The following is a 55143-nucleotide window of genomic DNA, read 5'->3' as shown; positions in this document are numbered from 1 at the left end:
AATGGCCGCCGCGTCGCGGGCAAGACCGGCACCAGCCAGATGAGCCGCGACGCCTGGTTTGTCGGGTATACCGGCCAGCTGGTCGCCGGCGTCTGGGTCGGCAATGATGACGACACGCCCACGGACGGCGTCACAGGCGGTCAATTGCCTGCCGAAATCTGGCGCCGCTTCATGAGCGAAGCCCATGAAGGCCTGCCCGCCGCCCCGCTCTCGGCCCCGGCGCCGCAACGGCGCGGCGCCCGTGAAGAGCGGCTGGCGGCGTATTACTCGGCTTTGTCAGCGCGGTTTGAATCGCTCAAGGACGGCATAGACGGCTGATCCGCCCCGCCCTCTTTGCCCAGCAGCTCGCGCAGATCCGCGAGTTCGGAACGCAGGGCGCGCACTTCATGGATCAGCACTTCACGCTCGTCATGGGCTTCAGCCTGACGCTCGGTCTCGGCGTCAAAATGCTTGGACTGCATGGAATCCACGATCACCGCGATGAACAGGTTCAGCACGGCGAAGCTGGTGACGATCACAAAGCCGACGAAGAAGATCCAGGCGAACGGATGCTCGGCGATCACCGGCCGGGCGATTCCCATGGACCAGCTCTCCAGCGTCATCACCTGGAACAGGGTGTAGGCGGACCCGCCCAGATCGCCGAAAAACTGAGGGTGGGTGCCTGAAAACAGCTTCGCGCCCATCACCGAGGCGACGTAGAAAATCACCCCCAGCACCAGCATGATCGCGCCCATGCCCGGAATGGCCTTGCCCAGCGCCTCGACCACCGACCGCATTTCGGGAATGACCGAGAACAGGCGGAACAGCCGCAAGACCCGCAACGCCCGCAACACGGTGAACGCGCCCGCCGCCGGCACCAGCGAGATCGCCACCACCAGAAAATCAAACCAGTTCCAGCCTGACTTGAAGAAATTCAGCCTGTGGACGAAGACCTTCAGCACGATCTCGACCACGAAGGCGGCGATGATCGCGTGATCCGCATAGGTCAGAACCTGCACCATCAGCTCAGGCAGCGGATAGGTCAAAAGCCCCAGGATCGCCGCGTTCACAAGGATCAGCGTCGTGATGGTGTTGCGAAACGCCGCGCTGTCGAGCAGCCGCGCCACAGGGTTCTTGGTCGCCTCAGGGGTCACATCGCTCATCACAGGCCTCAAAGCAGGAAGACAAGCGCTTGGTTAGCCGCGCCACCCGATTGGCGCAACGGTTTGTCAAAGTCGTCATGTCATATTCGCAGCCATGATGATCACCCTGTTGATGCTGCTGCAAAGCGCCATGCCCGCCCCGTCCGCACTGCCATCAGGCGCGATTCTGGACGCGCAGGCCCGTCGCGGCGTGTTGATGCGGCTGGATGGCGCCGCCGCGCAAAGCGTGGACGCCTGCATCAGCGCCTGTGATCTGACGGAGGGGTGTCAGGCCTGGACCTATCACCGCCCTGAAACGGCGCGCGCGCCGCGCTGTGACTTGCACCCGATTGCGGGGCCCAGCCATTTTGACCCCGGCGCGGTGACCGGCCTCTCCCCGGCATTGGCCGCGCGAATCGAAGCGGGCGCAGAACGCGCGCCCAGCCTGCGTGAACGCCGCGCCCTCACCCAAGATGCGCCGTCTGCAGAGCCGCGGCGGAGTGATGAACTGGCGGGCGGTTGAAAAACACAACTGAACCGGGTGTTAACCACGGTGCGCCACGCTTTCTTTACTCCATCGGCTGCATGGTAAGTTGCTCACTGCGGAGGCCGGCATGGCGGTTGCGTCCAAGCTTCACAAGCTGACCGAACTTGCGAAAGAAAAATCATCTGATCGCCGCCGCGATTTGCTGCGCGAGGTGACAGATCTGTTCTTTGACGCCCCGCCGGCTGTTGAGTCCGAGGCGCAGAGCCAGTTCGATGATATTCTGCGCACGCTCGCCAATGAAACCGCTCACGACGCCCGCGCCGAGCTGGCGGACCGCTTCGCTGACACGCCCTTCGCGCCCAAAGGCCTGATCCGGCAACTGGCGGCGGACGCCATCGAAGTGGCCGCGCCGATCCTGTCGCGCTCCACGGTCCTGAGCGAAGAAGACCTGGTCACCATCGTTCACGAAACCGGCCAGGCCCATATCCAGGCCATCGCCAAGCGCGACACGGTCTCAGAGCGCCTGTCGCACGCCATCGTCGAAAAAGGCGATGACAACACCGTCGCCACCCTGATCCGAAATGACGGCGCCCAGCTGTCGCGCTCCACCTATGAGCAAGTCGCCCGCCGCGCCGAGGACAGCGAAATCCTGCAAGAGCCGCTGGTGGAGCGCGCCGACGCCCCCGCCGACCTTCTCAACGATCTGATGGTGGTGGTCAGCCGCACCCTGCGCGACAAGATCTCCCAACGCTTTGACAAGCTCGAACCCGGCGTCCTGGAAGCGGCGCTCGCCGCGTCCCAGGCCCGGCTTGAAAAGCGTATGGCCGAGGATAAGGCGATCAATGAAGCCCGCCGCTATATCGCCTCCAAACAGGTCCGCAAGGAACTGGACGGCTCCTTGCTGGTCAGCCTGCTGCGCGAAAGAAAGCCCGTGCATTGCGCCCTGGGCTTCGCCGAGCTGACAGGGGTGGATTACTTCACCGCCAAGCGCGCTCTGGAGCATAAAAGCCCGGACGGTCTGGCGCTGATCTGCAAGGCGGCAGGCATTGAAAAAGCGCTGTTCGTCACTCTCGCCGTTCTGCGCAGCCAGGCCGCGGACAACGCCTTCAACGATGCGCGCGAGATCGGCGCCATCTATGAAGCGCTGGAACCTGAACAGGCCGAACGCGCCCTGCGGTTCTGGAAGCTGCGCAAACAGGCGGCCGCTGCGGCCTAGCGGCCCGTTCCCGATTCCCCATCATGGTTTTCGCCGCGGGCGATCTGTCGGTTCTGCTTGTCAGGAGCGTCGTGATCGTCGTGCTTCTTGACTTTGGGCGGCACGAAGACTTCAGCGCCATCGTCGATGTAGATGGTGGTGGACGGGAAGGCGAAACCGGTCCCAGCCTCTTCCACGATCTGCTTGATGGCGAAGGCCAGCTCTTCCTTGATGCGCAGCCACTCGCCCCAGTTCGTGGTGGTGGTGAAGCAATACAGGAAGAAGTCGATAGAGGACGGACCGAACTTGTCCACATGCATGAAGGTGGACACTTCCGGCGGCTTGGCGAATTCGGGGTGGTTCAGCACCCAGTCCAGGACCTTGTCGCGGATAAACGCCAGCTGATCGGTGGTGGTCTTGTACTCCACCCCGATGATCCAGCTGATGCGGCGATGGGTCATGCGCGAGAAGTTCGTCACCGCCTGGTCAGACAGGAAGGCGTTGGGCACATAGACCGGCCCCTTGTCGAAGCGGCGCACCAATGTGGAGCGGAAATTGATCTGCTCCACCGTGCCCTCGACAATGCCGTCCACCTTGATCCACTCACCGGGGACAAAACGCTTTTCGGTCAGGATCAGAATGCCGGCGATCAGGTTCTTGAACAGGTCCTGCGCCCCCAGGCCCACCGCCACGCCCAGAAGGCCCAGGCCGCCGATGACGCCCGCAACCGGGATTTCCCAAAGCGACAGGATGGTCGCCACGCCGATGATCAGGAACAGGATGCGCAGCGCCTTCGCCATCCAGTCGATCATCACCGGATTGAGCGCGCGCCGCAGCGGAGCGAACAAAAGCGCCACCGGACCCACAGCATTATGAAGCGCCCAGAACAGGGCGATCACCATGACCGTCTGCACCACGCGGTCGCCATTAACCGGCGCGCCTTCAGCGTTCAGGCCCAATATCGTCATAGCGATGAACAGGCCGATGATCACCGGGATCAGCTTGATCGGGCCGTACAGCGCTTCCAGTAGCTTGTCGTCAAGCTGGGTTTCGGTCTTGGTGGCCGCCTTGCGCACCCGAGCGATGATCACCGAGGAAAACAGCCCCCGGAACACGATCGAAATCGCCAGCACGCCGATCGCGCTTAGCCCCTGCCCGACCGAAAAGCCCAGAAAGCTCGTCTCCCAGACCTGAGCGGCCAGGGTGAAGAACTCCGACATGGATGCCCGAACCGGTTCGGGCAATTGCTCGGTGACGGCCTGTACGCTCATCAGCTACGCTCCTTGGTGGCGCTGAAGGTGATATTTGGGAATTTCTCCTGAGAGTAATTCACCTCCCAGGCTGATTTCGCCATGAACACCGGGTCGCCGTCGATATCTTCGGCGACAGCTGTCTTATGGCGGTCAATGAAGGCTTCAAGATCGGCGTCAGACCCGGAAATCCAGCGCGCGGTGTCATAGGGGCTGGCTTCAAACACCACATCGATGCCGTATTCATCCGCCACACGCTGAGCCATCACCTCGATCTGCAGCGCGCCCACGGCGCCGATGATGAACTCGCCGCCCACCTGCAGGCGGAACAGCTGGGTGACGCCCTCTTCAGCCAGGGATTCGAGCGCTTTCTTGAGGTGCTTGGCCTTGAGCGGGTCTTTCAGCCGCGCCCGGCGCAGCATTTCCGGCGCGAAGTTCGGAATGCCCGAGACCCGCCATTTGCCGCTTTCAGACAAGGTGTCGCCCACCCGCAGCACGCCATGGTTGGGCACGCCCATCACATCGCCGGCGAACGCTTCGTCAGCGATTTCGCGATCCGACGCGAAAAACAGGATCGGGTTGTGAACCGACAGGGTCTTGCCGCCTTCGGTCTTCAACTTCATCCCGCGCTTGAACTGGCCTGAGCTGAGGCGCACGAACGCCACCCGGTCGCGGTGGTTGGGGTCCATATTGGCCTGCACCTTGAATACGAAACCGGCGACTTCCTTGTCACCCGGCTCCAGCACGTCGCGCGGGCCTTTGGCGGCGGCTTGCGGCTGCGGTCCCGGCGCGTGATCGGCCAAGGCGTCCAGAAGCTCATGCACGCCGAACCGGCGCAGCGCCGAGCCGAAATAGACCGGGCTGAGATGGCCTTCCTCAAAGCTCTGAGCGTCAAAAGCGGGCAACAACTCACGCGCCATGTCGACGCCTTCGGTCACTTCAGCCAGCTCTTCCTCGCTGAGAACCTTGTGGATCGCGTCCCCGTCCAGCGGCACGCGTTCGGAGCGGCTGACCTCGCTGTCATCGGGACGCTTGTAGAGCACGAACTCATTGGTCTTGAAATCGGCGACGCCCTTGAAGCGGTTGCCGGACCCGCACGGCCACTGCATCGGGCTGACATCAAGCGCCAGCTTGTCCTGAATGTCATCGAGCAGCTCGAACGGCTCCATCGCCTCGCGGTCGAACTTGTTGATGAAGGTGATAATCGGTATGTCGCGCAGACGGCACACCTCCACCAGCTTCAGGGTGCGCGGCTCAACGCCCTTGGCGGCGTCCAGCACCATGATGGCGCAGTCTGCAGCCGTGAGCGTGCGATAGGTGTCTTCGGAAAAGTCCTCGTGGCCCGGCGTATCGAGCAGGTTGAAGATCAGATCCCGGTATTCGTAGGTCATGACCGAGGCGGAGACCGAAATCCCGCGCTCGCGCTCGATCTTCATCCAGTCTGACTGGGTGCGGCGGTTCTCGCCGCGCGCGCGCACTTGTCCGGCCAGGCGGATGGCGCCTGCCTCCAGCAACAGCGTCTCGGTCAGCGTGGTCTTACCCGCATCCGGGTGAGAGATGATGGCGTATGTGCGCCGGCGCGCCCATTGCGCGCCGTCAGCGGCGGAGGTCATCGGCATATCCTGCTAAAGTCTTCTGACCCGCGAGGTAGCCGAGGCGCAAGGCGCACGCAAGCGCCGAGGCGTCAGGCCTGCATGCGCGCCGGAACCTGGGACCAGACCGCCATGTTGGCCGTGTGACCTGACAGGCGCCCTTCAGCATGCAAATCCATCAACTGTTTCATGGTCACCAAAGACACCGAAGCCAGTCGCACTTGCACTTCGGCGGAAGACTTGGCCGTGGTCGGCGCCACAGCCAGAAGCGCATTGGCCTCATTGGTCTTCAGTGCGACGAGGCTGGCGAGGAAGATGGCGCTCTGGGGGTCGGATTTAGCGAGCGCCGGACGTTCCCACACCCATTCGCGCACCAGTTTGACGACTTGCCCGATACGCATGTTGCGCAGTGTCAGCGCATTGATTCCCAAGGCGTCTCCGCGCTCACGCGCAGTCTGATTGACGTCGCCCAGATCATAAAGAGCATCGTTGAACAAGAACAGCATTTTGCATTAACCCGTCGGCGTTTTCCAACTGTGCCAGAGTATGCCGCAACGGTCTTAAGATTTATCAATCGCCTCATTAAGGAAGTGTCGACCATGCGGGTCGTCCACCTCCACCAGCCACAGATCCGGATCATCCTCCATCCGGCGTCTGGCATAGGCGTCCGCGTCCTGCTCCGGGACAGGGTCTGACCCCAGCGGGGTCATCCAGACTCGCTCGCCCTCGAAATTGCGGATCGGCGCATAGAGCTGAGCCATGCGCTCGGGCAGCAGAGTTTTCAACAAGATAACGCCTGCATCGGGATCCCCTTTATGGGCCACGTAAATGCTGGCGCCCGCGCTTTCCGCGCGCCAGCGCAAGGCGTCCACCCAGAACCGCGCTCTCAGATCCGTCATCGTCAAACCACTTGCTGGCAGGGCAATTGCTTAATAGTCTGTTAATTGAGGGGGAACGTTTCATGCTGACACAAATTCGTCCACTGAGCCTTATTGTTATAGGTCTCATCGGCCTTGTCGCCGTTCAGGCGCAGGCTGCGGCTCAGGATTTCCGAGCCGCCCGATCCGAAGAAGTGCTGCTGACCGAGCTGACGGACGCCGCGTCCGACCTCCGGCTTGACGCGGAACATCGTGAAATCCGCATCCCCTTCACCATCGCGCCCAGCGCCGATCCATCCGGGATCGAACTCTTGATGAACGCCATCCCCGACAGCGCCCGTTCCGGCGGCCGCATCGAGGCGTTCGTGAACCGCTCCCGCGCCGTGGTCCTGCAACCCCGTGCGGAATCCTTTGAGGCGCGCTTCGCTCTGTATTCCGACGATCTGCGCGCCGGCGACAACACGCTGGTTCTGCGCATCGTCGAGCCGGGTGAAGACGGCTGGACCATTTCCGCCCAGGCGAGCCGGCTGCGCATCTCCGCCGCCCCGCCCCTGGGCTATTCCGCCCTGTCTGAAGTGGAAGCCGCGCTGAGAGCGGATTTCGCCGCGCCTCGCCGGGTGCACGTGGACGCGCAGGCCGCGGGCGATGACGAGCTGGCGGTGGCCGCCCTGATCGCTCAGGGTCTGGCGCTACGCATGGGTGAAGCCCCGATCCTGGTCAGCGACGCCGAGGTCGCTGAGCTGGTCGTCACCGCGTTCGTGCGCGGCTCTGGCGCGCCGGCCATCGATCTGACCGGCCCGTCCGAAGTGCGCCTGTCCGCCGCCTCGCCAGCCGCGTTGATCGCCTCGGCGCGTCTGTTCGCCGCCCGCTCCATGCAGGCGCACACCGTGCGCTTTGACATGGCCGCCGCCCTCAACGCGCCGCGTCTTGAAGTGACCCCGGCGCCGGTCAGCGCCAACCGCGACGCGCTGGCGGGGCTCGCCAATCTGGGCGCGCCGTTCGGGCTCGATCAGGGCGGCCGCGCCGCCGTGGTCATCGCCGCCTCTGATGAAGACCAGCGCAACGCCGCTCTGTCGGTGATCGCGCGCGCCGGTCTCGCCTCGGGCTCGGCCTGGCTGTACGCCTGGTTTGGCGATGATATCGACGCCGCGCCTGCGCGCTACGACCTGATGGTTCTGGGCCCTCAGGCCTCGCTGGATCCGCGCCTGCTGGCTGCGGCCCCGGGTGAAGTGCGCGCCGCCGCGAACGCCGCCGCCAATCGCACGCCGCAACGCCGGCGCTATTACGGCTCCACCGCCTACGCCGCCGATCCCAGTGAGCGCGATGCGCGCATCACCGGCGTGGCTGCGCTGTTCGCCACGCCCGAAGGCCGCCAGGTCGCTCTGTTCACCGCCCCTGACGGCGCTGATTTCGCCCGCGCCGCCAAACGTCTGGCCCGGTCCGAGATGTGGACCGAGCTCGATGGCCGCGCCGCCCTGTGGGACGCCAGCAATGTGACCCATTTCGGCCCGTCCGCAGCGCCGCGTTTCTCCGCGGAATGGATCAGCGGCGAGCTGCGCGCCCATGACGAATGGCTGGCGCTCGGCGCCTTCTCGCTGGCTGTGCTTCTTTTGCTCGGCAGCATCAATGTAAACCGGACGTCAAGACGCACCTCGTAAGATGACGGGATGTGGCTCGCATCCCTCACCCTTCTGACCGCGCAATCCGCGGCCAATATCGACGCCTCGTTTGACGCCTATGAATTGCGTCTCGAAGCGCGGTCGGCGGACGAGGCCTGCGCTGTCTTCACTCAGGTGGAGCGCGACCTTCTGAACGCCGCCATCCGGCGCAGCCGGGACGACGCCGTGCTGCAAGGCGCCAGCCCCGCCCAGCTGAACCAGTTTGAAGTTCGCCAACGCGACGCGTTTGAAACCTCATGCCGGGCCGCGTTCGACCTGCCCGGCGTCGAGCGCCATCGCAATGAAGTGTTGCGGCTGACGGGGTTTGACCAGGCGCGCTTTGAAGGCCGACTGCAGGGCTGGACCGCCCAGCGCGGCGGCGCCTCTGATGATTACGCCCGATGGAGCATCGTACAGAGCCTCGGTCAGGGCGACGCCAATTTCGGTGTTTTCCAGCAAGGCGACGAGACCGGACTGGCGCTGAGCCTGCGCACATCCTTGCGTCCCGCCTATGCTGTGGCCTTCCTGCGCGACACCAGCCAGGAACCCTACCCCGTGGACATGACGGCGGGCGGCTTGCTGGCGCCCCCCGACAATGACCCGGTCAGCGCCTGGAGCGCGCCTTCAGACCGGCTGGTCCGGGTGTTCGCCACTGAAGCGCTGAGCGCCCAGCGCGCCGGCGAGCTGGCGCCCGCCGCGGGCGCGCCTGCCGTAGGCTTTCAATTTCCCGACACGCTGGTCGCGCAGCTGGCGAGCCTGGCGCCGCGCGAAGGCGCTCGCATTGATCTTTACGACGCCACAGGCGTGGTGATTGACCGTTATTGGGTGGAGATCGGGGCGCTGGACGCCGCCATGGGCTTCATGCGCCTGCCGCGTATGGCCCCGCAAAGTTCGGCGGCGACGTCCAATTAAGAATTTGCTCGACCTTTTAAAGGTCGAGCGTGTGCAACGGCCCACGAACGATCTCTGACACGGTACCGGAGTCAATGTGGATCATTGTTCGAGCAGTAGAGTTACGAAACACAAGGACATAGCTATCCCCCTCACACACTTCGCCGCCGACCAAGTCAGAGAGAAATATATAATTGCCATCACATAGAATAGCACCCAGACCGCCGATTGTGTCGGTTAGAAATAGCGCATTAAGTATGCGGCCCGCACTATCTCCGACACAATAATCACCATCTATACATTCAATTTTGACATCACCAACTATCATTCTTCCGGACTGTATTATTACATCCGACGAAATAATTCCCAGTACGATACCGAGAACCGCAAAAACAACCGACAATAGAACTCGCATAGACACATCCCCACAGGCGAAAACTCACCTTATGTATGAGCAGGGGAAACGGCTATCGCAAAGATTCAGAAAGCGAACCAAGCAACGCAACGGCCAGCTTACGCCGCACCGTCCTTGGCCTGGATGATGACTTCACCGGCCTGTTGCGCAGCGGCGATGCGCTGATGCACTTCCAGCGGAACAAAGTCGGTCACTTCGCCTTTGGCCTGTCCCATCACCGGCAAGCGCACAGTGACCGTGGTGCCCTGGCCCGGCGCGCTTTGCAGGCGGACTTCGCCGTTCTGCATGTCCGCCAGCGCCTGAACCAGCGACAGGCCCAGGCCGGTGCCGCGTTCAGAGGTTTCCTTGCCCGAGCGGGTCTGATGATAGGGCGTGCCCAGTTCATCAAGCTCGTCCGCAGCGATGCCGACGCCGCTATCGCCGACCGCCAGCACCAGATCCGCCCCGTCCTGACGCGCCATCACAACAACGGCGCCGCCTTCAGGGGTGAATTTCACGGCGTTCGACAACAGGTTCAAAAGGATCTGGCGCATCGCCTTGCGGTCCGCCTTGACCGCCAGATCTGAATCGCCCGGCTCGCAATACAGCGCAATGCCGCGATCCTTGGCGCGCGGGCCGATCATCTTGGCGCAGATCGACACCACGTCGCGGGCGTCAAACTCTTCAGGGCTGAGCTCGTACTTGTCGGCTTCGATCTTGGACATGTCCAGAACGTCGCCGATCAGCTCCAGCAAATGCTCACCGCTTTCATGAATCAGATCGCCATATTCGGCGTAGCGCGCCGGCAGAGGCCCGAACAGGCGCTGCTTGATGATGTCGGAGAAGCCGATGATGGCGTTCAGCGGCGTGCGCAGCTCATGGCTGACCGCCGCCAGGAATTCAGACTTGGACTGGCTGGCCGCCAGCGCGGCGTCGCGTTCGTCTTTCAGACGCGCGCTTTCTTCTGCGCTGAGCGTATCGGCCGCCGCGACTTCGGCGCGGGGCGGGTCAAGACGGACCACAAACCCGGTCTCCGTCGCCAGCGCATGGGCGTCCAGCTCATGCCGGGCGCCACGCGCCGAGCGGACCGGGAAGGCAAAGGCGCTTTCAAGGCCTGACGCGTCATTGAGCGCCGTCTGCAGCCCTTTATCGATCTGCGCACGGCCTGCATCATCAAACGCCAGCCCCTTCACGCACAGACCGCCCAGATCACGCGGCGCGCCAGGCGCATAGCCGCGCATGCGCCGGGACACCGCCGCGATACGTCCTGACCGGTCCAAAGCCATCAAGGCGGCGGGCGCATTCTCAAAACCCTGCGCCGCAGGCTCGAGCGCCTCCAGCTTCGTCTGCGCGCGCTCCAGCTGCCCCACAAGCTGAACCCGCGCCGCAAAGCCGCAAAGTGCGAAGAACACGGCCAGCGCCAATCCGGTGAGCGGGCTCGCCGTCAAAACCTCAGAGCCCCCTGCAAGCGGCCCCCACAAGCTCGCCAGCCCCGCCAGAAGGAAGGCCAGCGTATTCATGGTCGCGCTCAGGCGCACATCCTTGTGCAAACCCGAGGCGGACAAGGCTGCCGGGCCGATCAGAAACGCCAACGCCGCCGGAGACAGGGCGGACCCCACAGCCAGAGCGGCGGCGAATCCGGGAAGGGTCCAGGCCAGCGCCAGGACAAAACGCACGATATCCAGGCGCGCCTTGCGCTTGCCGCCCAGCACCAGACCGAGCAAACCCGGCGCGGCGGCCACAGCCAGAAGGGCCAAATCGGCTTGCGCCAGAGGGGTTTGAACGCCGAAACCGATCAGGGCGACCAGTCCCAGCCAACCGCCATGAATCAGGCGCGGCGCCTGTTGATCCATGAATTTGGCGAAGGGGGCGATGCTTGGGCGCATGAAAGCGAATCTCGACTCACAAATGAGAATAGAACCGCACGCTCGTCTGGGGCCGTTAACAATTACTGAATTCGTGTCAAAGAGTGCGAGCCCTCTTGGCGCGGCCCCTGCACTAGGTCATGATCAGAAGAGGTTTTTCGCCGGGATCACGACATCATGATTTTTGCCGCCCTCAGCTTCGCCCTGTTGTCTGCGACTCAGGAGCCTGCGCCACAGGAGCCGTCAGGCCCCGTCCTGGCGCTGCCGGCGCCGCAGGCTGCGCAAACCACGCCGGACACCACCGAGCCCGAAGTGCTGCTGAACGCACAGACCTATGCCGCCTATCGCTCTGACGTCACGCTGGCGGGCGAGCGCGAGCTTCTGTCCGGCGCCGATCTCGACGCCACCATGGATGCGCTGTCGCGCTATTATGACGGCGATCGACTGGTGAACGCACAGATCGCCTATGCGGCGCTGGTCGCCGCGCGCAATCCTGAATTCATCGACGCCGTACGCGCTGTCGCCGATTATTACGGCACCGAGACCGCCGCCGCCGCCCTGACCCATGATCCCATGTATGTCACCGGCTTTATGGGCGCGGACACAGCCGGACTGGATGTCGCCCAGGCGATTGACGGCGATGTCACTGAAATCCGGGAGGTTGGCGCCCGCTATCGTCAGGCGGCCTATGATCTTCAGCACGAGCGCTGGGCGCAAACCCGCGCCCGCGACCGGGCCGAGCGCCTGTCCTCTCTGGAAAGCGCCTCTGAACGTCTGGACGTGCAGTTTCGAGCCCCTGACACGTCCGCCGCAGCGCCCATGGGGTCAGCCACCACCCTGTTCGCCCAGCCTGAAACCGTGGATCTGAACCTGCCAGAGTTGAGCGTGGAAGTGGGCCAGAGCCAGCTCCAGCCTGATGAGCGCCGGGTGGGCCGGATGCTGTCGCTGGCGGCGCTGGACGCCATTGAAGACGGCGACATGACCTTGATGGACCGTTTGCTCGATGACCCGGCGGTGGAGCGCTGCATGCAATGGGTGCGTCTGGACCTCGCCCAATGCGTGGCGGCCGGCCATTTCAAGTATGAAGACAGCTTCTGCATCGCCGAGCACGCGCTCAATGACGTGGCTGATTGTCTGACCGCGACTCGGGCGCCGAATGAAGCTGTTTCAAATTGAGACAGTTTCTCCAGTAACGTAAGCTCAAATTAAGGGTAAGTGTTCAGCGTTAACACACACTTTACCCTTAATTGCACATCCACTGGTGTTTCCGGGAACTATTTTCTAGCCTCAGAATTGCTTCAAGACCTGAAGTGAGTTGAAAAGAGGCTGGCATGCTCCGCACCGTGCTACGCGCCATTTTCTGGACCGCCGTGACGGCGGCTTTCATCCCTGCCGGCTTTAGCGCCGCGCCGGATGGAGCGTTTGCGCGCGAAACCCGCGAGCTGATCATTGCGACAGATGCTCTGGACAATTCTCGAGGTTTGACCCGTCAGGCGGGCCAACAGACGCGTGAGTTCTGCAACGAACAGTCTGAAGCCTGCGCCGTCGGCCAACAACTCGCCAGCTTCTCTTCGCTTGTGATGGGCGTCGTCTCTGACCGCGCCCAGAGCTGGGCCGCAGATCAACGCGCCCAAGCGCCCCTCGCCCCCGGCGCCCTGCCTCAGGACGCCCCGGCGCAAAGCCTCGACGCGCTTCTGGCGGACGTCACGCGCGAGACCTCTGACCTGCGTTAGACGCGGCGCTGGTCTTGCCCTGTCTCGGCGTGCGCTTTACCTCAGCGTTCATGACCGATCTTCAAGCTGACATCGACGCCCTCGTGGACGAGTTCGACTTTCTGGGCGACTGGGAAGAACGCTATCGCTATCTGATCGAGATGGGCCAGGCCCTGCCCGGCCTGCCCGACGCCGAGCGCACCGACGACACCCGCGTCAAAGGCTGCGTCAGCCAGGTCTGGATGGTGATTGATGACGGACCGGATCATGCGCTGGAGCTGCGCGGGGATTCCGACGCCCATATCGTCAAGGGGCTCGTGGCGCTGTTAAGCCGGCTCTATGACGGTCGCAAGCCCGACGAGGCGCTGTCCATTGATCCCAAAGAGGTTCTGGGCCGCATCGGCCTCGCCGAGCACCTCTCGCCGCAACGCTCCAATGGTCTCGCCTCGATGATCAAACGCATCCAGGCCGAGGCGCAGGCGCGGCTTTAGAGCCCGTACGGATCGACGCCCAAGCCCGCCGGTTTCATCCGGTAGTGCACTGCCAGACGATCCAGCGCCAGTTTCAGGGCTTGGGCGCCGGATCGTGACGGCCAGTTGAGGCGGCGTTCGGCCTCGGTCATGGCGCTTTGGCGCATCAGGATTTCCACCAGCCAGTGATCGAGCCCCGGCCCGACCGCCGCCAGCGCGTCCATCACGCGCTCCTGCGCGTTCAGACGCTGTATCGGCGCCTCGCTACGGTCCCTTGGCGCCGAACGCACGCCCCCGCCGGGCACGCCGCTCCAGCTTTGCGTGACGCGGCTGGAAAGGGTGGAGCGTTCATAATCGCGCATCAGGTTGTCGGCCGCACTGAGATGCACGGCCTCCAGCAAGGCGGGCCGGCCGTTCTGAGGCCGCGCATAGCGCGCCAGCGGGCCGTCGAGCGTTGTCGGGTTGACCGTCTGCAGCCTGAGCCCGCCCTCAGGGTCGTGCAGCGTCTTCCGGGCGAGGGTCAGAGCGGGTCGGACACCCGCGGCATCGCCCTCATCAAGACAGCGCCGCCCCACTTGCGTCAGTACGAATTCATTCGCTTGCGCCTGTGCCAGCCAGCCCTGCTCCAACGCGTGCGCCAGAGCGGCGTCGCTGACGCTCGCCAGCGGGCGGCGGCGACGGTCTGCGCTGGCGTAGACACCATAGCCAGAGCGCCCGCCGCTGCGCTGCGCCAGCCGGGCGCCCGGCCGGGCCAGACGCCGCAGCCAGCCTGGTACAGCGGCATTCATTGGGTCATTCCGAAGGGAATGAGATCCGGTCCCGGAGCCGAGCGCAGACAGGCTTCGAGGTCCTCCATCGCCGCGTCAAAGGCGGGGTCGTCGCGGGCGTCCTCAATCCGGTGACAGGCGTGAGCGGCGGTGGAGCGGTCGCGGCCAAACGCGTCGGCCACACGGTTCAAGCTCAGCTCGAACGCCACATGGGTCAGATAGATGGCGGCTTGTCGCGCCAGCGCAGCGCGCGCTCGCCCCCGTGTCGGACTGCTGATCTCCTCCACCGGCACGCCAAAGGCGTAGGCGGCGGCCTGTTGCGCCAGCCGGGCGCGGGCCTGGTCCAGAACAAGCGTGTTGGTACGCATCGGGTTATCCCCTCCCTTGTCGATCCTTCTGTGAAGTATAGGATCGAGCTGAAGGGTGAGGATAACATTCCTATTATAGGCGCGTGAATTCCCTTATTACGCTAGTTGTGGGTAACCGCGTTCAACACCCTAACTGGGGGAAAAGTACGCCACCAGAACGACCCCTGCGAGCATGATCGCCGTCCAAAGCGCCATCAGACCGGACGGAAATTCCTTGGACAGGGCGCCCGCTGGGCTGAACAGGTTGAACAATCGCCCGCGAATGCGCGTGATCGCGGCGCTCAGCCCCTTGCCGATCGCGTCAAAGAGAAGCTGCCCCATGGCGGCGCCCCAGCGCGCGCACGCATCGCCAAAGCGGCGATAGAGCCAGTCCGCATCGAGGATCGTGCGGTCGCCCTTGAGCGGGAACAGCTTGAAATAAAGCGCTGCTGCGAACACCAGAAGCCCGCCCAGAAGCAGCTGCACCTGACCGAACACGCTCGACAGCTTGTAGGGCGAATACTCCATGTCGAACGGCAGGATGCCGTACAACGCCTGGTAGTTCACGCCCAGGAAGACGCACAGGAAGGCCGCCAGCGCCATGCCCAGATGCATGGTTTGCGGCGCTTCCTTCACCCGGATGCCCCGGTCCGTGCCGAAGAAGGTGAAGTAGACGACCTTCAGAACGCTCAGCTCCATCACGCCAGCGGAAGCGTAGACCAGGATCGTATAGGCCCAGTCATGGTGCGCGTAATGGGTCGCGGACAGGATCAGCGTCTTGGCGACAAAGCCGGAAAACAGCGGCGCGCCGACAACCGACAGGGCGCCGATGATCGCAAAGAGCGCGGTGACCGGCATGGATTTGTAAAGCCCGCCCAGCGCGCTGACTTTCAGCGTGCCCGTGCGCAGCAGCACCGCGCCCAGAACCATGAACATCAGCGCCATGTAGATGACGCCCACAAAGGCGTTTGCCGCGGCGCCGTTCAGCCCCAGATCGCCGCCGACGCCCACCGCCACGACCATGAAGCCGAGCTGGTTGATCAGCGCATAGGCCAAGGTCTGGCGCAGATCATTGCTGGTCATTGCGAAAAAGATCGGGAAGACCGCCATGACGAGGCCGATGGTGATCAGAACCTCTTCGCCGGCAAAGCCGCGCGCCAGCGCGTAGATCGCCAGCTTGGTGGTGAAGGCGGACAAGACGACCGAACCCACCCCGGTGGCTTTGGGATAAGCGTCCGGCAGCCACATGTGCAAGAGCGGGAAGCCCGCTTTCAGGCCAAAGGCCAGCAGCATGATGATCCCGGCCCAGCTGTCCGTACCGAGCACGTCAAACGCCCAGGAACCGGTCTGGCTGGCCCAGATCGTCGCGCCGCCCAGAAGCGCCACGCCTGACAGCACCTGGATCGCCAGATAGCGCAGGCCCGCGCGTTGCGCTTCCGGCGTGCCGACGGCGAAGATCAGCGGGGCTGAGGCCAGAGCCGTCAGCTCCCAGAAGAAGAACAGGGTCAGCAGGTCGCCCGCGAACACCGCGCCCACTGCCGAACCTGCATAGATCAGCGCTGCGCCGTCAGTCATGCGATTGCGGTCATGCAGCGCGTACACGCCGTTGATGAAGCTGATCAGGATGAAGACCAGCGCCCAGACGCGAGAGAGGTTGTCGAGACGGAAGGTCTCCAGCACCACAGGGCCGAGATCGATCACGCCATAGACGCCGGTCTCGCCAGTGGCGAACCAGGCGCACAGGGCGCCGATCGGCCCCAGCAGCATCAGCGCCTTGCGCAGCTCGGACCGGGGCGAGGCCCAGGCCAGAAGCCCCGCGAGAATGAGGAACCAGGCCGGCGAGACGCCGTTCAGAAATGACAGGGCGTCAGTCATTCTCGCCCTCCTTCACATCGCCAGCGGCGCGAGAATAGAAATCACCCGGACGGCTGAGCAGCCAGACCAGCGCCCAGCCCCCCAGAATGGCGACAGCGCCCGCCGCCAGAGGCAGCAGCTCGTATGCGCCATACACCTCGGGATATTTGGACAGGCCGTCTTCAGACAATACGGTTTCCAAGCCGAAGCCTGCCGCCACCAATACCGCCAGAACGATCAGGGCAATCAGGCCGGCGCGCGGACTGGTCAGCCCGGACAGGGGACGCGCCAGCGGATGCAGCTCGGATTTAGAGTCGCGGGGCGCGGTCATGGCGTCATCTCCGTGGTGAAGACAGGCGACAGGAAGTCAATCAGCGGGCCGATGGCGAAGAACAGCACGATGGTGCCGCCCGCCGTGATCAGCGGCGCGATCCAGGCGAGCGCCGGCGGCTGGCCGGGGCGCATCGGGCTGGGCTCAGGCTTGGGCTTGAAGAAGCCGCGAATGACGATGGGCAGCAGATAGCCGATGTTCAGAAGCGTCGAACCGATCAGCATGACGATCAGCCAGGGCTGGCCGCCCTCGGCCGCGCCCTCCATCAGGAAGACTTTCGGCCAGACCCCGCCAAAGGGGGGCACGCCGATGATCGACAGGGCGCCGATGGTGAAGGCGGCGAAGGTCACCGGCATGTAGCGGCCCAGACCGTCAAGCTGGGAGATTTCAGACTTTTTCGCGCCGGTATAGATCCCGCCCGCCGTCATGAAGAGGGTGATCTTGCCATAGGCGTGCATGACGATCTGAAGCGCCGCGCCCAGGAGCGCCAGCGGACTGGCGAGCATGGCGCCCAGCGTGATGTAGCTGAGCTGGGAGACCGTGGAATAGGCCAGCCGCGCCTTCAGATTATCCTTGGTGAAGGCGAAGATCGAGGCGACCACGATGGAGCCGCCCGCCACCCAGGCCAGCACGTCGGCGGCCGGCAGGGTCTGCATGTAATCGGCGCCGAAAATATAGACGACCACTTTCAGGATCGAGAACACGCCCGCTTTCACCACGGCCACGGCGTGCAGGAGCGCAGAGACCGGCGTCGGCGCGACCATGGCGTTCGGAAGCCAGGGGTGGACCGGCATCAGCGCCGCCTTGCCGATGCCGAACGCGAACAGAACCAGCAGGACCGAACCGGCCATGGGCCCGACGCCTGACAGAATGCCGCCGACGGTGAAGTCGGTGGTGCCGGTAAAGGCGTAGACCGCAAACACGCCGGGCAGGAACAGGCCGATCGAGGTCGCCAGCAGAATGCCCAGATAGATCGAGGCGCCGCGCTTGGCCTTGGCGTCGCCCTTGTGCGCCACCAGCGGATAGGTGGCGAGGCTCAGCGCTTCATAGAAGAAGAACAGGGTCAGCAGATTGCCCGACAGCGCGATGCCCATCGCCGCAGCGATGGAGATCGTGAAGCAGAAATAGAAGCGCGTCTGATCCTTCTCGTTGTTTCCGCGCATATAGGCGATGGAGTACAGCGAGTTGATGATCCACAGCCCGCTCGCAACCATGGCGAACATGGCGCCCAGCGGCTCAAGCTTGAATTTCAGCTCCAGCCCCGGCGCCAGCTCGAACAGGACCAGCTCGGGCCGCGATCCGGACGCTTCGACCAGATAGGCGACCACCACGGCCAGCGCGATGGCGGTGATCAGGGTCGCCGCCTCGCGCAGATTGGGCTTGGCGCCCAGGCCGAGAACGGCGGCGCCGCCAATCAAAGGCAGGATCAGGGCGAGCGCGAGGGCGAGTTCAGGGGTCCAACTCACGGCGCGACTCCGGCGTTGAAGGCTGCGGCGGCGGCCGCCTCAGCCATGTTCACGATCGGCTCGGCGTAAACGCCGAACACAAGGTTCATCAGCGCCAGAACCACGAGCGGCGCCATGATCATCATCGGCACGCGCTGCACGGCATGGCTGGCGCCGTCCGGACGCGGCGCGACCCAGAGATTGACCAGCACCCGGTAGCAGTAAAACACCGCCAGCACGGACGCGATCAGGATGGCGACGACCGCGAAGGTCCAGCCTTTCTGCAAGGCGGCCTGGATGAGATAGAATTTTGAGATGAAGCCCACCGTGAACGGCACGCCGATCAGCGACAGGGCGCCGGCGGTGAAGGCCGCAGACGTCACCGGCAGGGCCTGGCCCAGACCTTTGAAATTCTCGATCCGGCGCACGCCATAGCTGATCGCGAAGGCGCCGAGCGCCATGAACAGCGCGCCCTTGATCATGGCGTGATTGATCAGGTGCAGCACGCCCGCCGACACCCCGGCCTGGGTGCCGATGCCAAGGCCCAGCATCATGTAGCCCACCTGGGCCACGGACGAGTAGGCGAGCAGGCGGCGCACATCGCTTTGAAACAAAGCCTGGGCTGACGCGATGATCATGCCCGCGATGGCCAGCGGCGCGATCACATAGGTGAAGCTGTTCAGCACGAAGCCGTTGCCCACCGAGAACACGTCAAAGCTGAAGCGGATGATGGCGTAGAACGCGACCTTGGTGGCGGTCGCCGCCAGGAAGGTGGTCACAAAACTCGGCGCATAGGCGTAGGCGCCGGGCAGCCACAGATGCAGCGGGAAGAGCGCCGCTTTCAGGCCAAGGCCCACAAGGATGAACGCGAAGCCGATCTCCACCACCCGGTCGCCCTGCAGCTCGGGCAGGCGCATGGCGAGGTCGGCCATGTTGAGCGTGCCCGTCGCCATGTAGAGAAAGCCGACGCCGATGACGAAGAAGGTCGCCCCGATCGTGCCCATGACCAGATAGTTGAACGAGCTGGTCAGCGCGCGGCGATCATGGCTCGCCCCCATGGCGATCAGCGCATACGTGGGGATGGAGGAAATCTCCAGGAAAACGAACATGTTGAAGGCGTCACCCGTGGTCGCCACCCCGGCGAGACCGGACAGCACCACCAGAAACGCCGAATAGAACAGCGCGCGCTTGTCTTTATCGATTTCGTCCTCGACACTGGGCAGGGCGAAGATCAGCGCCAGAACCGCGCTGGCCGTCAGCAAGAGCAGCAAGGCCGCGTTCAGCGCGTCGACGCGGAACTCGATGCCCACCGGCGGCTGCCAGGCGCCCAGCGCATAGCTGATGACGGCGCCCTCGCCGCGCGTGGCGAGAAACAGCTCGATGGCGAACAACAACGCCGCCACAGCGCCGGCGAAGGCGATGCCCCAGCTGACGCGTCCGGATTTCAACGCCGCCGCAGGTGCGGACAGGATGAGCGGGATCGCCACCAGCAAGACCGGGGCATGGGCCGCGAGCGCGGCCGGGAGGAATTGACCAACCGTCACGGCTTAAACGCCCTTTTCCAGTTCCAGAGAATAATCGGCTTCGGCGATCGTATCGTCCTCGATCGAGCCGTAAGCCTCACGAATGCGCACCACCAGGGCCAGGCCGACCGACAAGGTCGCCACGCCCACCACAATGGCGGTGAGGATCAGCACATGGGGCAGCGGATTGGAGTAGACCGCGTTCGGATCGAGCCGGTCATAGGCCATGTCCTTATAGTCGAAGATCGGCGGCGCGCCGCCGAACACCTTGCTGATGCTGATGTACAGCAAGAACACCGAGGTCTGGAAAATCGACAGCCCCACCAGGCGCTTGACGAGGTTTCCTGTGGCGATCACGGCGTACAGGCCGACCATCATCAGGACGATGATCACCGCATAGTTGAAGCGTTCCGTCACCATCTCGAACATGGCTTACCAATCCTCGTCAGAGATTTCGGGCGTGCGCCCGGCGAAGGCGTAAAAGATCGCGATCATCACGCAGGTCACCGTCGTCAGAACGCCGACCTCCACCGCGATGATGCCGATATGCTGGCCGGTCCCGTGCGAGATGTCGGGATGGAAGACAGTGTATTCGAGAAACTGCCCGCCCATGATCAGGGAGACGAAGCCCACTGACGCATAGATGAAGCCGCCCAGCGCCATGCCGACTCGCGCCCAATAGGGCGGGAAGACCTTGCGGGCCGCGTCCAGGCCGAAAATGAGCGCGTACAGGATGATCGACGAGGCGAGCACGACGCCCGCCTGGAACCCGCCGCCGGGCGAATACTCGCCATGAAAGTGCACGTAAAACCCGTACACGATGATCATGGGGATCAGGACCTTGGCGACGACGCGCAGAATGACGTGAGGCGACATCATGGGCTTACCCCTTCTTCCGCTTGGATTCGCCCAGGCCGATCAACAGGGCCACGCCCAGGCCTGCGGCGAACACCACGAAAACCTCGCCCATGGTGTCAAAACCGCGATAGCTGGCCAGCACGGCGGTGACCACGTTGGGGATGTGGATCTGCTCGGCGGTGAGCTGGACATAGTCCATGCCGACGCCGGTGTTGGCTGGGCTATTGGCGTCGCCATAAACCGGCATGTCGCCCAGCGCGTAAAACAGCGCCACGCCTGCGGCCACCGTCACGGCCAGCGCCGCCAGATGGCGCACCAGCGGCGTCTCGTCCGCCTCGCGTGAGGTCAGAAGCATCGCGCCCAGCAGCAGCACGGTGGAGATGCCTGCGCCCACAGCGGCTTCGGTGAAGCCCACATCCACCGCGTCCAGCGACACGAACCAGGCCGCCGAGATCAGAGAATAGGCGCCGGTCAGCATCACCACCGCGAACAGATTGCGCAGGCGGATCACCGCAATGCCGATGCACAGGAGCATCGCCATGAAGATGTAGTCAAAATACTGGGTGATGTCAGACGCGCTCATGCCGCCCCTCCATCGTCAGAACCGGCATGAGGGCGGTAGCGCGTCAGAAGCGGCTTCAGCCCCGATTTATAGGCGGCGTTGGCCACAGCGTGGGTGGCGGTGGGGCTCGTCAGGAAGACGAACACGCCCAGAAGCGCCAGCTTTACCGTGACCAGAGTGAACCCGCCCTGCACCATCAAGCCGATCACGATCAGCTCGGCGCCCAGCGTGTCGGTGACGCCTGCGGCATGCATGCGGGTGTAGAAATCGGGCAGGCGGATGACGCCGATGGCGCCCGCCAGCACGAACACGGCGCCGGTGATGACGAAAGCGGCCGAGACGATGTCGAGGCCCAGCTCTATCCAGAACGCATAATCCATTAGTGGTCCTCCTCGCCGTCCAGCGCACGTCGAAGCGCCATTTGCGACAGGGCCACGTCCAGCGAGCGATAGCGGAAGAATTTCAGGATCGCGATGGTGGCGATGAAGTTGATCAGCGCATACAGCAGCGCAATGTCGAGGCCGTCGCCGCGGCCCACCATCAGCGAGAACACCGCCAGGAACAGAACGGTCTTGGTGCCGAAAGAGTTCACCGCCAGCACCCGGTCATACAGGGTCGGGCCAATGAACAGGCGGCTGATCATCAGGACCATGGAAATCGCCAGGACGATGGCGATGCCGAAATCGAGAATGGGTGTGATCATGATCCGGCCTCTCCGCGCGGCTTCGCCAGCGCCTTGCGCCCTTCAACCGCTTCGATGGACCGCCGCTCCATGTCGCGGAAGGCGTCCTGGTCAGCGAACTCCTCGGTCAGGGCGTGAACCAGAAAGCCGGTTTCCTCGACTTCAATGGTGACCGTGCCCGGCGTCAGGGTGATGGAGTTGGCGTAGGTGGTGCGCGCCATGTCGGACTTGGCGCTGACCGCCACGCGGGTCATGACCGGCTTGATGTTCAGATCGGGCGCCATGGCGATGCGCACCACGGCGATGTTCGCCTTGAAGATCTCTGCGCCGAGCCAGCTCCAATATTTGAAATATTGCGGCAAGCGGGCGAAGGGAACCGATTCCCCGTCCAGAAGGCCCATGCGCGCGGTCGTGACCAGCGCAACCGTCACCGCCAGCACGCCGAAGCCCACCAGAAGCGGTTTGAACCAATAGCCTGACAATAACAGCCAGAGCACGGACAGTATGACTGCGAGCAAGACGCCGTAGAACAGCCTTGAGGCCACCGATCACCCTCCCTCTTCTCGCCGCCTGCATTGGGCGGCGTTGAGGGGGGTTCTAGACCACCCCTCACCGCGTTTTCCAGCGAAACCGGACACAAATGCTGGAGTTTCTTCAGAAGCGCTCGCCGCGGACCACTTCCACATCGTGCGCATAGATGATGCCGGGATAGCGTGCAAAGAAGGGCTCAGCCTGCTCAAACACCTTCTCGGCGGTCTCGGGCTTCATCACCGACAGCACGATTTTCATCTCTGTGGCGTCCAGCACGTCTTCACGGGTCCAGTCCCCGCCCAGACCGCTGCCCTCTCGGCCTTCAATAACGGTGAAGCCGGTTACGCCGCACTGGCGCAGCAGGTCGATCAGCCGTTTGAGATGGGGCGTCTCGACGATGGCGATGAGTTTTTTACGAACTGTGCGCGCCATGGGTCAGCCTCCGATGAGGGCTTGGGCGACCGCCGTGTAGAGCGGAATGCCGATCGCCAGGTTGAACGGGAAGGTGATGGCCAGAGACAAGGTCAGATAGACCGACGGGTCCGCCTCCGGCAGCGCGATGCGCATGGCCGCAGGCACGGCGATATAGCTGGCCGAACCGCCCAGGATCATCAGCGCCGCCGCATCCCCGGCGCCCATGCCGGTCAACAGCGCCAGTCCCAGGGCCGCCGCTGCGCCGATGGGCGGCATGACGATACCGAACAGCGCGCCGGGAACGCCCAGCTTGCGTGCGCCGGACAGACGTCGCGCGGCCACGATCCCCATATCGAGCAGGAAGAGACACAAAATGCCCTGGAACAAATCCACCACGAACGGCTCGAGCCGCACCATGCCCGGCTCGCCCGAGATCCAGCCGATGAAGAAGGCGCCCATGAGCAGCACGACCGAGCCGTTCAGCGCCACTTCGCGGATCAGCTCGCCGCGCGCGCTGGGGTCCGGCCCCTTGCTCGACGCGCCCGCCAGCAGCAGACCGGTCAGGATCGCCGGGGTCTCCATCAGCGCCAGAACGGCGACCATATGGCCGGAATAAACCAGGCCTGAGAGCTGCAGGAATTCAGATCCCGCCACGAAGGTCACCACCGAGATCGACCCATAGTGCGCCGCGCTGGCCGCAGCGGTCGTGCGGTCAAGCTGGGTGAAGGCGCGCAGCAAACCATACGCGATCAGCGGCATGGCGAAGCTGAGCAAAACGCCCGATCCCGCCGCCAGCAACAATTCGGTCGTCAGCCCCGCCTTGGAGACTTCCACCCCGCCCTTGAAGCCGATCGCCATCATCAGATAGAGCGCCAGCCCCTTGGCCACGGCCTGGGGAATGTTCAGATCAGACCGCAGCACTCCGGCGAGCACGCCCAGAGCGAAAAACAACACGGCCGGCGAAGTCAGGTTCGCGAGTGCGAGGGAAAGAACATCCAACATGGCTGCGACAGCTAGACGCACTCTTGCGCGGGTTCAAGGCTTATCGCGGCATTTGGCGGCGCCGCAGCCCGGCGCCTAATCCCCGCGGGCGCTGCGAGCGATGACCCAGTTCCAATAGCGCAAAACGGTTTGCGCCTTGTCCACGCTCATCGTGTCAAAGACCAAAATCGCCTGTTGCACGCGGTTGAAGGCGTCGGTGCGCCCCGAGCCCTCGATCAGCCCGGTCAGATGCTGGCGCGACAGCCCGGTCGCCTTGGCCAGAATCGCCAGCGGTTCGCCGCCGAAATCATCAATCATGCGATTGAGCAGATCGCGCTGAATATTGGCGAGCACCGCCGCCTCGGCGCGCAACTCCTCGGTGAACCCGATTTGCGAGGCGCGTTCGATCAATCCCTCAAGCGATCCATAAGGCGTCACTTCGGCCGCTTTTCGGTCGCGCTGGCGGCGGTCGATATAAGCCAGCGCCTCCTGAACGGCAGTATCCGGTTCGGCTTCACGCGCCGCCAAAGGAAACACGTCCTCGGCTGCATCCTGAAGGATCTGACGCGATGCGGCGAACCGGTCGAGGATCATGCGGCGCAGATCATGAGAGACGGACCAGAACAGCGCCAGCGCCTGGGCGGGCCGCAATTCAGGACGCCGTATCAACAAGCGCGCGATGACGTCGTGTTCCGCCGCCACCCGCACGATCACTTCCACGGTCTGACTCGCGAGCCGGGCGCCGTCATTGCGCAACAGCGTGGTGATCACGTCCATGTCGCCGCCTGCAGCCAACGCGGCGGCCACGGTCTCTGACACGCTCTCACGACGCGCCAACTCCAGCCTGTGCAATGCGCTCGCCCCCTGGGCGATGTCCATCATGTCAAAATCGGACAGCGCCTGGGAGCGTCGCAACAACGGCTCAGCCACTTCAAAGTCGTCATGGGCGAGCCGGCGCACCAGAGCGCGGGGCGCTTCATTTTGCTGGGCCAAGCGCTTGGACACTTTCGCCCGCAACCCCACATCCGCCGCCCGCAGCAATTCATCCAGCACGTCTGCGACCATCCACCGCTCCTGCGGCGCGATCTGGCTGGAGGGCAGGCAGACAATGTCCGCCAAACGCCGGGTCAAGAGGTCCCGCGCCCGCGGCGTGGCGGGTCGGGGCGGTGCGGGGCTCAGATCTTCCGCCATGGTCGAAATCACATCCTGCTCAGTCTCACCCCAAGATGAGCCCGAGGGCGTTAAGGAAGCGTCGAGATATGCGACGCCTTGCGCCAGGGGCTGAAGTCGCGCAAGGTGCTTAAGACCTTATCAAGTATGTGTCACACATCTTTGCCTTGATCCGCCCGTGGGCCTGATTGCATTTGCCGGGGCCATCCCCGCCCAACCGACAGGTATGCCCGTGGCGTTGAAAAGTCTTCGTAAATTCCGCCGCTTCCAGCGCTTTCCACCTTTCACCGTCTACATGATCGCTGTCGCAGGCTGGTTTTTCAGTTTCGGTCTTCAGACGACGCTGTTTCCCGGCGTGATCAACTATACGCTGAATGAAAGCCCGGACCGGCTGGGGCTCGCGCAGGCGGCGCTGACGGCGCCCATGCTGTTCTTGCTGCCCATGGCGGGCGTGGTGGCCGAGCGTCTTGACCGGCGCTGGGTGATGGGCGGGTTTCACCTTCTGGCTTGCCTGTGCGCCGGATTGATGTCGCTTTTGCTGTTCCAGAACCTGCTCAGCTATTGGGTGATGATCCTTTACGCCCTGCTGGTGGGCGTGGCGGGCGCTTTCGTCATGCCCGCCCGCGACAGCGCGGTGAATGCGGTGACCCGTGTCGCCCAACGACTGGGACGCCGCGATTTCACCTTGCAAAAAGCGGTGATCCTGGCCTCTCTTGTGCAGTTCGCCGCCCAGATCTTCGGCATGGGCGCCGGCGTGCTGGCGGGCCGCCTGGGTCCTGCGCCGCTGTTCGCTGTTCAGGCCGGGGGGCTGGCGATCGGCGCGGGCGCCGCCCTGCTCATGCCGCGCCTGCCGCGGCAGAATACAGGCGGCGAAAGCCTGTGGACCAGCTTGCGCACCGGCGTTCTGGAAGTGGTCCGTTCGCCCATCTTGGCGCCGATGACGCTGATCATGCTGGCGCTGGGCCTGCTGGTGGTGGGCGGCGGCTTCTTCGTCATCATTCCGGTGCTGGTGCGTGATGTGTATGACGGCGGCTACGGCCTGCTCGCGCTCCTGCTCGTCTCTTTCTGGATCGGCGCCTTCATCGCCAATGTTCTGTTGTCTCAAGTGGGCGAGATTGAACGGCCCGGACGCATCCTGATGCTGGCGCAATTGGTGACGGTGGTCTCGATGGGGCTGCTGGCCCTGCCCCTGCCGCTCTACGCGCTCTTCATCCTGGTGTTCAGCTGGGGCCTGGGGGGCGGCGTCGGCATTTCACTGTCGCGCGCCGTGGTGCAGGAGAACGCCCCGCCGCGCATGATTGCGCGGGTGATGAGCGTCTATCAGCTGGGCATGTTCGGCGGCATGCCGCTGGGCGCCTTCGTGATGGGCTATGTGGTGCACGAGATCGGACCGCGTCTGTCGTCCCTGATCCCCATGGCGGGGCTGCTGCTGGTGCTGATCGTGATCGCGCTGACCACGCCGATCCTGTCGCTGCGCCGGGTGCGCTGACGTTTCTTTTCGTCCATTACCGTTGGAAACGCTGGACAGCGCTGCAGGTGCGAGAAACACTGCCCCATCATCTCAATTGGGGAGTCAGGCGCAGCACGCGTCTGGTGCAGGACCATCATGACCTTATCTCATTACGGATCGAAAGCCGCCTTGCTGGCCGGGGCGGCGCTTATTGCGCTTTCAGCCTGCAGCCAGCCCGCTGCGGACAGCGCCGCCACGACGACGGAAAACAGTATGAATGACACCTCCGCCCCCGCTCAGGACCTGATCGCGCGCGCGCTCGAGATTTCAGCGCCGACGCCCGAGCAGCGCCCGGTCGAGATCGAGCAGCTGGGCCGCACCCGCACCGACGAATTCACCTGGCTGCGCGATGACAACTGGCAGGAAGTGATGCGCGATCCCAGCGTGCTGGACGCGGACATCCGCGCGCACCTGGAAGCGGAAAACGCCTATTACAACGAGGTGATGGCGCCGCTCACCGGCCTGGAAGAGCGCCTGTACGGCGAGATGCGCGGCCGCATCAAGGAAGACGATGAATCTCCCGCCTCCCGCGATGGCGACTGGTATTATTATCTGCGCTATCGCGAAGGCGGCCAGTATCCGGTCTTCGCCCGGCGTGCGACCGGCGAGAACGGCGAGATGGCTGGCGAGGAAGTGATCATCCTGGATGGCGACGCCGAAGCGGACGGAATCGAGTATTTCGATCTGGGCTCTGTCCAGCACTCGCCCGATCACCGCTATCTGGCTTATGCGGTGGATACCGCCGGTTCGGAATTCTACCAGATCAAGATTCGCGACCTCGAGACGGGCGAGGACATCGCCACCGTCACCGATGAGGGCTATGGCTCCATGGTCTGGGGCAATGACAGCCGCACCCTGTACTGGGTCTGGCGCGACGACAACAACCGGCCGCGCCGGGTCTATCGTCAGGCGTTCGACTCCGCTGAAGCCGAGCTGATCTACGAAGAAACCGATCCGGGCTATTTCCTGAGCGTCAGCAAGACCGATGGCGACAGCTGGATCGTTCTGGGCGCCGGCGACCACACCACCTCTGAAGCGCGGGTGTTTGACGCCAATGATCCGGCCGCCGAGCCGATCCTGGTGTCAGAACGTGAGCCGGGCGTGGAATATTCGCTGACCGAAGCGGGCGGCCGTCTGTTCGTGCGCACCAATCAGGGCGGCGCTGTGGACTTCCAGATCATGGAAGCGCCGCTGGATGATCCGCGCCGCGAGAACTGGACGTCGCTGATCGAGCACCGCCCCGGCGTGCTGGTGAACGGGTTGATGGGTTTTGAGAACTGGCTGGTCCGGTCCGAGCGTTCAGACGCCCTGCCCCGCATCATCGTGCGCGACTTGCGGTCCGGCGAAGAGCACGAGATCGCGTTTGATGAGGAAGCCTACGCCCTGGGCATGGATGGCGGCTATGAATACGCCACCGACCAGATGCGTTTCTCCTATGAAAGCCCGTCCACCCCGGAAGAGACCTATGACTACGACATGAGCGCGCGTGAGCGCACCCTGATCAAGCGTCAGGAAGTCCCCTCGGGTCACAATGCGGAAGACTTTGTGGTGCGCCGCATCCACGCCACGGCCCGCGACGGCGCCAGCGTGCCGGTGACGATCCTGTATCATCGCGACACCCCGATCGACGGGTCCGCGCCGCTGCTGCTGTACGGCTATGGGTCTTACGGCATCACCATTCCCGCCAGCTTCTCCACCTCGCGCCTCAGCCTGGTGGATCGTGGCATGGTCTACGCCATCGCCCATATCCGTGGCGGCATGTCCAAGGGCTATCAATGGTATCTGGACGGCAAGCTCGACCAGAAAACCAACACGTTCAATGACTTCGTCGACTCGGGCCGCGCCCTGGTCGAAGCAGGCTACACCTCTGAAGGTCAGATGGTCGCCATGGGCGGCTCAGCCGGCGGCCTGCTGGTCGGCGCCGCCATCAACCAGGCGCCCGAGCTGTTCGCCGGCGCCATCGGCGCGGTGCCGTTCGTGGATGTGCTGACCACGATGTCCGATGAAAGCCTGCCGCTGACCCCGCCGGAATGGCCGGAATGGGGCAACCCGATCACCGACCCGGCGGCGTATGACTACATCCTGTCCTACAGCCCCTATGATCAGGTGAGCGCGCAGGATTACCCGCATGTTCTGGCCACAGCGGGCCTCACCGACCCGCGTGTGACCTATTGGGAGCCCGCGAAATGGGCGGCGCGTCTGCGCACCCGCCGCACCGATGACGGCCTGACCCTGATGCGCACCAATATGGGCGCGGGTCATGGCGGCGCGTCTGGCCGGTTTGATTCCCTGCGTGAACGCGCCGAGGAATACGCCTTCGCCCTGATGACGGTGGGCCTGGCCGATCAGGAAGCCGCAGAGGCCGCCTCTGAGGCCTCTGACAGCCCTGAGTAGGCTTCCGCCTCACTGAGAGAACTGAAAACGGCGCGGGAGCTTTCCCCGCGCCGTTTTTTTGTGCTTGATCAGGACTTCACACCGATCCGCGTGTCATGCTGAGCACCGTCATCACCGATCTCGTCCCAGCTCGCTTTCGAGCCTACAAAGATATGGTGGACGACCTTCAACGAGTCCGCGCCGTCGGTTAGAACGCCTGCAGGAATAAAGACCCGGTCCGCGTCATTGTCACCAGGAGCGGGTGAGCCGCAGAACTTGCAAAACGTGCTTTCCCAGTCTGCATCTGGATGACGCCAATAGGTCAATTGATCCTCGCCAGCGAGCCAGTGAAAATCCTCTCGTTTCGCCAGCACCACCGAGATATTCGCCGTTCCTGTATATCGGCGACACAGTGAGCAGTGACACTGGATCACACCCATGACAGGCCCTGTCACTTCAAAGCGCACCGCCCCGCAATTGCATCCGCCCTTCATGCACGCCTCCATGTTCTGACGCCCCGTCCAGGAGAAGCGCATGCAGGCCGCCGAGCGCCTGAAAGCCGGTTTCTCATTGCGCTTAATCCAAGGCGAGGCTCGAACCCTAGCAAGAATACTCTAGGGCCCTAAAGAAAAAGCCCCGGCGCAGAGCGCCGGGGCTTTCAATCAGTCTGTCGTATGAGCTTAGCCTTCAGCGGTCGCCGCTTCGGCTTCGCGCTCGGCTTGAGCCGCCGCCGCTTCGGCGTCGGTCAGGCCTGCTTCACGGATCTGCTCACCATAGACATTGTAGTACGGCTCACAGCGCTCCGGGATGGATTCAAACCGCACGCGGCCTTCATCATCCACAGAACCGGTCAGAACGATCTGACGGCGCTCTGCGTCCAGGGTCAGGCGGCATTCGTCGATGACGATCTGCTCCTGTTGCACCCGGCGACGCTCTTCGCCATCAATCTGAGCGGTGATCCAGCGAATCCAGCCATTGGAGGCCGTACGGCTCGAAGGATAGCGCGCCCCTTCACGGAACGCCTGGATCGCACCCTGACGTTCGCCCTGACGGAAGCGCGCCGTGCCCAGCAATTCCCAGGCTTTGCCGGTATCGCTGAGGCCGCCGCGATCCAGAGCCGTGACCAGGGCCGCTTCCGCAGCGCCAAAGTCATTGAGCTGGAAGTTCGCTTCGGCCAGACGCAGGGCGGTTTCACCATCGCCTTGCAGCTGAGACAAACGTTCGAGCACCGGGATCGCCCGTTCGAACTCGGACGCCTGACGCCACATATTGGCCAGAAGCTCGAGATTGCGCTGGGTCACTTCCACGCGGCCCGCATTCATCTCGCGCTCCAGAATGGACGCGCCGCGGAACGGGTTTTCAAAGAAGCTGTAATACTGAACCAGACGGATCAGCTCGTTTTCTTCCTGGAAAAGACCGTTCAGATACATCAGCTTGTTAGCTTCAAACGCACTGTTGGCGTCATCTTCTTGCGCATAGAGCGCAATCAAATTCTGCCAGGCCTGACGTGCGCCCGGAAACGCGGACAGATACTCCCGAACCACCCGCAATTGATCACTGGTGCGATCAAGTTGCTGATAGAAATAGAACATCAGGTTGAAGTCCTGCTCGTTCTTTTGGGGCGTATTGTTGTAATAGATTTCCGCATAGCGAACGCCATCGGAAATCCGGTCCGCCTGCAGATACGCTTGCGCCACGGTCTTGGAGAAGTTCGGCGTCAACTCGGCGCCAGCCGAGATGGCCAGCTCGAACTGACGGATCGCCTCGTCCACATTTTCCTGAACCAGATAGAGCTGACCCAGGGCCGTGCGGATCGCAATCTCTTCATCCGTGGTGGTCGCGCCGGTCGCCAGCGCCGCGCCGAAGTCGCGGATGGCGAGATCGAGGCGATCCTCGGTGAAGTACGCGCGAGCGCGCAGCTGCAACACCACAAACCGCTCATACGGCGTGAGGTTATCTCGAGCCGCAAGCTCGTTCATGATCCGCAGCACACAGGCGTTATCGTCCACGTCCTGACACTCTTGCGAGGCGAGCACTTGCTCACCGACCGCAGAGCTCAGAACACGGCCTTCAGCCTGTTGGTCCTCGTTATCACGACGGCGCTGCGCTTCTGACGGCGCTGCAATCGCGATGGCCAGGAGGCCGGAAATGGCGACGACGCCCAGTGTCCGGACCAAGCTGGCGGGGTTGAAAGTCTCATTCAGAGTCATTGTCACTCTCCCGGTGTGGGCGCTGCCCGCTCACGCATGAGCGAGAAGCGCCGCACTGCCTAGTCAGCCAGCTGGTAGTCGAGAGACGTTTGCACGCCCCGACGCCAGACCGCGTTGCCGTTTTCGATCCTGGGTTCATACCGCCAGCGTTCCACGGCCCGGATGCTGGAGCGTTCAAACAGGGAGCTGGTGCAATCCAGCGCCACAATGTTCGTCGGCGTCCCATCCGGCGTCACGTCAAACTGCATCAGGCAGCTGCCTTCCACGCCGCGCTCAGCCGCCCGGGGCGGATATTGCGGCGGGATGCGCACCATCGGCTGGGCGTCACGGTCGGAAACGTCAAAGCTGACATCCCCGCTGCCCAGATCCGGCGCGTCAAACTCAGGAATCTCACCAGCGATGGTGTTCATGTCCTCAGCCGGAGCCTCAGCCACTTGCCGCTCGATCTGGGGCGGCGGGGGCGGAGGTTCGACCTCGTTCACGTCATCCATGGTGACTTCACGCTGACGGACTGAAAGATCTTCCACTTCCTCGGAAATAGAGATCGCCAGTTCATCCCGCGCCGGTTCCAGCTCGACTTCGTCAGTCAGGATCAGGCGCTGCATCAGCATGAACAGCAGGAAGGTGATCACGGCGGCGATGGGTACGCCGACGAGAAGACGGATTATACTAGCCATCGCGTCCCCCTATCCTTCCTCGGTTGAGATTTTGACGGGAATGTCCATGTCCATCAGCAATTCCTGGACATCGAGAACCGTCCCCGCCGGCGCACCACTATCACCCTGGATCATGGCTTCGGCGCGGGGGTTCTCCTCCCGGAGCTGTTCGAACGCGTTACGAAGCTGCGCGAGCTCGTAAACATTTCCGTCCACATAGATTTCGTCATTGGCCGTCACGGCCACGAGCAGGGTCGGTTTCTCACGGTCCTGAATTTGGGTTTCAGGTCGCAGGATCTCGACGCCCGGCTCCTTAACGAACACGGCTGTCACAATGAAGAAGATGAGCAGGATGAACACGACGTCGAGCATCGGCGTCATGTCCAGCTGGACTTCTTCGTCATCTTGCAGCACGCGGCTTTGTCGGCGAGCCATTGGCTTGTCTCCTCTCCCGGTCCGTTATCCCTCGCCGCCTTCGGCGCGAGTGATTGAAACGGGAATGCTGTTCGCCTTCATCTCATCCCAGATCAGGACGATCGTGCCGTGCCGGGCTTCGTCGGCCACTTCGATCAGCACCGCGGAATCAGGCTGTTCGGCCCGAATGCGCGACACTGCCGCCAGCACACGAAGTTCACTGGTGGGATCCTGGTTGACGAAGACCTGATTGCGGTCGTTCACCTGGACCAGAATAACCGGGTTCGGCTCGGTGTCCTGATTATCCGACGGGGGCGGGGGACGCATATCAATCCCCTGCTCCTGCAGGAAGGTCGCCGTGACGATGAAGAAGATGAGCAGGATGAAGACGATATCCAGCATCGGCGTCATATCGACGTCAGCGTTATCGCTTCCGCGTTTGACTTTTCTACGCATGGCCTAGTCCACCTCCAGCTCGTCTGCGAGTTCATGGACCTTCTGTTTGGCCATGCGCTCGATCTGGTTGGAGAAAAGCAGTCCGGACAAGGAAGCGACCATGCCCGCCATGGTCGGGATGGTGGCGCGAGCCACCCCCGCCGACATGGCGCGAGCATCGGACGAACCGGAGATCGACATGACGTCGAACACCGAGATCATCCCGGTCACTGTGCCCAGCAGACCAAAGAGAGGAGCGACCGCGACAAGCGTCTTGATCAGTTCCACATTCTGGTCGGCCTTGGCCTTCACTTCGCTAATGAGCTGATCCCGGATGGCGTGAGCGTTCCAGGTGTGGTGGTCGCTACGTGCGCCCCACTCCTGCCGCGCCCGGTCCGCCGCACCTTTGTGCGCGAAACCGAAATACGCCATGCGTTCCAGGATGAACGCCCACATCACGAAGGTCAGGGCCATGATCCAGGTCAGGATCGGACCACCGCGTTCCAGGAATTCCTGGAGACCTGTGAGGGCGCCTGAGATATCCATAGGTCTGTTTCCTTAACCTGCGGATTTCTCTTCGGCGTGACGGGCGATGATGCCTGCCGCTTGTTCTTCCAGAGCACTCTGGGCGCCGCGCGCGAAGCTTGCAGCGAACGAGTGGATGAACAAGAGCGGGATCGCCGCGATCAGACCGGACACCGTCGTCACCAGGGCTTCGGAAATACCGCCTGCCATGATGGTCGGGTCGCCGGTGCCGAAGAGCGTGATTTGGGTGAAGGTCCGGATCATGCCGGTCACAGTGCCCAGCAGGCCGAGCAGCGGAGCGACGCCAGCCGCCAGCTTCAGGAAGTTCAGACCAAACTCGAACTTCGGAGTTTCGCGAAGAATGGCTTCGTCGATCTTCAGTTCGATGGTTTCGGTCGGACGGTTTTTCACTTCCTCATAGGCCAGCATCACGCGGCCCAGCGGGTTGGAGCTGGATGCGGTCGAACGACGCTTCTGAGCGTTGATCGCCGAGTTCACCAGCAGCAGGCTCACCAGACGGAACAGACCAAAGGCCGCCGAGAAGATCAGCAGAGCTGCGATGATTTTCGCAACGATGCCGCCTTGTTCAAAGCGCTCGGACAGGCTCGGCACGTCACGATAGATGCGCAGCAGACCGCCACGGGACGGATCGACCGGACCGGAGACGATTTCGCCCGGCTCGGCGTTGATCAGGTTGGAGGCAGCGCTCAGCAGACGGGCCGGGGGCTGACGCTCCAGGTTCGCCAGACGATAGCCGGCTGCCGCGTTGTTCTCGTCAGAGGTCCACTGCACGAAGAGCGGGCCGCCGTCATTCGCCATGGCGATGAACGGACCGACGCGGGTCACGGGGACCGGGTTGCCTTCGTTCAGACCCAGCACGCGAGCGTTGAAGGTCGTGACTTCAGCCTGGCCTTCCATTTCGTTGATCATGGTCTGCCAGATGGCGTCCAGCTCGTAACGCTCCGGCAGGGTGCGGCTCTGGGCCAGTTCCTGCAGAGGCTGAGCGCGGCCCGGATACTGGGCGGACACCATGGAGGATTCGATGATCGAACCGAATTCGCCAGCCGTCTGACGCGCGGCGCCGAACAGCTCGCCGAAGGCGCCTTGCGCTTCGCGAAGCTCGGCGTCGAGCTCGGCGATTTGCTGGTCATTGGCGTCAAACTGAGCCTGCAGACGCTCGGACTGGGCTTCCAGGGAAGCCAGTTCGTTGCGGGCCTGGCTCAGCAGCGCGGACTGACGGTCACGCTCGGAGCGGAACTCCTGCAGACGACGCTGATTTTCCGCAGCGGCGTCGCGGCTGTCCTGACGGACGCGCTCAAGCAGCTGGGAAATGGATGAGACCGGTTCGCGGTCGGCTTGTGCGAAGGCCGGAGCCGACGCCGCACCGGCGATCAGCGAGACGGCCGCAATCGAGGTAAGAATGCGTTTCATTGTTTTGCTCTCCCGTCTCACATTAACCCGCGGTCGGGCCCGGCAGCGGGGCCTCGAACACTTCCGGGGTGGTCACTTCGTTCGCGATCCGGAAGGCGCGCTGAACGTTGGACGACATGGACGACGGAACCGGACGCCAGGTCTGGTTGTCGTGCGTCATGATGGCCAGATCGCCGCCAATCTGACGGATCAGAGCCACGCGGCCGATCTGCAGGATGTTGGCTTCCTGGGGAACGCCGTCGACCAGAACTTCTTCCGAATAGGCGTTCAGCGAACGACCGTAGGAAGATTCAATCTCGAAGGCGTTCAGCAGCAGACGATATTTCTCAGCCGGGGAGACAGCCGCCTCGCCCAGAACTTCACGAATATTGTCCAGACGCTGGGTGCGCTGATCGATGCGGAACGGCATGTCGGCCGCGATGAAGTCTTCCAGCGCGTTGAACATTTCCAGCATCATCGGCGCGAGATCGCGTTCGATGTTGCCCACACGCTCGAGTTGGCTTTGCAGACCGGTCAGCTCGTTTTCCTGCGAGCGCAGGAACACGTTCTGTTGCGCGATGAAGACGCGCTGGGATTCGATCTGTTCGCGAACCGCCAGGTATTCGCGTTCCGCGTTGTCGGCGGCGTCCGCCAGATCGTTGATCTGATCTTGAGCGCGAGCGCCTTCCTGAGTGGACTGACGCGCCACTTCAAGCGCCCGGTCGAGCTGCGCATGCGCAGCGCCCGCAACGACGAGCGCGGCGGCGCTCGCCGCAAGCGTCGTGCGGATTCCTTTGAACGTCATGGACATATTTTGCCTCACAGTAGCCGGCGCGATCACAATGACTGCGCGCTCCGTTTCCCTCGCTTTATCGGTGCACCGATCGTCTCCGCGACGGTATCGGCCCCCCAAAAACACAAATACCGCGGCGCACCGCGCGATGACCCTTGATCGCCAAGGGCCAATAATAAGTAAACGAGACCGACATCAGCGATGTCGCCCTCCGCTTGTTACGCGGCGTGGTCCGCCGTCTCTATAGTTTGGATGAACGCTAGCACCGGCTGAGTTCGCCGATCAACCGCTCAAACACGACCGCGCCCGCCTCGGGCCGATGGTGTTGAGCTTTCTAAAGACGAAGCATCATCGTTTTACGACGACGCCAGACATTACCGCATCGTCAGAAATACCCTGTGAATCAAGGGTGATTTAGCGTCAGCTCCGCCTCGCGCTCCAGACGCGATGACGCGACTGAAAAGCTTTTGCGATTAACTGCAATTGATCGAGATAGAGACGTTAACAGAGCGCACGTGGCGCCAAGGCCACGCCGTTTCACGCTGAAACAGCGTGTTATACTTACATATCTGATCTGAAAAGTATGGCTGGGGCGCCAGGATTCGAACCTGGGAATGGCGGTACCAAAAACCGCTGCCTTACCACTTGGCGACGCCCCAACCGGGTGACCACTTGGTCACGGGCCGCGGTAATTAGCCCGGCCCGACGCAGGATGCAACGCCCTGTGCTGCACTTTCGTCAGCTGCATTCCAGCTGTGAAGATGTCATTGCCTTTTTCAACGCCTTCGGTCTATAAGCCCGCCCTCGGTTCGGAGTATAGCTCAGCCTGGTAGAGCACTGTCTTCGGGAGGCAGGGGTCGCAGGTTCAAATCCTGCTACTCCGACCAGTTATTCCCGCCCTGTTTACAGGACATGCGCGCCCTCCTTCCGGAAGGCGCGTTTTTGTTGGTCGGAACGCCATCCGAGTCGCTTCCGCGCCACACTCATGCGCGAACCGCCAGCCGCCAGACAACCAGATATCGACCCGCCACGCCGCGCCCCTTAAGACATTGTTAGGGTTCAAGGGGGTGCGCGGCGACGTCGCGCGAAGCGTATGAAACAATTCTGGCTGACATTTTTCGGGTCCATCGCCGGCGTGATCGCTGGTGCGATTCTCTGCATCGTGTTCGTGATCTTCCTGATCGGCGGACTGATCGGCGCGGCTCTGGAGACCGCGGCGCGCTCAGACGCGCCGCCTCTGACAGGCAACGCCATGGTGCTGGAGCTGGATCTCAGAACACCGCGCCTGGACCAGCCCTCCGCCTCGCCCTTCGCCTTCGCCGAACCGCTGTCCATCGTAGAATTGTCGCAGGCGCTGGAGCGCGCCCGCACGGATTCGCGCGTGGCCGCCGTCTTCGTGCGCGCCAACACCCTCAGCCTGCCCGCCGCACAGGCGGAACAGATTCACACCCTTCTGGCTCGCATCTCTGACGCCGGCAAACCCGTCATCGCCCATGCGCAAGGGTTCGAGGGCGGCTCTGTGCTGCCGTATTTCGCGGTGGGCGGCGCGGACGAGATCTGGATGCAGGACAGCGCCAGCTTCACGGCCGTGGGCCTGAGCGTTGAAACCCTGTTTCTGGGCGGAATGTTCGAACAGTTCGGCGTGCAGCCGCAATTTGTCCAGTTTCATGAATTCAAGAACGCCGCCGACACCTTCACCCGGACCGGCTATACCGACGCCCATCGCGAGGCCACATTAAGCTGGCTGGGCTCGATCCATGACACGGCGCTCGCCGCCCTCGCCCGGTCCCGTGACATCGAGCCGGAGCGGTTGCGCGCGCTTGTGGAGGCGGGCCCCTATTCTGCCGAGCAGGCGCTCGATCTGGGCCTGGTCGACCGACTGGGCCATGTGGCCGCCGCCCGTCAGAGCGTGCTGGACCGCGCCGGCCCGAATGCGCGGATCGTGGACATCGCCCTGTATCATAAAGGGCCCGTGAGCCCGCCTCCCTCACAAGCCCCCGTGATCGCCCTGGTTGAAGCGCAGGGCGGCATCGTCACAGGCGCATCCGAGGCGGGACTGGGCAGCGGCCCGCTTGTCGGCGGCGATACGCTGGCGGACGCCATCGACGCCGCCGCCAGCGACAGCGCCGTTCGCGCCATCATCCTGCGCATCGACTCGCCTGGCGGGTCCGCCATCGCCTCCGACCAGATCTGGGATGCGGTGATGCGCGCGCGCCAGGCGGGCAAGCCCGTCATCGCCTCGATGGGGGCGACTGCAGCATCGGGCGGGTATTACATCGCCGCCCCCGCGGACCGGATCATCGCCCAGGCCACCACCCTGACCGGTTCGATCGGGATGTATGGCGGCAAGCTTGTGGCCGATGAGGCTCTGGGCCGTTTGGGGCTCAATCTTGATCCGCTTCATGTGGGGGGCGAGTATGCGCTGGCTCAGTCAGCCGCGCAGCCCTGGACCGAGACGCAGGCCGCCGATTTCGCCCGCCTGGCCGAAGACGTGTATGAGGATTTCACCCTCAAGGTCGCTGAAGGCCGCGATCTGCCGCTGGCGCGCATCCAGCAAATCGCGCGTGGCCGGGTCTGGACGGGGGCGCAGGCGCTGGAGCTGGGCCTGGTAGACGAACTGGGCGGGTTTGACGCCGCCCTCGCCTCGGCGCGCGCAATGGCGGGGCTGAGCGACAGCCAGCGCATCCGGCTGCAGCGCTTCCCGGCGCGTCCTGAAGGGCTTGAGGCTTTGCAGGCGCTGTTCGGCGTCAGCCTGGACACCGTGCACAGCGCGCAAGTGCTGAACCAGCTGCTGGAAACGCCCGAAGCTCAGGCGCTGTTGCGCCAGCAGGCGCGGTTACGCGCTGAAGGGGCAGATCTGACGGCGCCTGCCGAACAGCCGCGCTAGCCGATAACCGCGCCGAGCAGGAAGACGGCGAACAGGCCCAGCATCAGCACGAAGCCGTAAAGCACGCTCAGGGTCAGCGTGCGCACGACGGACTGGAACCGGCCGCGCTCGTAGACCTTGCGATGCAGCTTGTAGAGATAGACGTTGGAATAGACGATCATCGCCAGGGTCGCCCAACCCGCGCCGATCAGCAGGCTCGCCTTGCTCAGGATCGCCATGGACAGAAACAACGCCGCGTGAAAATGCAGCGAGACGATCATATGGTCATAGAGATAAAAGCCGCGCCGCCACACATAGACCAGGCCCAGCAGCAAGGCGTAGACCGGCACCATGGCGAACATGACCCGCGGGACCCAGTCCGCCGCCGATTCCAGCCAATCGCCCGGATCGTCCGCCACATGAGCGAACCGCTCCCCCAGATAGCGACGCATCTGCAACGGCCAGATCGTTTGCGGCGCAGGCTCGCCGAAATCCTCAGGCGCAAAGAACTGACGAATATTATTCCCCGAGACATTCCCCTGTAAGGGACCAAAGTCCGAGGTCTCGCCATCCGGCGTCGCTATAACTCCGGTTAGAAATGGATTGGCGACGCTTGTCTCGGCAACGGGCGCTTCCAGCTTGTCCGCGACGCCCGTCTCAGGCGCCTCGGCGACCGGCAAGCTGAAGTCTGCTGCGGCGACCTTGTCAGGATTGATCGCCGCCTCTGATCCTTGAAGCCTTTTCGGGCCCAGAGGCGTCAGGTGAAAGACCGCACCGGAATCGGTATCTGTGACCAGCGTGTTTTGCGACTCGGACTCACGCCCGGTGGTGAAGCCAATGCGTTCCAGAGCCTGCAGAGCGTACTCGGCGTCCTCTTCGGTCATGGTCCCGGAAGCGACCTGCTCCTCGATCTCCAGACGAGCCGCGGACAGGTCGATGCCATCGGGTTGGTAATTGCCCCAGCCGTCCTGCATGTCGTTGGCCATGCCGCCGAGATTGCCGCTAAGCGGAACCAGCAAGAAGAACAACAGCGACGCGATGATGTAGAGGCGGAAAGGCGGCATATACCGCATCCGCTTGCCCTTCAGGAAGGCGCGCGTGACGCGTCCCGGAAACAGCAAGAGGGCCGGAAGGGTGCGGGCCACCCGCCCGTCCAGCGCGAACAACCCTTCGATGACTTCTGAAAACAGGCCATGGACGGGACGATGGTATTCATCATCCACCTGCCCGCACATATGGCAGACCGGGCCTTCGAGCTTGGTCTCGCAATTGGCGCAGACGCCTTCAGGCGTATCCGCCCGCAGAACGGCCGGGCGCGAGGGCTTGCGACGTGTTGATCCCCGGCCCGCCGCCACGCCCATCGCAATGGCGTGATCTGTGACGGCTTGCGCCGCGGGATCAAAATTATCGCTCACCCTCGCCCCCGTCAGCTCATGATCAGTCGGTCTCGGCCAGGCACAGATAACGCGTGCGGTGAATGTGGGTCAGGTTGTCTTCCCAACCGGTCACCGCCGGATTCACCAGCGCCTTGTTCACGTAATAGACCAGCGGCATGTAAGGGCTGTCATCGAGCAGAATCTGCTCGGCGTCCGACAGCAGGTCGCCGCGTTCTTCCGCATCCAGCGTCCGGTTCGCCTGTTCAACCAGCGCGTCATATTCCGGATTGGACCAGCGCGAATAGTTCATGGGCACAGAGTCAGATTCGCCCAGGAACAGGAAGTTGTAGGCGTCATTGTAATCGCCGATCCAGCCGCCATCGCCGAGCGAGAAATCGCCCGCGCGCAAATTGGCGTAATGGATCTGGGTTTCGATGCCGACAATTTCAGGCTGCACCCAGTCTGCGATCAGCGACCAGTCCTGCTGCACCACCGGCGCCACGCGCGGGTTATCGCCCGTGGTGCGGTGGGAATATTCAAACCGCAGCGGGTTGTCAGGGCCATAGCCGGCCTCGATCAGCATTTCACGCGCCATCTCACGACGCTCTTCCACCGGGACATCCTCCCAGGTGACGCGCGCATCGCTGGGATAGGCGTTCACGCCCGGCGGCACGAAGCTGTAGGCCGGGATCTGGCCGGCGCGCAGGATATCGGTGGCGATGAATTCACGGTCCACCGCCATGGACAGGGCGTTGCGCACGCGCGGATCGTCAAATGGCGCTTCGGTGGTGTTGAAGGCGAAATAGACGATGCCGAGATACGGGTGCACCCGCACATAGTCGGGAATTTCACGGCGCAGGAAGTCGAGGTTCTGACCGGCGAAGTCGACATTCAGATCCAGCTCGCCATTGCGCACCCGGCGCTCGGCGGCGGGATTGTCCACGGTGGGATAGTAGAACACTTCGTCCACGCAGACATTCTCATTGTCCCAGAACAGCTCATTGCGTTCGGTCAGGACAAAGTCGTTCGCCCGCCAGTTCACCAGCGTGTAAGGGCCGTTGGTGACGATGTTCTGCGGCTGGACCCAGGCGTCGCCATATTGCTCCACCACATGCTGAGGCACGGGGAAGGTGGTGTAATGGGTCAGAAGGCCGGGCAGATACGGCGCCGGGAATTCCAGATCGATGCGCAAGGTCCGCTCGTCGATCGCCGTGACGCCCAGCTCTTCAGGCGGCAACTCGCCGGCGTTGACCTGGCGCGCATTGCGGATCGGATAGAGCAGCGAGGCGTAATTCGCCAGCGTCGCCGGATCCATGATGCGGCGGAAAGCGAATTCGAAATCTTCAGCCGTCACCGGCTCGCCATCACTCCACACCGCATCGCGCAAGGTGAAGGTCCAGCTCAGACCATCATCCGTGACGCTCCAATCGGTCGCCATGCCCGGGATCGGTTCGGCCTCAGCGTTCTCGGTGAACAGACCGATGAACATGTCGCCGATAATGTTGTTTTCCCAAGTGCCCGACGCCTTGTGCGGATCCAGGGTCAGCGGTTCAGCCCCGTTCCCGCGATGCAGAACCACACTGTCGCTATCGGCGCTGTCGCCGCCGCCCCCGCACGCTGTCAGCGCCAGCGCCGATGCGCTGGCGGCGAGAAGAAGGCTTAGTCGTCGAGTGATGGTCATTATGATCAGGCTCCCCAGTGATCGGTTATCGCTTCTACGAGCTATTTCTGGCGTCTCACATCATCATCTCTCATAAATGATGGTGAGCCTACCGCCTTACCCGGATTATTCACCGGGTGATGAAAGCGTTATGGTTGACGTGGCCTTAATTTCCTAGGGAAATGGGTGAGAATTCAAGTAAAAATCGGACATATGACATGCAACTGAGATCCCTTGCGGCTGCAATAGCGGTGTTGGCGGCGAGCGCGCCCGCCCTGGCGCAGGAGGCGCAAAGCGAGTCAGACACGCTCAATCGTTTGCTGGCCTGCCGCGCCTTGAGCGATGACGCGGCCCGTCTGGCCTGTCAGGACGAGCATCTGAACACTTTTGCGCAAGCGACCGAGACAGGCCGCATCGTGGTGGTCGAGCGTCGCGCCTTGCGCGAAGTGGAGCGCGAGAGTTTCGGGCTGAACCTGCCGAGCGTCGGACGTCTGGGCGGGCTGTTGCGCCGTCGTGATTCTGAAGAGGCGGCGACCGCAGTGGCCGAAGTTGAAACGCTCGAGGACGGCTCCACCGCGACCTATAACGCCAGCGGATCGCTCGACAGCCTTGTGGGCGTTCCGGTGTCGGAAGTGTCCATGCGGGGCGGCAAGCTGCGTATCACCCTGGCCAATGGACAGATCTGGGCTCAGACCGATTCCACCCGTCTGCCCCGCATCTCGAGCCGCGCCGTGCGCGACGGGCTGACGGCGGATATCGAAAGCGGCGTACTGGGCGCCCACTTCATGAGCCTGAGCAATAGCCAAAGGCGGCGTTTCCGCGCCGAACGCGTGGAATAAAGCGACCCATCGGCAAAGAAAAAGCGGCGCTGGGTCAGCGCCGCTTTTTTGTGTCCGCCGTCAGGGCCTCTAGCGGTCCTTGGGGTCGATGGCGTCGCGCAGACCGTCGCCGATAAAGTTGAAGCAGAACAGGGTCAGCATCATGGTCAGCGCCGGGAAGATCAGCGTCCAGGGCGCGATCTCCATGTCGCGCGCGCCGTTGGAGATGAGATTGCCCAGCGAGGTCAGCGGTTCCTGCACCCCGAGCCCCAGGAAGCTCAGGAAGCTTTCCGCCAGGATCACCACCGGAATGGTCAGCGTCACATAGACCACCACCGGCCCCAGCACATTGGGCACGATATGGCGGCGGATGATCGAGAGTTGCGACACGCCGGCGGCATGGGCGGCCTCAACGAATTCCATGTTCTTCAGCGAGATGGTCTGCCCGCGCACGATGCGCGCCATGGTCAGCCATTCCACCGCCCCGATGGCGACGAAGATCAAGATGATGTTCCGGCCGAACACCACCATCAGGATAATGACGAAGAAGATGAAGGGCAGCGAGTAGAGAACGTCCACGACCCGCATCATCAGCTGGTCGATCCGCCCGCCCAGAAAACCGGCCACAGCGCCCCAGGTTACCCCGATGATCAGGGAGACGAAGGTCGCCACCACGCCCACCATCAAGGACATGCGCAAGCCCACCAGAACCCGTGCGAACAGGTCGCGGCCCTGGGCGTCCGTGCCGAAAATGTGCAGGTCGGTGAAAGTCGGCGCGATCTGCACCTTGTCGCGATAGATGAAAGTGCTGTCGTGCACCCACAGGAGCGGGCCGATCAGGGCCAGGAAGACCAGAAGTCCCAGCACGATCAGGCTGGCCACGGCGGCCTTGTTGCGCAACAGGCGCGTGCGCGCATCATCCCAGAGCGAGCGACCCTTGACGGCGCTCTGCTCCATGAGCTCGGCTTTTTCTTGCGGCGTGGAGGTCAGAACCATCAGTCGAACTTCACTTTTGGATTGAGCACGGCGTACAGCAGATCCGCGATCAGATTGAGCGCGATGATCAGGCCGGCGTACAGGATCACCACGCCCATCACGACGGTATAGTCGCGCTGGAGCGCCGCGAACACGAATTGCCGCCCGACGCCCGGCAGGGAAAAGACCTGCTCGATGACGATGGAGCCGGTCAGCAGAGCGGCGGTGGCCGGGCCGAGATAGCTGACCAGCGGCAGGATCGCGGCGCGCAGGGCGTGCCGGCTGATCACGGCGAACGGGCTCAGCCCCTTGGCGCGCGCGGTGCGGATGAAGTTGGAGCGGATCACCTCGATCATGCTCGCCCGCATCAGGCGCGAGATGATGGCGATCTGCGGCAGCGCCAGAGTGATCACCGGCAGGATCATGCGCTCCACGGTCATGCCGTGTCGCGGATCAAGCCCCCCTGAGGGCAGCCAACCCAGATAGATCCCGATCACCAGCGCCAGAATCGGCCCCACCACAAAGGGCGGGATGACGATCCCCACTGTGGCGAACCCGACCACTCCGTAATCCACCGCTGTATTTTGCCTGAGCGCGGCGATCGATCCCAATATGGTCCCGATGAACACCGCAAGCCCCATGGACAACAGGCCCACAGTGGCGGAGACCGGAAAGCCTTCGGCGATGATCTGGGAGACGGTCTTGTCGCGGAATTTCAGCGACGGGCCGAGATCGAATTGCGCCAGGTCGACCAGATAGTCGAGATACTGCTTGGGCACCGGCTGGTCCATGCCATAGCTCGCCAGCAGGTTCTGGCGGGTCTGTTCAGGCATGGGACGTTCCAGATCAAACGGCCCGCCAGGGGCGAAGCGCATCATGAAAAACGCCAGCGTGATGATCACCAGCAGTGTGGGGATCGCGACGAGTATGCGGCGGGCGATATAACCGATCATGGGACGCTTTTTGACATCTGGATGAGGTCCGCTTTGTGAGGGCTACACAGTACAGGATCAAGGACGACCCGCAGTGAGCCCCAAATTGGACGTGAATTCAACAAGTTCTAGGTGCGCTGTTTCAAAATCGGTCAGTCTTTGTCCGGACTTTGAGCGCGTTCAGCGTGCATCTCTGGAGTGATATCTACACCCGCATGAACCGGAGCTGAGCGCTGCATGACAGTCTGCGGCTGTGTCGGCGCGCCACTCAGGCCCGCTTTCAGACACCCGATCAGCACCGCCGCCATCAGCAGTAATCTGACACGTCGGCTGACAAAGACGCTGGCCGCGTTCAGTCGAGTCATGACGCTCCCCTTGCTGGCGTACACGAATGTGTGACGCAAAAAGCGCGCCGCTGTGATCGAGCGTGAATTGCGCATCAGCAGGGGGCGGGTATCGTGTCACCGTATCAAGGATGGGCGAAACAATGACGACGACCGCGTGGTGGCGCGATTTCCAGCTGGAGGGCAATGTGGTGCAGGTCCGCAAGACCGGCGCGCGCATTCCCATTGATTTCGACATCATAAGCGAAACCCTGACCTGGATGGGCTATCACGCGCGTATCGAATTGGAACGGCGGCGCATCCGATCTGACGGGCCGCGCATCTGGTTCACGCCCGACCGTCCGCGCCCCTGGTATCTGATCTGGCCGGTGGTCCAGCTGGCGGGTCTTCGGATCGCCAGCCGCCCCGAAGACGCGGATCTGTGCTTCAGCTTCGAGGACGTGACGACGGTGGCTCCGCCCCGCCAGCACGCCGGTCTTCACCTCAACGCCGTCTGTGCCGACACCTCCAAATCAGAAGTCGCGCGTGTCTTTGAGCAGGTCAGCGGCCGGGCTCTGGCGGTCGACCCGCAAACCTGGACGGCTGAGATGGTCGCCAAGTCCGAGTTGAACGGCGCCCATGACGGCCGGATTCTGACCGGCCCGGTCCAGCCTGACGCCGGGATCGCCTATCAGCGCCTGATTGATAACTGCGCCGATGATGGCTGTGTCGAGGATTTGCGTTGTCCCACGGTGAATGGCGAAATCAGCGTGGTGTTCCTGAAACGCCGCCCGCTCGGCGACCGGTTCGCCAACCACAACACAGAAGTGCGCTTGCTGGACCCCGACACGGTGTTCAGCGCCGAGGAGCGCGCGCTGATCCGCAACTTCTGCCGCGCCATGGCGCTCGACTGGGGCGGGCTGGACGTGCTGCGCGACCGGCGGACGGGCGAAATCTGGATCGTTGATGTGAACAAGACCGATATGGGGCCGCCGATCGCGCTGCCCCTGAAAGACCAAATGACCGCGACCCGCAAACTGGCGCACGCCTTGCGCGCCTATGTGGACGTCCGCCTGACCCCTGTGGAGACTTCGTCATGAGCGCCATCCCCTTCGTCCGCGAGTTCGACTTCGAATACGGGCGCTGTGATCAGATGAGCCCGCGCATCCGCCGGGTGATCGCGCCCAATCCGGGCAGTTTCACCTTCACGGGCACCGGCGTGTTCATCATCGGGACAGGCGAAGTGGCGGTGCTGGACCCCGGCCCCGCCCTGCCTGAACACGAAGCCGCGCTGGACGCCGCGCTCGAGGGCGAACGGGTCAGCCATGTCCTGGTCACCCATCATCATCTGGACCACTCCCCCCTCGCCCACACGCTGGCGCAGAAGCATGACTGTAAGGTCTATGGCCGCATGCCGCGGGTGACCGAGCCTGAAGGCGGCGAGGTTCGCATGGAAGCGGGCGATGATCTGGGCTTCCAGCCCGATGTCCAGATTGAGGACGGCGCGGTGTTTGAGGGACCGGACTGGACGCTGACCGCGCTTCACACGCCCGGCCACACCTCCAACCATGTGTGCTATGCGCTCCGGCAGGAGAACGCCATGTTCTCAGGCGATCATGTGATGGGCTGGTCCACATCGGTCGTCAGCCCGCCGGACGGGTCCATGAGCGATTACCTGGCGCAGCTCAAACGCGTTCATGCGATGAAATTCGCCACGATCTGGCCCACCCACGGCCCCCAGATTACAGAACCCGACCCGTTCCTGGAGGCCTATATCGCCCATCGCGAAAACCGCGAGGCGCAAGTGCTGGCCCAGCTTCAGAACGGTCGGGAAACCATCAAGGACATGGTCGCGGTGATGTACGCGGACGTGGACAAGCGCCTGCACCCGGCCGCCGCCCATTCCGTTCTGGCGCACATGATCCATCTGGTGGAGCAGGGCAAGGCCGTGTGCGAGGGCGCGCCCGGGCTCGACACCCGCTACACCCTCGCCTGAGAAGGCTGACGCTTAGGCGCCCTCGCCCAGCGAGGCGCGCAAGCGCTCTTCAAAACGGCTGAGGCGCGCCGCGTTGGCGCCCAGATCAGACACGCCCACCCGGCTGACCGAGCGTGCGTCAATGCGCGACCCGCCCTCGTCCAGCGCGGTCACGCGGACCACCACATCATCCTTGAAGCCATACCAGAAACTGGTGTCGGTCGCTTCGAACATGCCCGCGGTTTCAGACTCCGTTCCGATTTTCCAGCCCAGATCCCGGGCGGTGTTGAGCGCCGCCTGATAGGCCAGTTCCGGCTCGACGCCGACGATGATCGGCTGGATGTCGGGATAGGCCTCGGCCTGAACCTCCGGCAGCGGACGTTCGGAGCGCGGATCAATCTTGGACTCGTAATCCACCGAATTGGCGTCCGGCCCACGCCGATCGATCAGGGCGGCGGAGAATTGCGGCGGGTTTTCAGTGTCCGTACTGATGTCGTGGATGGGGGGGATCTGGCTCGCCATCTCGCGCACCGACGCCGCATAGCCCAGACCGCCCGCGCCTACGGCGATCGCCAGCACCGCTGCGATCCAGCCGCCTGCGCCCGGCGCATTGGCTTTACCGAAGGCGATGCGATAGGCGATCAGCAGGATCAGGCTGATGACGCCCGCGCCCAGCGCGGCGAATAACAGCTTCGGCCCCCAGCCAAATGTCATCTGGATCAGACCGAACGAGTAATCCCAGAAGCCGAACCGGGTCCCGAGCCCCGCCGCTGCGAACCAGAGCGGCGTGAGTATGGCCAGCGCCGCCGTAAGGCCGATCACAATATGCCGAAGTGTGCGGAATGCCGAAATCATGACCAAGCCCCAATCGCCCTGAGAAAAAACGTCCGTCCAGTGTAGGCCGGGTGCGTTGCAGTTTTAAGGATAGAGTCGGCTCACCGACCAGCTTTCGCTCGCCTGTGGCCGTTCGAACACCATCCGGTCGTGCAGTCGGAAGGCCCGATCGCGCCAGAACTCGATCCGTCGCGGATCCAGCCGATAGCCCGTCCAGTTTTCAGGCCGCGGAATGTCGCCGATATTGAACTTGGCCGCGTATTTGGCCACAGCCTTCTCCAGCGCGAAGCGGCTTTCCAGCTTGTGCGATTGTTTGGACGCCCAGGCGCCGATGCGGCTGTCGCGAGCGCGGGAATTGAAATACGCGTCCGCCTCTTCATCGCTGACCTGGCTGATCGGCCCGCGCACGCGCACCTGCCGACGCAGGCTTTTCCAGTGAAAACACATCGCCGCGTTCGGGTTGGCCCCAAGCTGCAAGCCCTTGATGCTGTCGGTGTTGGTATAAAAGACGAAGCCGCGCGCATCGAACCCTTTCAAGAGCACCATGCGCACATCCGGCGCGCCATCCGCATCCGCCGTGGCCAGCGCGACGGCGTTGGGGTCGTTGGGTTCTTTCTTCTTCGCGTCTTCAAGCCAGTGCTCGAACAGAGCGAACGGATCCTCTCGCGCGAAGATGTCTTCGGGCGCATTGGCCTCGGCCTGTTCATAGTCTTGCTGGCTGGGGCTGGGCGGAATGACGGACTTGTCGCTCATAAGACGTCTCCTGACGGCCCCGACGGGCTTTGAGACCTCTCACCTAGTCAGCTTGGCGGTCAGGTCAACGATTCGACAATAAAACCCGTGTAATATGGGCAGTATGAGCGAGCCGCATGAAGCGATAGTCAAGGCGTACAAGGTTTTTGGCCTTGATGGCGACGAGGATTTCTCCGTCGTCCGTGACCGCTTTCGCGCTCTGATCAAGGATGTTCACCCCGATACCGCCGAGGGCGGCGATCCCCAGACCGTCGCCAAGCTCCAGCGCATGCTCAAGGCCTATGAGGTCCTGCGCCGCTTTGCGCCGCGCCGTCACGACATCACGATCACGCCGGAAGAAGCGCGCAAGGGCGGCATCCGCACCATCAAGATCCATGACCGCGAAGCGATGATCCGCATCCCGGTCGCGGTGAAGAACGGCACGGTCGTGGTGCCCATCGGCGATCCGCTCTGGCGCGTTCACATCAAGGTTCAGGATGTAATGGTCAACGCCGACCTCAACCAGCAGGGCGAGGCCGAACTCAAGCGTCTGGCGGCGATGAAGAAAAAGTTCGACGACACCAAAGTCGAGGAAGCCCAGGAAGATGCGGACGCGCACACCAATCTGCTGAAAGCGTTCTGTGACCGCTTCGTCAAAGCCTCACCCGCCGCCCGGTTCGCCAAATGGGTGCGCGGCGGCGGCAGCAACGCCGCGTGACGCCAGCGCCAAGCCCGCCTAGAGTGCTGCGCTTGTAACGGTTTCTGCTTGGCGTCTTTCCATGTCCCATAATTCCTTCGGTCACCTGTTCCGCTTCACCAGCTGGGGCGAAAGCCACGGTCCCGCGCTCGGCTGCGTCATTGACGGCTGCCCGGCGGGGATCACGCTGACGGAAAGCGACATCCAGCCCTGGCTGGAATTGAGAAAGCCCGGCACGTCTCGTCATGTCACCCAGCGGCGCGAAGCCGATGAAGTGAAAATCCTGTCCGGCGTCTTTGAAGACGAGCGCACAGGCGGTCAGGTCACCACCGGCGCGCCGATCTCGCTGATGATCGAGAACACCGATCAGCGCTCCAAGGATTATTCAGACATTCGCGACAAATGGCGGCCAGGCCACGCCGACTTCACTTATGACGCCAAATACGGCGTGCGCGATTATCGCGGCGGCGGGCGCTCCTCGGCGCGTGAGACCGCCGCCCGCGTCGCAGCCGGCGCGGTCGCGCGCAAGGTGCTGGGCGATAAGATCACGATCCGCGCCGCCCTCGTCCAGATCGGCGCGCGCAAGATCGACCGGTCACGCTGGGACTGGGATCAGGTGCGCGAGAACGACTTCTTCTGCCCGGACGCCGAAACCGCCAAACTCTGGGAATCCGATATGGATCAGATCCGCAAGGACGGCAGCTCGGTCGGCGCGCTGATTGAAGTGGTGTGCTCGAACGTGCCCGCAGGCTGGGGCGCGCCGGTCTATGGCAAGCTTGATGCAGACATGGCGAGCGCCATGATGTCGATCAACGCGGCAAAAGCCGTCGAGATCGGGTCCGGCCTTGAGGCCGCCGCCCAGCGCGGCGAGGACGCGGCGGATCAGATGCGCCTGGGACCGGACGGCCAGCCTGAATTTCTGTCCAATAATAATGGCGGCGTTCTGGGCGGCATTTCCACCGGGCAGGATGTGCTGGTGCGCGTGGCGATCAAGCCCACCTCCTCGATCCGCATTCCGCGCCAGACCCTGACCAGGGACCTTCAGGAAACCGAAGTGGTCACCAAGGGCCGTCATGATCCCTGCGTGGGCATTCGCGGCGTGCCGGTGGCCGAAGCCATGGCCGCCCTTGTGCTCGCCGATCACAAACTGCGCGCTGCGGCATATCGGTAAAAACTTGAAACCCCGGCCAGGCTCAGCGCAGAGCCGGGGCCTTCATCAGAATAGGGCGCTTCTCGCGGACCGAGGTCCCGGGTCTTCGCGATGCTCGCCCGGGAATTCAGCTCATCTACGCCTAAACACCGCCACGGATTCCACATGGCCGGTCCATTTGAATTGGTCGACCGGGGTGACGGGGCCCATCCGGTAGCCGCCCTCGATCAGGATCGCTGCGTCGCGGGCGAAGGTTGAAGGATTGCAGCTGATCGAGACGATCACGGGAACCTGACTGTCTGACAGACGCTCGGCCTGGGCCTTGGCGCCCGCACGCGGCGGATCCATGACCACCAGCGAAAAGCCTTCGAGTTCTTTGGGGGTGATCGGCTCCAACGCCAGATCGCGCACCCGCGCATCCACGGGCTTCAGCCCCGGCGTGCGCTGGGCGGCGCGTTGCAGAGCGCGCAGAAGGCCGCTATCGCCCTCAACCGCCAGCACCGGCATTGTCCGCGCCAGACGCAGGGCGAAGGCGCCGGCGCCGGCGAACAGGTCCGCCGCCTTGAACGGGCCTTTGCCCTCAAGGCTGTTCACCGCTTCATCCACCAGTCCCGCCAGCACGGCCTCGCCCTCGGCGGTGGCTTGCAGGAAACCGCCAGGGGATGGCGTGACCTTGGTGTCGCCGAACTTGACGACCGGCGCTGCAAACTCGATCAGCGGATCATCGCCAATGGTGACGCGGGTCCAGTTATACTTGCCCGCAAGCTCAGCACCCGCTTCGCGCAGATTGAGGCTGATTTCCTTGACGCCATGCACCGAGATGTCGAGGCCGGGCTGGCAATCAAGCGCGTGGATGTCGATCCGGCCCTTTTTGGGCGTCGCCACTTCGGCGAGTTTGCGCAGGCCGGGGATCGAGGCGCGCAGGCCGGGCGTCGCCACGGGGCAATCCGTAATGTCAGCGATCTTGTCGCCCGCGCGCTCGGCGAAACCCACCACCAGCTTGGCGCCGAAGCGTTGCGTATGCAGCGTCAGACGGCGGCGGCCTTCGCCATGGGCGTCCACCAGCGTACGCACTTCAGCCTGAACGTCGGCTTTATGGAGGGCATCCACCACAAGATGGCGTTTCCAGCTGCGATAGGCGCTCTCTTCAAAGTGCTGCAGCGAGCAGCCCCCGCAGCGTTCGGCCACCGGACAGAAAGGCTCGACCCGGTCCGGGCTGTGCGTCAGGCGTTCGAGCACGCGGCCGCGCTGGCCCTGAACCTCCACTTTCGCCGCCTCGCCGGGCAGCAATCCGGGGGTGAAGACAGGGCCGTCCATGACGGCGTCTCCGCGCGCGCCGAGGCTCTCCGCGATCAGGGTTTCAACATGGACGGGTTTGGGGGCGGTGGTGCGACGTCTGTTCATAGCCTTGCCAATGCCGGGCGCAGGCTGCGCGGTCAAGCGCGCAGAGCAAGACAAGCGCCCGCCCCTTTTCTGACAATACTGTTCATGTCCCGCTCAGCTTGGATTTTTTAAGGTTTGTTTACCAAGCGGGGATTCCCGCCGCAGCACAGGAAAGGGCCCAGCTCATGCGCCTGAAAACCCTCGCCGCTACATGCCTGTTGTCGACCGCCATCGTGGCGCCGGGCCTGCTTCTCGCGCCCTCCGCCTATGCCGCGGACGCCGCGATCACCAGTTTTGAACAAGAACGCCAGGAACGCCGCGCTGATCGACAGGAACGGCGACGCGAAGCCCGTGGCGACCGACGCGAACAGCGACGTGATGCGCGTGGCGGTCGGGGCGGCAATCGCGAAGAAGGGCGTCAGGAGCGCCGCCGGGAGGCGCGAGGCGATCAACGCGGCGAACGTCGCGAAGCGCGGCGTGAAGCCCGGCGCGAAGACCGTAGAGACGCCCGCCGCGAAGGTCGTCGTGAGGACCGCCGTGAGGCGCGGCGCGAAGATCGTCGGGAACACCGTCGCGAGGCGCGGCGTGAGGATCGCCGGGAACACCGCCGCGAAGTCCGGCGGGAAATTCGTCAAGACGCCCGTCGTGAAGCCCGACGCGAATACCGCCGGGATGTGCGGCGTGAGGCGCGCCGGGAGTATCGCCGGGACGTGCGCCGCGATGCGCGACATGATTATCGTCGCGACCAGCGCCGCTATTACAATCATGACCGCCGGGGCCATAACCGCTATAGCCCGCCGCCGCGCCGGGTCGTGCACTATTCGGTCAATCACCGCCCGTCCTATGGCCGCAACTGGCGCTATCATGACCGCTATCGCCATTATAACAGCCACCAGTTCTATTATACCGACCAGTTCTGCCGCACCGATGGCGACGCCCTGATCGCGGGCGCCCTGATCGGCGCGCTGTTCGGCGGCGCGCTGGGTGACGGCGATGGCGGCGCCTATCTTGCGGGCGGTCTGATCGGGGCGGGTCTCGGCGCATCGCTCAATGATTGCGACCGCGGCCAGTATCGCTACGGCCTGCATTCCGCCTTCACCACCGACCAGCCCTATTACTGGGCCAACCCGTATTCGGGCGTCCGCGGCGTGGTCCGCGCCGGCGATTACCATAGCTGGGGTCCGCGTCAGTGCCGCTGGGGGGATGCGGAAATCTTCCTGCCCAACGGTCAGGTCTCATACGATCGTGTCCGCATGTGTCAGGACAACTATGGCCGGTGGGAGGTGGCGCGCCGCCAGTAACCGCGCTTATGATTTCGCGTTCAGGCGCACACTCTCTCGCGCCTGAATGCTGTTTCGACCGGTCGCTCTAACCGGGTCGGGACGCCTGGATCCTGTGGGGACGGGATCCGGGGACAGGAACGGGCCCGCCATGGCTTTATGGCGGGCCCGTTTTGTCATCCGGCGTCTGCTTTTCCCTTCAGAAACAATAAACCATGCCCGTTCATCTAGCGCTCATGGCGGAGCGTGTAGGGTGTTGGCAACGTAACAAACCGGCGCTGCGGCGTCAGACTTGGAGGGTTTCCTCATGATCCGTTCGCGTTTTGCAGTCTCCGCCCTGACGGGCGCCGCCCTGCTTCTGCCGCTGGCCGCCACTGGCGCCCAGGCGCAGACCTATCGCAACAATTCAGCCTCCTCGGCCCCGCAAAGCTATGAGGCCTGCGTGGCCTCCCAGCGTAACCGCCAAGTGGCGGGCGCTGTGATCGGCGGCGTTCTTGGCGCGGTGATCGGCGCTGAAGTGCATGATGATCGACAGGACCGGGACCGCGAGCGCAATTATCGCGGCCGGGACCGTCATCGCGATTATTACGGGCGCGGCTATCGTCGCGGCGACCGCTATGACCGTGGACGCGGCTACAAGGAAGACGGCAATGACGGCGCGGTTCTGGCCGGCGCCGGTCTGGGCGCCCTCGCCGGCGCAGCCATTTCCGGCCGCGGCAATGGGTGCGAGCATCTGCGCAACGCCGGCTATGGCGGCGGCTATGATCAGGGCGGTTACGCCTATCCCGATCAAGGCTATCAGAACGGCGGCTATCAGAATAACGGCTATCAGGGCGGCTATGATCAGGGTTACGATCAGGGCTATGACCAGCGCACCTATCGTAGCTCCTCCGCATCGCAAGGCGAGCTTCTGGGCGGAGAAAGCTATGGCTATGACGAGCCGGCCCAGCCCTATCTCGATCAGCCCTACCAGCCGCAATCCCAGCCTGCCCCTCAGGCGCGCAGCTATACCGCCAGCTCCGGCGCTCCATCCAACGCCCAGCCGGGCGGCGCCTGCCGCAATATGGGCTCAAGCAATGGTTCTGTGACCTGGATGTGCCAGGGCGCGGACGGCGTCTGGCGCCCGGCCTCGACCTACTGATCCGAGACGGCCTTGGCGCCGTAGAACAGATATTCGCAGTTCCCGTCTCCTCCCCGGATAGGACTGCCAGTCTCCCGCTCGACCGGGACACTCGCCCGCGCCAAAAAGGCGCGGGCGTTTTCTTTGGCGCGATCCACCGCCGCCTCATCCTTCACGACGCCGCCCTTGCCCACATGCTTGGGGCCGACCTCGAACTGGGGTTTGAACAGCGCGATCAATTCCGCCTTCGGCGCCGCCAACTCCAGCGGACGGGCGAGCACTTTCTCAAGGCTGATGAAGCTGGCGTCACAGACCACGAGGTCCGGCGCCACGCCGCCGATCGAATCGAGCGTCAGCGTGCGGGCGTCGGTCGCTTCAAGGCTCAGCACGCGGGGATCGCCTTTCAGCGCCGCATCCAGCTGGTCGCGGCCCACATCCACCGCGATGACGTGCCGGGCGCCGCGCTCGAGCAACACCTGGGTGAAACCGCCCGTGCTGGCGCCCACATCCAGACAGACCCGCCCCGCCGGATCGACGCCGAACACATCCAGCCCTTCCACCAGTTTCAGCGCCGCCCGGCTGACATAGGGATGGGCGGCCTCCGCCTGCACCTCGGCGCCAGCAGGCACGGTCTGGGAGGCTTTGCGAAGCGCTTCGCCGTTGACGATCACCTTGCCCGCCGCAATCGCCGCCTGCGCCTTGGCGCGGGTGTCGAAATAGCCGTGCTCGACCAGAAATTTGTCTGCGCGCATGAAACCCTCATGATCAGGCGGCTGGTTTTATCCAAGTGCGGCGCAAAACCCAAATCAGCAGACTGGATGACCGCAGTCATGATTTGCGGCATATCTATGGGATGACCGGATTACGAGACACAAAGAAAGCCCGGGTGCGTCAGGCGCTCTATGACGCGGCGCTGACCCAGTTCCGCGAAGCAGGCTATGAAGACGCCTCCGTCGCCGCCATCTGCAAGGCGGCGGGCGTCGCCAAGGGCACGTTCTTCAATCACTTTCCCACCAAGGCGCATGTGCTGGCCGCCTGGTATGAAGACGCGATGCAGAACGCCGACCTCAAATCGGGGTCCCGCCAGGACCAGCCGCTGCTTCAGTCCTTTCTGATCATGGCGCAAAACGCTGTGACCTTCGCCCGGTCCGAACCCGTGCTCTGGCGCGCCAAGCATGCCTACGCGCCGCAGTCAGACGACATCCAGCGCAGTGAGCGTGAGATCGACCTTCGGGTCCAGACCCAGGCCAGCACCCTGATCAAAGCCGCCCAAGCGCGGGGCGAGATCCGCTCCGGGATTGATGCCGAAGCCCTGTCCGCCCTCTATGTCTCTGCCCTGACAGGCGTGATCCGCCAATGGTTGAACACTGGTGAGAGCTTTGACCTTGGGGCCGCGCTGGACGAGCGTATCAGCACCCTTCTGTCGCTGGCGGCCGCCTGATCGCTTGACAAAGGACGACGACCGCCTCAAAAGCTGACCGCGGTCATTTTTTGAGGCTCCCATGATGTTTCTTTTGATCAGTCTTGCTGTCGCGCTTCTGAGCAGCGCCCAGGGCGCCCACCCCATCTTTGCGGAAGACGGAGCGCTCGATGGCCGCGCGGAGGGCGTCTGGTACAGTCGGGAAAAGGGCTGGATCCTCGACATCAACGCGACCGGGATCACCCGCTGGCAGGACACCCCAGCAGGCTGTTACGCCAGCCCGGCGCCCGATGAGAGC

Annotated in this window: 59 protein-coding genes and 2 tRNA genes (2 of these 61 only partly in view); 21 read left to right on the top strand and 40 right to left on the bottom strand. The window is 63.4% G+C overall.

The features are described 5' to 3' along the window. On the top strand, positions 1 to 318 hold the end of the coding sequence (locus G405_RS0112190; protein ID WP_233346034.1) for a transglycosylase domain-containing protein. The gene continues 1653 nt to the left of window position 1, outside the view; 318 of the gene's 1971 nt are visible here — the last part of the coding sequence; the start codon falls outside the window, past its left edge; it ends in the stop codon at positions 316 to 318. Here G405_RS0112190 and G405_RS0112185 read toward each other — a convergent pair. Beyond that, entirely contained in the window at positions 264 to 1142 is an 879-nt protein-coding gene (locus G405_RS0112185) for an ion transporter (protein WP_022701808.1), read from the bottom strand. The genes G405_RS0112190 and G405_RS0112185 overlap by 55 nt on opposite strands. Positions 1143 to 1236: 94 nt before the next feature. On the opposite strand from G405_RS0112185, the gene G405_RS0112180 reads away from it, so the two are divergent. After that, positions 1237 to 1644 (top strand): PAN domain-containing protein, encoded by a 408-nt coding sequence (locus G405_RS0112180; protein ID WP_022701807.1) that lies wholly within the window; start codon positions 1237 to 1239, stop codon positions 1642 to 1644. Between the two features lie 91 nt (positions 1645 to 1735). Next, complete coding sequence (locus tag G405_RS0112175) at positions 1736 to 2824, top strand: DUF2336 domain-containing protein (RefSeq protein WP_022701806.1); 1089 nt, start codon at positions 1736 to 1738, stop codon at positions 2822 to 2824. On the opposite strand, the gene G405_RS0112170 is transcribed toward G405_RS0112175, so the two are convergent. The 4 genes from G405_RS0112170 to G405_RS0112155 form a co-directional block, all read right to left on the bottom strand. Further along, a complete protein-coding gene (locus G405_RS0112170; RefSeq protein ID WP_022701805.1) occupies positions 2821 to 4074 on the bottom strand; it encodes a mechanosensitive ion channel family protein in 1254 nt (417 codons plus the stop codon). The genes G405_RS0112175 and G405_RS0112170 overlap by 4 nt on opposite strands. Further along, positions 4074 to 5672, bottom strand: a complete 1599-nt coding sequence (locus G405_RS0112165; RefSeq protein ID WP_022701804.1) for a peptide chain release factor 3 — start codon at positions 5670 to 5672, stop codon at positions 4074 to 4076. Before G405_RS0112165 ends, G405_RS0112170 begins: the two co-directional genes overlap by 1 nt. Before the next feature lie 65 nt (positions 5673 to 5737). Beyond that, positions 5738 to 6151 carry a hypothetical protein gene (locus G405_RS0112160; RefSeq protein WP_022701803.1) on the bottom strand — a complete coding sequence of 138 codons (414 nt, stop codon included), beginning with the start codon at positions 6149 to 6151 and terminating at the stop codon, positions 5738 to 5740. 54 nt (positions 6152 to 6205) lie between these two features. Next, positions 6206 to 6544: a DUF1491 family protein gene (locus tag G405_RS0112155; RefSeq protein WP_022701802.1), complete on the bottom strand. Its 339-nt coding sequence runs from the start codon at positions 6542 to 6544 to the stop codon at positions 6206 to 6208. Positions 6545 to 6606: 62 nt separating this feature from the next. Between G405_RS0112155 and G405_RS0112150 the strand changes: the two genes are divergently transcribed. Together G405_RS0112150 and G405_RS0112145 are read left to right on the top strand one after the other, a co-directional pair. Continuing rightward, positions 6607 to 8181: a hypothetical protein gene (locus tag G405_RS0112150; RefSeq protein ID WP_022701801.1), complete on the top strand. Its 1575-nt coding sequence runs from the start codon at positions 6607 to 6609 to the stop codon at positions 8179 to 8181. Positions 8182 to 8190: 9 nt separating this feature from the next. Beyond that, positions 8191 to 9093: a hypothetical protein gene (locus G405_RS0112145; RefSeq protein ID WP_022701800.1), complete on the top strand. Its 903-nt coding sequence runs from the start codon at positions 8191 to 8193 to the stop codon at positions 9091 to 9093. Between the two features lie 492 nt (positions 9094 to 9585). Here the strand turns inward: G405_RS0112145 and G405_RS16650 are convergent, their stop codons facing one another. Then, entirely contained in the window at positions 9586 to 11352 is a 1767-nt protein-coding gene (locus tag G405_RS16650; RefSeq protein ID WP_022701799.1) for a sensor histidine kinase, read from the bottom strand. A 156-nt stretch (positions 11353 to 11508) separates the two neighbouring features. Between G405_RS16650 and G405_RS0112135 the strand changes: the two genes are divergently transcribed. The 3 genes from G405_RS0112135 (at position 11509) to G405_RS0112125 (ending at position 13534) form a co-directional block, all read left to right on the top strand. Further along, entirely contained in the window at positions 11509 to 12507 is a 999-nt protein-coding gene (locus G405_RS0112135) for a hypothetical protein (RefSeq protein ID WP_022701798.1), read from the top strand. Positions 12508 to 12662: 155 nt separating this feature from the next. Continuing rightward, the gene (locus G405_RS0112130; protein WP_022701797.1) at positions 12663 to 13064 is read left to right on the top strand and encodes a hypothetical protein; all 402 of its coding nucleotides are present in this window, start codon (positions 12663 to 12665) and stop codon (positions 13062 to 13064) included. Between the two features lie 50 nt (positions 13065 to 13114). Continuing rightward, positions 13115 to 13534, top strand: coding sequence for a SufE family protein (locus G405_RS0112125; RefSeq protein ID WP_022701796.1), 420 nt, complete (start codon positions 13115 to 13117; stop codon positions 13532 to 13534). Here G405_RS0112125 and G405_RS16645 read toward each other — a convergent pair. The 15 genes from G405_RS16645 to G405_RS0112050 all read right to left on the bottom strand — a co-directional run bounded on the left by G405_RS16645 (position 13531) and on the right by G405_RS0112050 (position 24999). Next, complete coding sequence (locus G405_RS16645; RefSeq protein ID WP_022701795.1) at positions 13531 to 14301, bottom strand: DUF6456 domain-containing protein; 771 nt, start codon at positions 14299 to 14301, stop codon at positions 13531 to 13533. The two genes, G405_RS0112125 and G405_RS16645, sit on opposite strands and share 4 nt — an antisense overlap. After that, positions 14298 to 14648, bottom strand: coding sequence for a helix-turn-helix domain-containing protein (locus G405_RS0112115; protein ID WP_022701794.1), 351 nt, complete (start codon positions 14646 to 14648; stop codon positions 14298 to 14300). Before G405_RS0112115 ends, G405_RS16645 begins: the two co-directional genes overlap by 4 nt. Before the next feature lie 129 nt (positions 14649 to 14777). After that, positions 14778 to 16502: a Na(+)/H(+) antiporter subunit D gene (locus G405_RS0112110; protein WP_022701793.1), complete on the bottom strand. Its 1725-nt coding sequence runs from the start codon at positions 16500 to 16502 to the stop codon at positions 14778 to 14780. Then, positions 16495 to 16812: a hypothetical protein gene (locus G405_RS0112105; protein ID WP_022701792.1), complete on the bottom strand. Its 318-nt coding sequence runs from the start codon at positions 16810 to 16812 to the stop codon at positions 16495 to 16497. Before G405_RS0112105 ends, G405_RS0112110 begins: the two co-directional genes overlap by 8 nt. Then, entirely contained in the window at positions 16809 to 18278 is a 1470-nt protein-coding gene (locus tag G405_RS0112100; RefSeq protein WP_022701791.1) for a proton-conducting transporter transmembrane domain-containing protein, read from the bottom strand. The genes G405_RS0112105 and G405_RS0112100 overlap by 4 nt, the downstream gene beginning before the upstream one ends. Next, complete coding sequence (locus tag G405_RS0112095; RefSeq protein WP_022701790.1) at positions 18275 to 19801, bottom strand: monovalent cation/H+ antiporter subunit D family protein; 1527 nt, start codon at positions 19799 to 19801, stop codon at positions 18275 to 18277. Before G405_RS0112095 ends, G405_RS0112100 begins: the two co-directional genes overlap by 4 nt. A gap of 3 nt (positions 19802 to 19804) precedes the next feature. Then, on the bottom strand, positions 19805 to 20209 hold the full coding sequence (locus tag G405_RS0112090) for a cation:proton antiporter subunit C (protein ID WP_022701789.1): 405 nt from the start codon (positions 20207 to 20209) through the stop codon (positions 19805 to 19807). Between the two features lie 3 nt (positions 20210 to 20212). Continuing rightward, on the bottom strand, positions 20213 to 20659 hold the full coding sequence (locus tag G405_RS0112085; RefSeq protein ID WP_022701788.1) for a Na(+)/H(+) antiporter subunit B: 447 nt from the start codon (positions 20657 to 20659) through the stop codon (positions 20213 to 20215). A gap of 4 nt (positions 20660 to 20663) precedes the next feature. Further along, entirely contained in the window at positions 20664 to 21221 is a 558-nt protein-coding gene (locus G405_RS0112080) for a DUF4040 domain-containing protein (RefSeq protein WP_022701787.1), read from the bottom strand. Beyond that, positions 21218 to 21580, bottom strand: coding sequence for a monovalent cation/H(+) antiporter subunit G (gene mnhG, locus G405_RS0112075; protein WP_022701786.1), 363 nt, complete (start codon positions 21578 to 21580; stop codon positions 21218 to 21220). The genes G405_RS0112080 and mnhG overlap by 4 nt, the downstream gene beginning before the upstream one ends. Next, positions 21580 to 21903: a monovalent cation/H+ antiporter complex subunit F gene (locus tag G405_RS0112070; protein WP_022701785.1), complete on the bottom strand. Its 324-nt coding sequence runs from the start codon at positions 21901 to 21903 to the stop codon at positions 21580 to 21582. The genes mnhG and G405_RS0112070 overlap by 1 nt, the downstream gene beginning before the upstream one ends. After that, entirely contained in the window at positions 21900 to 22427 is a 528-nt protein-coding gene (locus G405_RS0112065) for a Na+/H+ antiporter subunit E (protein ID WP_022701784.1), read from the bottom strand. The genes G405_RS0112070 and G405_RS0112065 overlap by 4 nt, the downstream gene beginning before the upstream one ends. A 109-nt stretch (positions 22428 to 22536) precedes the next feature. Further along, a complete protein-coding gene (locus G405_RS0112060; protein ID WP_028284779.1) occupies positions 22537 to 22845 on the bottom strand; it encodes a DUF190 domain-containing protein in 309 nt (102 codons plus the stop codon). 3 nt (positions 22846 to 22848) lie between these two features. Next, positions 22849 to 23829 carry a sodium-dependent bicarbonate transport family permease gene (locus tag G405_RS0112055; RefSeq protein ID WP_022701783.1) on the bottom strand — a complete coding sequence of 327 codons (981 nt, stop codon included), beginning with the start codon at positions 23827 to 23829 and terminating at the stop codon, positions 22849 to 22851. A 75-nt stretch (positions 23830 to 23904) separates the two neighbouring features. Beyond that, the gene (locus G405_RS0112050) at positions 23905 to 24999 is read right to left on the bottom strand and encodes a DUF2336 domain-containing protein (RefSeq protein WP_022701782.1); all 1095 of its coding nucleotides are present in this window, start codon (positions 24997 to 24999) and stop codon (positions 23905 to 23907) included. Positions 25000 to 25210: 211 nt separating this feature from the next. Here G405_RS0112050 and G405_RS0112045 point away from each other — a divergent pair, with 211 nt between their 5' ends. Together G405_RS0112045 and G405_RS0112040 are read left to right on the top strand one after the other, a co-directional pair. Further along, a complete protein-coding gene (locus G405_RS0112045) occupies positions 25211 to 26467 on the top strand; it encodes an MFS transporter (protein ID WP_028284778.1) in 1257 nt (418 codons plus the stop codon). A gap of 117 nt (positions 26468 to 26584) precedes the next feature. Then, positions 26585 to 28882 (top strand): S9 family peptidase, encoded by a 2298-nt coding sequence (locus G405_RS0112040; protein WP_022701780.1) that lies wholly within the window; start codon positions 26585 to 26587, stop codon positions 28880 to 28882. Positions 28883 to 28950: 68 nt separating this feature from the next. Here G405_RS0112040 and G405_RS0112035 read toward each other — a convergent pair whose 3' ends face one another. The 9 genes from G405_RS0112035 to G405_RS0111995 form a co-directional block, all read right to left on the bottom strand. Continuing rightward, positions 28951 to 29397 (bottom strand): GFA family protein, encoded by a 447-nt coding sequence (locus G405_RS0112035; RefSeq protein ID WP_022701779.1) that lies wholly within the window; start codon positions 29395 to 29397, stop codon positions 28951 to 28953. 144 nt (positions 29398 to 29541) lie between these two features. After that, positions 29542 to 31071, bottom strand: a complete 1530-nt coding sequence (locus G405_RS0112030) for a tetratricopeptide repeat protein (protein WP_022701778.1) — start codon at positions 31069 to 31071, stop codon at positions 29542 to 29544. Positions 31072 to 31130: 59 nt separating this feature from the next. Further along, on the bottom strand, positions 31131 to 31748 hold the full coding sequence (locus G405_RS0112025) for an energy transducer TonB (RefSeq protein WP_022701777.1): 618 nt from the start codon (positions 31746 to 31748) through the stop codon (positions 31131 to 31133). Between the two features lie 9 nt (positions 31749 to 31757). Then, complete coding sequence (locus G405_RS0112020) at positions 31758 to 32162, bottom strand: ExbD/TolR family protein (protein WP_022701776.1); 405 nt, start codon at positions 32160 to 32162, stop codon at positions 31758 to 31760. A 24-nt stretch (positions 32163 to 32186) separates the two neighbouring features. Then, on the bottom strand, positions 32187 to 32597 hold the full coding sequence (locus G405_RS0112015; RefSeq protein WP_022701775.1) for an ExbD/TolR family protein: 411 nt from the start codon (positions 32595 to 32597) through the stop codon (positions 32187 to 32189). A gap of 3 nt (positions 32598 to 32600) precedes the next feature. Next, positions 32601 to 33122: a MotA/TolQ/ExbB proton channel family protein gene (locus tag G405_RS0112010; protein ID WP_022701774.1), complete on the bottom strand. Its 522-nt coding sequence runs from the start codon at positions 33120 to 33122 to the stop codon at positions 32601 to 32603. 12 nt (positions 33123 to 33134) lie between these two features. Beyond that, the gene (locus G405_RS0112005) at positions 33135 to 34532 is read right to left on the bottom strand and encodes a MotA/TolQ/ExbB proton channel family protein (RefSeq protein ID WP_022701773.1); all 1398 of its coding nucleotides are present in this window, start codon (positions 34530 to 34532) and stop codon (positions 33135 to 33137) included. A 22-nt stretch (positions 34533 to 34554) separates the two neighbouring features. Beyond that, positions 34555 to 35316 (bottom strand): DUF3450 domain-containing protein, encoded by a 762-nt coding sequence (locus tag G405_RS0112000; RefSeq protein ID WP_233346033.1) that lies wholly within the window; start codon positions 35314 to 35316, stop codon positions 34555 to 34557. A 572-nt stretch (positions 35317 to 35888) separates the two neighbouring features. Further along, positions 35889 to 35963: transfer RNA gene (locus G405_RS0111995), tRNA-Gln, on the bottom strand. A gap of 151 nt (positions 35964 to 36114) precedes the next feature. On the opposite strand from G405_RS0111995, the gene G405_RS0111985 reads away from it, so the two are divergent. Together G405_RS0111985 and G405_RS0111980 are read left to right on the top strand one after the other, a co-directional pair. Continuing rightward, positions 36115 to 36191 (top strand) — tRNA-Pro (locus G405_RS0111985). 206 nt (positions 36192 to 36397) lie between these two features. After that, on the top strand, positions 36398 to 38191 hold the full coding sequence (locus G405_RS0111980) for a S49 family peptidase (RefSeq protein WP_022701771.1): 1794 nt from the start codon (positions 36398 to 36400) through the stop codon (positions 38189 to 38191). On the opposite strand, the gene G405_RS0111975 is transcribed toward G405_RS0111980, so the two are convergent. Then, positions 38188 to 39585: a DUF3667 domain-containing protein gene (locus G405_RS0111975; protein WP_022701770.1), complete on the bottom strand. Its 1398-nt coding sequence runs from the start codon at positions 39583 to 39585 to the stop codon at positions 38188 to 38190. The two genes, G405_RS0111980 and G405_RS0111975, sit on opposite strands and share 4 nt — an antisense overlap. Positions 39586 to 39607: 22 nt before the next feature. After that, on the bottom strand, positions 39608 to 41227 hold the full coding sequence (locus G405_RS0111970; RefSeq protein ID WP_022701769.1) for a peptide ABC transporter substrate-binding protein: 1620 nt from the start codon (positions 41225 to 41227) through the stop codon (positions 39608 to 39610). A 197-nt stretch (positions 41228 to 41424) separates the two neighbouring features. Here G405_RS0111970 and G405_RS16640 point away from each other — a divergent pair, with 197 nt between their 5' ends. Next, positions 41425 to 42045 carry a hypothetical protein gene (locus G405_RS16640; RefSeq protein WP_022701768.1) on the top strand — a complete coding sequence of 207 codons (621 nt, stop codon included), beginning with the start codon at positions 41425 to 41427 and terminating at the stop codon, positions 42043 to 42045. 69 nt (positions 42046 to 42114) lie between these two features. Here G405_RS16640 and G405_RS0111960 read toward each other — a convergent pair whose 3' ends face one another. The 3 genes from G405_RS0111960 to G405_RS0111950 form a co-directional block, all read right to left on the bottom strand. Next, the gene (locus G405_RS0111960; RefSeq protein ID WP_022701767.1) at positions 42115 to 43020 is read right to left on the bottom strand and encodes an ABC transporter permease subunit; all 906 of its coding nucleotides are present in this window, start codon (positions 43018 to 43020) and stop codon (positions 42115 to 42117) included. After that, positions 43020 to 43952: an ABC transporter permease gene (locus G405_RS0111955; RefSeq protein WP_022701766.1), complete on the bottom strand. Its 933-nt coding sequence runs from the start codon at positions 43950 to 43952 to the stop codon at positions 43020 to 43022. The genes G405_RS0111960 and G405_RS0111955 overlap by 1 nt, the downstream gene beginning before the upstream one ends. A gap of 131 nt (positions 43953 to 44083) precedes the next feature. After that, complete coding sequence (locus G405_RS0111950; protein WP_156861495.1) at positions 44084 to 44296, bottom strand: hypothetical protein; 213 nt, start codon at positions 44294 to 44296, stop codon at positions 44084 to 44086. Between the two features lie 122 nt (positions 44297 to 44418). On the opposite strand from G405_RS0111950, the gene G405_RS0111945 reads away from it, so the two are divergent. Both G405_RS0111945 and G405_RS0111940 read left to right on the top strand, forming a co-directional pair. Then, positions 44419 to 45354, top strand: a complete 936-nt coding sequence (locus G405_RS0111945) for an ATP-grasp domain-containing protein (protein WP_028284775.1) — start codon at positions 44419 to 44421, stop codon at positions 45352 to 45354. Continuing rightward, positions 45351 to 46250, top strand: coding sequence for an MBL fold metallo-hydrolase (locus G405_RS0111940; protein ID WP_022701763.1), 900 nt, complete (start codon positions 45351 to 45353; stop codon positions 46248 to 46250). The genes G405_RS0111945 and G405_RS0111940 overlap by 4 nt, the downstream gene beginning before the upstream one ends. Positions 46251 to 46262: 12 nt before the next feature. On the opposite strand, the gene G405_RS0111935 is transcribed toward G405_RS0111940, so the two are convergent. Together G405_RS0111935 and pdxH are read right to left on the bottom strand one after the other, a co-directional pair. Then, entirely contained in the window at positions 46263 to 47084 is an 822-nt protein-coding gene (locus G405_RS0111935) for a DUF1499 domain-containing protein (RefSeq protein ID WP_022701762.1), read from the bottom strand. Between the two features lie 63 nt (positions 47085 to 47147). Continuing rightward, positions 47148 to 47816: a pyridoxamine 5'-phosphate oxidase gene (gene pdxH / locus G405_RS0111930; protein WP_022701761.1), complete on the bottom strand. Its 669-nt coding sequence runs from the start codon at positions 47814 to 47816 to the stop codon at positions 47148 to 47150. A gap of 103 nt (positions 47817 to 47919) precedes the next feature. On the opposite strand from pdxH, the gene G405_RS0111925 reads away from it, so the two are divergent. Both G405_RS0111925 and aroC read left to right on the top strand, forming a co-directional pair. Next, positions 47920 to 48513 (top strand): J domain-containing protein, encoded by a 594-nt coding sequence (locus G405_RS0111925; protein ID WP_022701760.1) that lies wholly within the window; start codon positions 47920 to 47922, stop codon positions 48511 to 48513. Positions 48514 to 48574: 61 nt separating this feature from the next. Beyond that, positions 48575 to 49663 (top strand): chorismate synthase, encoded by a 1089-nt coding sequence (aroC, locus tag G405_RS0111920; RefSeq protein ID WP_022701759.1) that lies wholly within the window; start codon positions 48575 to 48577, stop codon positions 49661 to 49663. 111 nt (positions 49664 to 49774) lie between these two features. On the opposite strand, the gene G405_RS0111915 is transcribed toward aroC, so the two are convergent. Together G405_RS0111915 and G405_RS17115 are read right to left on the bottom strand one after the other, a co-directional pair. Beyond that, complete coding sequence (locus tag G405_RS0111915) at positions 49775 to 51046, bottom strand: class I SAM-dependent RNA methyltransferase (RefSeq protein WP_051143388.1); 1272 nt, start codon at positions 51044 to 51046, stop codon at positions 49775 to 49777. Positions 51047 to 51153: 107 nt separating this feature from the next. Continuing rightward, positions 51154 to 51756, bottom strand: coding sequence for a hypothetical protein (locus tag G405_RS17115; protein ID WP_199285743.1), 603 nt, complete (start codon positions 51754 to 51756; stop codon positions 51154 to 51156). On the opposite strand from G405_RS17115, the gene G405_RS17110 reads away from it, so the two are divergent. Next, the gene (locus G405_RS17110; protein WP_199285742.1) at positions 51736 to 52326 is read left to right on the top strand and encodes a hypothetical protein; all 591 of its coding nucleotides are present in this window, start codon (positions 51736 to 51738) and stop codon (positions 52324 to 52326) included. The genes G405_RS17115 and G405_RS17110 overlap by 21 nt on opposite strands. A 286-nt stretch (positions 52327 to 52612) precedes the next feature. Next, a complete protein-coding gene (locus tag G405_RS17215) occupies positions 52613 to 53446 on the top strand; it encodes a hypothetical protein (protein WP_022701755.1) in 834 nt (277 codons plus the stop codon). Here G405_RS17215 and G405_RS0111900 read toward each other — a convergent pair. Continuing rightward, positions 53440 to 54177, bottom strand: a complete 738-nt coding sequence (locus G405_RS0111900) for a TlyA family RNA methyltransferase (RefSeq protein WP_022701754.1) — start codon at positions 54175 to 54177, stop codon at positions 53440 to 53442. The two genes, G405_RS17215 and G405_RS0111900, sit on opposite strands and share 7 nt — an antisense overlap. A gap of 101 nt (positions 54178 to 54278) precedes the next feature. Here G405_RS0111900 and G405_RS15945 point away from each other — a divergent pair, with 101 nt between their 5' ends. Next, positions 54279 to 54866 (top strand): TetR/AcrR family transcriptional regulator, encoded by a 588-nt coding sequence (locus G405_RS15945; protein WP_156861493.1) that lies wholly within the window; start codon positions 54279 to 54281, stop codon positions 54864 to 54866. 61 nt (positions 54867 to 54927) lie between these two features. Continuing rightward, positions 54928 to 55143, top strand: the 5' end (the start) of a protein-coding gene (locus G405_RS15940; RefSeq protein ID WP_022701752.1) for a S41 family peptidase. The gene runs 1173 nt beyond the window's last position; the window shows 216 of its 1389 coding nt (coding positions 1-216); the start codon lies at positions 54928 to 54930; the stop codon falls past the right edge of the window.

It is taken from the genome of Oceanicaulis alexandrii DSM 11625 (genome assembly GCF_000420265.1).
Classification (GTDB): domain Bacteria; phylum Pseudomonadota; class Alphaproteobacteria; order Caulobacterales; family Maricaulaceae; genus Oceanicaulis; species Oceanicaulis alexandrii.
The sequence above is the reverse complement of the archived record's forward strand: the minus strand, read 5'-3'. Positions and strand labels throughout refer to the sequence as shown.

Coding starts and splice junctions, on each gene's coding strand:
- G405_RS0112185 (WP_022701808.1), bottom strand. CDS start 1,142: ATGAGCGATGTGACCCCTGAGGCGACCAAGAACCCTGTGGCGCGGCTG.
- G405_RS0112180 (WP_022701807.1), top strand. CDS start 1,237: ATGATGATCACCCTGTTGATGCTGCTGCAAAGCGCCATGCCCGCCCCG.
- G405_RS0112175 (WP_022701806.1), top strand. CDS start 1,736: ATGGCGGTTGCGTCCAAGCTTCACAAGCTGACCGAACTTGCGAAAGAA.
- G405_RS0112170 (WP_022701805.1), bottom strand. CDS start 4,074: ATGAGCGTACAGGCCGTCACCGAGCAATTGCCCGAACCGGTTCGGGCA.
- G405_RS0112165 (WP_022701804.1), bottom strand. CDS start 5,672: ATGCCGATGACCTCCGCCGCTGACGGCGCGCAATGGGCGCGCCGGCGC.
- G405_RS0112160 (WP_022701803.1), bottom strand. CDS start 6,151: ATGCTGTTCTTGTTCAACGATGCTCTTTATGATCTGGGCGACGTCAAT.
- G405_RS0112155 (WP_022701802.1), bottom strand. CDS start 6,544: ATGACGGATCTGAGAGCGCGGTTCTGGGTGGACGCCTTGCGCTGGCGC.
- G405_RS0112150 (WP_022701801.1), top strand. CDS start 6,607: ATGCTGACACAAATTCGTCCACTGAGCCTTATTGTTATAGGTCTCATC.
- G405_RS0112145 (WP_022701800.1), top strand. CDS start 8,191: ATGTGGCTCGCATCCCTCACCCTTCTGACCGCGCAATCCGCGGCCAAT.
- G405_RS16650 (WP_022701799.1), bottom strand. CDS start 11,352: ATGCGCCCAAGCATCGCCCCCTTCGCCAAATTCATGGATCAACAGGCG.
- G405_RS0112135 (WP_022701798.1), top strand. CDS start 11,509: ATGATTTTTGCCGCCCTCAGCTTCGCCCTGTTGTCTGCGACTCAGGAG.
- G405_RS0112130 (WP_022701797.1), top strand. CDS start 12,663: ATGCTCCGCACCGTGCTACGCGCCATTTTCTGGACCGCCGTGACGGCG.
- G405_RS0112125 (WP_022701796.1), top strand. CDS start 13,115: ATGACCGATCTTCAAGCTGACATCGACGCCCTCGTGGACGAGTTCGAC.
- G405_RS16645 (WP_022701795.1), bottom strand. CDS start 14,301: ATGAATGCCGCTGTACCAGGCTGGCTGCGGCGTCTGGCCCGGCCGGGC.
- G405_RS0112115 (WP_022701794.1), bottom strand. CDS start 14,648: ATGCGTACCAACACGCTTGTTCTGGACCAGGCCCGCGCCCGGCTGGCG.
- G405_RS0112110 (WP_022701793.1), bottom strand. CDS start 16,502: ATGACTGACGCCCTGTCATTTCTGAACGGCGTCTCGCCGGCCTGGTTC.
- G405_RS0112105 (WP_022701792.1), bottom strand. CDS start 16,812: ATGACCGCGCCCCGCGACTCTAAATCCGAGCTGCATCCGCTGGCGCGT.
- G405_RS0112090 (WP_022701789.1), bottom strand. CDS start 20,209: ATGTTCGAGATGGTGACGGAACGCTTCAACTATGCGGTGATCATCGTC.
- G405_RS0112085 (WP_022701788.1), bottom strand. CDS start 20,659: ATGATGTCGCCTCACGTCATTCTGCGCGTCGTCGCCAAGGTCCTGATC.
- G405_RS0112080 (WP_022701787.1), bottom strand. CDS start 21,221: ATGAGCGCGTCTGACATCACCCAGTATTTTGACTACATCTTCATGGCG.
- mnhG (WP_022701786.1), bottom strand. CDS start 21,580: ATGGATTATGCGTTCTGGATAGAGCTGGGCCTCGACATCGTCTCGGCC.
- G405_RS0112070 (WP_022701785.1), bottom strand. CDS start 21,903: ATGATCACACCCATTCTCGATTTCGGCATCGCCATCGTCCTGGCGATT.
- G405_RS0112060 (WP_028284779.1), bottom strand. CDS start 22,845: ATGGCGCGCACAGTTCGTAAAAAACTCATCGCCATCGTCGAGACGCCC.
- G405_RS0112055 (WP_022701783.1), bottom strand. CDS start 23,829: ATGTTGGATGTTCTTTCCCTCGCACTCGCGAACCTGACTTCGCCGGCC.
- G405_RS0112050 (WP_022701782.1), bottom strand. CDS start 24,999: ATGGCGGAAGATCTGAGCCCCGCACCGCCCCGACCCGCCACGCCGCGG.
- G405_RS0112040 (WP_022701780.1), top strand. CDS start 26,585: ATGACCTTATCTCATTACGGATCGAAAGCCGCCTTGCTGGCCGGGGCG.
- G405_RS0112035 (WP_022701779.1), bottom strand. CDS start 29,397: ATGCGCTTCTCCTGGACGGGGCGTCAGAACATGGAGGCGTGCATGAAG.
- G405_RS0112030 (WP_022701778.1), bottom strand. CDS start 31,071: ATGACTCTGAATGAGACTTTCAACCCCGCCAGCTTGGTCCGGACACTG.
- G405_RS0112025 (WP_022701777.1), bottom strand. CDS start 31,748: ATGGCTAGTATAATCCGTCTTCTCGTCGGCGTACCCATCGCCGCCGTG.
- G405_RS0112020 (WP_022701776.1), bottom strand. CDS start 32,162: ATGGCTCGCCGACAAAGCCGCGTGCTGCAAGATGACGAAGAAGTCCAG.
- G405_RS0112015 (WP_022701775.1), bottom strand. CDS start 32,597: ATGCGTAGAAAAGTCAAACGCGGAAGCGATAACGCTGACGTCGATATG.
- G405_RS0112010 (WP_022701774.1), bottom strand. CDS start 33,122: ATGGATATCTCAGGCGCCCTCACAGGTCTCCAGGAATTCCTGGAACGC.
- G405_RS0112005 (WP_022701773.1), bottom strand. CDS start 34,532: ATGAAACGCATTCTTACCTCGATTGCGGCCGTCTCGCTGATCGCCGGT.
- G405_RS0112000 (WP_233346033.1), bottom strand. CDS start 35,316: ATGACGTTCAAAGGAATCCGCACGACGCTTGCGGCGAGCGCCGCCGCG.
- G405_RS0111980 (WP_022701771.1), top strand. CDS start 36,398: ATGAAACAATTCTGGCTGACATTTTTCGGGTCCATCGCCGGCGTGATC.
- G405_RS0111970 (WP_022701769.1), bottom strand. CDS start 41,227: ATGACCATCACTCGACGACTAAGCCTTCTTCTCGCCGCCAGCGCATCG.
- G405_RS16640 (WP_022701768.1), top strand. CDS start 41,425: ATGCAACTGAGATCCCTTGCGGCTGCAATAGCGGTGTTGGCGGCGAGC.
- G405_RS0111960 (WP_022701767.1), bottom strand. CDS start 43,020: ATGGTTCTGACCTCCACGCCGCAAGAAAAAGCCGAGCTCATGGAGCAG.
- G405_RS0111955 (WP_022701766.1), bottom strand. CDS start 43,952: ATGATCGGTTATATCGCCCGCCGCATACTCGTCGCGATCCCCACACTG.
- G405_RS0111950 (WP_156861495.1), bottom strand. CDS start 44,296: ATGACTCGACTGAACGCGGCCAGCGTCTTTGTCAGCCGACGTGTCAGA.
- G405_RS0111945 (WP_028284775.1), top strand. CDS start 44,419: ATGACGACGACCGCGTGGTGGCGCGATTTCCAGCTGGAGGGCAATGTG.
- G405_RS0111940 (WP_022701763.1), top strand. CDS start 45,351: ATGAGCGCCATCCCCTTCGTCCGCGAGTTCGACTTCGAATACGGGCGC.
- G405_RS0111935 (WP_022701762.1), bottom strand. CDS start 47,084: ATGATTTCGGCATTCCGCACACTTCGGCATATTGTGATCGGCCTTACG.
- pdxH (WP_022701761.1), bottom strand. CDS start 47,816: ATGAGCGACAAGTCCGTCATTCCGCCCAGCCCCAGCCAGCAAGACTAT.
- G405_RS0111925 (WP_022701760.1), top strand. CDS start 47,920: ATGAGCGAGCCGCATGAAGCGATAGTCAAGGCGTACAAGGTTTTTGGC.
- aroC (WP_022701759.1), top strand. CDS start 48,575: ATGTCCCATAATTCCTTCGGTCACCTGTTCCGCTTCACCAGCTGGGGC.
- G405_RS0111915 (WP_051143388.1), bottom strand. CDS start 51,046: ATGAACAGACGTCGCACCACCGCCCCCAAACCCGTCCATGTTGAAACC.
- G405_RS17115 (WP_199285743.1), bottom strand. CDS start 51,756: ATGTCGCGCATCGCGGCGCACGTCCCGGCGATACTCCCGGCGCGCCTC.
- G405_RS17215 (WP_022701755.1), top strand. CDS start 52,613: ATGATCCGTTCGCGTTTTGCAGTCTCCGCCCTGACGGGCGCCGCCCTG.
- G405_RS0111900 (WP_022701754.1), bottom strand. CDS start 54,177: ATGCGCGCAGACAAATTTCTGGTCGAGCACGGCTATTTCGACACCCGC.
- G405_RS15945 (WP_156861493.1), top strand. CDS start 54,279: ATGACCGGATTACGAGACACAAAGAAAGCCCGGGTGCGTCAGGCGCTC.